Genomic DNA, 57,671 nt, shown 5'->3' on the forward strand with positions numbered 1-57,671 from the left:
CCAGAGGCTACCCGCTGGCCGTTCGCACCGACAACGGCCCGGAGTTCACCAGCCGAGCCTTCATGGGTTGGGCGCAGACCCATGGCATCTGCCATATCCTGATCGAGCCGGGCCGGCCCATGTAGAACGGCTACATCGAGAGCTTCAACGGCAAGTTCCGCGACGAGTGCCTGAACGAGCAGTGGTTCGAGACGCTGCAGCAAGCCAGATCGGCGATCAAGCTCTGGCGCCAGGACTACAACGAGGTCAGACCGCACAGCAGTTGCCAGCGAATGCCGCCGGCAAAGTTTGCCGAGCTGCATCGCCAGCGCGCTGGCGATGCAGCTCGAACCATCTCAACGACCACCGAGATCAATTAATTTTGCAAACCCGGACTTCCTCGTTATGAATGGCATGGCATGAGGGGGCAGGTCAAAGGCGCAAGCCCGTGGCGTCAACGCGAACTTGGCTCGCCGCTGGGTTCTTCAGGCCGAGCGACGTGGTGGCGGCGCGTTGACGCCATGGGCCATCGACACCGCAGCGATTGACTGTCTGCCAAGTCGTTGATTTCATTGACTTTTGCGAAAAGCCAACAGACATACTTTTACTACTCCTCACGCTGGGCGCCGTGCTGCCGTGCAAAGCGCACCTGTTTGCGTCAGGTCCGCACCCAGGTTTTGAATGAAGAGCTACGCGTCCTTCCGTCCTCTCTTGCACGTCATCGTGCGGAAATCTCGATCTTAGAAAAAAGGAGCAATCGCTCCGGATCGGCGGCGTGGGGGATTTGCGCAGCGAGAGTCAGGCAGTATTTCCCTGCTTTTGGCGTGTACGTGATGGATACATCCGAGAACTGGCCTGGGCTTAACGTTACGCTTGCGAGCTTTTCCCCATCGTGGTCCGATACATCTAGGCTAGCTGCCGTGTAAGCGAGAACTCGCATGTCAATGCGATGTGCAACGCGTGGACTGTCCAGCATACAAAGCATGGCTGGGTTCTTGTTCATCCAACGAACTCGCGGAAGCGCCCATTTTGGATAAGGCCCTTCTTCTTCAAGAAAGCCCTGCAAGGTGAAGATCCCATCAACCATTACCGTGCTTCGATTCGCGTCAAGCAACGGTACGTTCGCGAAGACAAAGTACTGCGAATTTTGGGTCGGTGCAGTTATTGGCTTGAAGCGCGGGTTGGCAACCACCCAAGCCAGCATGTCGCTTTGGATGGAGTCGTTCGGCAGCCAATGATAGTATTCGGCACTCGCCGTATTAGGAAGCACCACATAGCTGGAATTCTCAGCAGAAGATTTTGCTAGGACGAAATCAGCAGAGAGTTGGCTAGATGCATTAATCGGGAACCCTTGCTTTATTGCGAGCCACTTCAAAGTATTGGCGTTAACTGGGCCTTCAAAGGGCAGAAAGACCGTTGGAGACTCGGTTGCCGAGCGGGGGCCAACGTGCTGGCTCTCGTACTCGCGAATAAGGCCGATAAGTTTCTGGTTCCAGCTCGTGCCGCGAGTGGATTTCGGGGGGGTGAAGATAGATTCCAGCGTGCCATTAAACCAGATCGTTAGGACCAAGGCTGCAGTGGCACTTGCCAGCAACCATAGCTTTCCTGTGCACTTCAGCCGCTGGCTCAGAGCCGCCATGGCAAAAACCGCCGCTAGCAATAGGATCCAAGCAAATGAAGCGGTGAAGAGTTCGTTCTTGTGTCGTCCGATGACGATGACGACCAGTGACACGAAGGCCATGGTGATCATGGAACCCACTCTGACCGCGTCTTCCTTGGCGTCATTCCGTAGCAGCAAGACCCCGCAAATTACCAGCGCAACCACTGCGAATATAAAGTGATAGCCAAGCAGGCGCCGAAATGTGAAATCACGGAGAAATATCGTCAGCAGATCGTGGATTGACAAGTCCCGGGAAAAAGACCAAATCCCAGATTGTCCACCGCGCGTGTTGTCCCAAAAGTAGCTAAATATTTGAGACCCGTGGATTGCAAAATAAGACGCTGAGACGAGGAAGCCCAGTCCAAGGAACCATGCTAGACCCGTCGCAACCAGCTTGCCTCGAAGGATTCGTTCGTTCCGGCCGAAAAATTGGATCGCCAAAGCCAAGCCGACCAGAGATAGCGCGATGGCCATCGTGTGGGCAAAGAAAGTAGGCTTTATCAAGAGACATGCGCCGAGCGCGAAGCCGGCTCTCCGGAATAGTACCCGCTCACCTAGAATCAGACCGCCAACAAACCACCAGGTCATTACTGCCGTCGCGAATCCTAACGCAATGTCCGGCCTAAAGTCGTGAATGGTGCGATAGGCAAGTGGCGATAGCAGAACGATGCAGAGAGCAAGCAGTAGAACACTTCGCCCGGCATTCTTAAGTTCATACGTAACAAAGGTCGCAACGCCTAGCAGGACTAACGCGTTCGACGAGTACATCGCGAATTCGCTCAGCCCCCCGATTGCAAAGGCACAAACTGCCAGAAGAGTCGAAAAAGGGCTATGGGGAGGGTCGGCGGCAAAAGTTGCGAGGAAGGCGAACAGCCCGTGCTCACTCCCGATCAAGAGGCGGTTGGCTGCGTCATTTGCATACGACACATCGTCGTATGCGAGGTCGGCTGCTAGGCGTCCATTGAGTTGGCTAACACGCAGATAAATGACCGCCAATAGCACCGCAATCACCGCGGCAAATAATTGACGCAGCCGATGCTCGTGTTCCGCTGCTTGCGCTGGCATGTATCGTTAGACCTTTGCTATGGACAGAGAGAAAGGACTCAGCAACCCGCGCAATGCGAGCGTTCTTGTTTGCCAAGGTCGCAGGCGAAATCTTATCGCGACGTCCCCTCAAGGACTCCGACCCAACCATGATGCCGTCTGCCGTCTGCCGTCTGCCGTCTGCCGTCTGCCGTCTGCCGTCTGCCGTCTGCCGTCTGCCGCCCACGGGCAAAGTGCGTATTCCGGCGAACGTGGCCGACGATTCCGCTTGATTGACCGGTCGTCATGCGTGCTGAGTTGTCCGTTCGGATTGTAGAGGCGGTGGTCACGATGGGTCTGTGCTCTCTTCCTTTTGGATGGTGTTTGTGACCTGCCCCCTTCCGCCATGCCATTCATAACGAGGAAGTCCGGGGTTGCAAAATTAATTGATCTCGTTGGTCGTTCCAACTGCTCGGCCAGGTTGTTGAAGGCGGCCGACAGGCTGTCGGTTCGATGTTCCTCGGGTACGCCGCCCAAGCGCCACAGCGCCGATTGCAGTCCGGTGGACAGCGCGATGAAGCTCTCGCCACCCTCGAATACGACGGCGTGGCGCCAGCCCGAGTGGGCGAGCGCGAACTGGTAGGTCCGATGCGGGAAGGCCACGCCAGCGATGACCACCTCGAGCTCGTCGCAGACGGTGAAGTCCGACAGCCCGAGACGACCCGGCGGATGCTCCTGTGCGAAGAAGACTTCGCGCTCGGGCCCGAGCACGGCGCGCCACTGGCGCACGCGGCGCTGCAGTGTGCGCAGGATCGACGTGCCGTAGTCACCGGGATAGCGGCGCTGCAGTTCCTCCAGCAGCGTCACCGCGTTGAATGCGCCGTCGGTCTCGAGCAACGGGACGATCTCGCTGTCCCATACCGGCGCCAGAGTATCTGCGCGGGCGCGCCATGCTCGCTCCTCACGCTGAGAGGGCAACGCCTCCCGCTGTTCAATGCGCCGCGCGCTGCGTTCACTGATGCCGGCTTTGGCGGCTGAGCGGCCAAGCTAATTGTCGCCAACCAGTGACGAATTGTTTGGGTTCGCCAGTTTGCAACTCATAGCCGGCAATCGTCCAACGAAACGGCTGGGCGATTCGTTACGCTGGGCGAAGAATTCCTGCGTGCGCTGACGCAGATGAGCGACCGAGCGATGGCTGGCGTGGCGCAGCACGCGACGCGCATAGATGCCGAACAGCAGTTCGATTTGGTTGACCCAACTGGCATGCAGAGGGGTGAAATGAAAGACGAAGCGCTTGTCATGGCGCACGTTGAAGTCCTTCCACACGCCTTACGCACGATGGGTGTTGAGGTTGTCCCATATGACATGCACGCGGCTACGTGCGCGCGACCTCTTCCATGAAGTCAACCAGTTCATCCTGGGTGCGCCGAACGGCAGATGGTCCATGAAATTGGCCACCAGCACCTGCGCCAGCAACCCCGCCGTCGGGATCCCCTTGTCGATGACGTGCGCGGGCACCGGCGCCTGCACCAGCTTCAGGCAGCAGCGGCATACCCATTTGCCGCGCACATGCCGCTCAACCGTGAACACGCCCGGCTGGTAGTCCAGCTTCTCGGCCACATCCTCGCCAATGCGCTGCATCGCCTGCCCGCAGCCGCAGTTCGTGTCGGCCGGCTCGTGCGGCACGTCGCGGCGCGGCAGGTGTGGTGGCAATGGGGCACGCTTGGGGCTCTTCTTGTCGGCCTTGCCCTTGTCATCCCCGTCGCCGCGCTGCTGCTCGATCTCTCGACTCAGTTCGCTCAGGTCCGCGTCCAGCGTCTCTTCCAACAGGCTCTTCTGCTCGGGCGACAGGTGCTGGCGAAGCGCTCGCTCGTGGCGGCGAACTTCAACCGCTTGAGCACCGCCATCTCATGCGTGAGCTTATCGATCAGCGCCTGCTTGAAGGCGATCTCGTGATCACGCTGCCGGAGCTGCGCGTCGCGGGCGGCCAGCTCGGCCATCAGCGACAGCATCGCCTGCCGCGTCTGCGGGTCCAAGGCGTCGAGTTGCTGCGCACCGATCATGGAGCGTTATCGTGCCGCAGCGCCGCGCCCGGCGCATCGGCACATACGGCAATTGCCAGCGGCCGTGTTCAGATCACTCTGATGATCCCGGCATCGCCCAGCCGCTGCCACGGCAGGCCGAGCACCAGCGCGTTGAACTGCGTGCGCGTCAGTTGCAGTGTGGTGGCCGTGTCGGCGGGCCAGACGAACTTGCCGGCGTTGAGCCGCCGCGCGGCCAGCCACACGCCGATGCCGTCGTGCACCAACACCTTCATGCGGTTGGCGCGTCGGTTGGTGAAGAGGTAGGCATGGTTGGGATGTGCAGCGCCGAAGACGCCGACCACGCGAGCCAACGCGGCTTCAGTGCCCAGGCGCATGTCCAGAGGTTGCACGGCCAGCCACACCGCATCGACGCGGATCAACCGATCAACCCAGCACCTCGCGCAGCCACGCGGCGCTGCGCTCATCCAGTGGCAGCCAGGCATGCACGGTGGTGCCGCTGCGGTGGATCTCCACTGTGACGTCGGCGGGCTGCTGCGTCGCCGCAGCGTTCATTGCCAACTGCACCGGGCGAGCGTCAGGCGCGGGGGGAAGCTCGGGCTCGCGCATCGGCAACTGTACGAAGCTCGCCAGGGTCGGAGCAACGCTGGGTGCCACGATCTTCGGTGCATCACCGCCGGGCGCCGCCTCATGAACCCAGCGACGCAGCATGTTGGCGTTCAGGCCGTTGGCCAGCGCCACGGCAGCCACCGAGGTGCCCGGCTGCCGCGCCAGCTCGATCACCCGCGCCTTGAATTCCGCGGAATGTCGCCGCCAACTGCGCCTGGCCGCAGCGGCTACGTCTTCGGGTCCGATCTCAGAAGTGTCCATATGTCCACGCATTTGTTCGTGGACACAAGCATTCTCGTCCGGCTATGTCAATTCAATGTGACTTTGCCGGACGCATACCGACAAACCCTGAAGCGTGTAAATCTATTTGCGGGATGATGATCTAGTTGCGCGCGCGCTGCTCCAGCCCGGCTTCGGCCGAACCCAGCCACGAGACGATGCCGGGAGCAAATGGGAATGCTTACTGCTCACCGCGCACTATGCGCCCCGGATCATGCGCCGTACCCGCCGAGTTAGTCTCAGCAGAGGATGCCACACTGGCCGGGTCGCGCGGAGCAGGGCATAGCGACCCGTCAACGCCCGCAGCGACGAGCCCAGTGTCTCCGCCGCCAGAACCGGCGCGGACGGATTCGTCGCAGCTGGCGCGGCAAACACGTGCTGATATTTGCCTACGTAGAAGCGCTCGCTGGGCGTCAGGATAAAGTCCACGATTCCATCTTCCGCCGCCAGCCATTGCGCATGACCCGCCACCACGCTGTCGCGGGCGCAACGCCCCAGGCGCTTGACTCTGGAAAAATCCAGCGGGCGCGGATTGTGATGCTCGTAAAGCAGCCCGTTCACCCCGTGCAGGATGTACTCGTTCATGGTCCCCTGGTTGGGCGCCACCACGCACTTGCCTCGCGCCATCGCCTCCAGGAATGACTGGCCGATGCCTTCCTCCAGGCGCGGCGCGAAATACACATTGGCACGTTCCACCAGCGCTGTGAGTTCCCGTCGGTCCTCGAACCAGGTCGAGGTGGTGATGCGGTGCCGGGCCATGTCGGCCGCCGGCGGCAACCGGGGTTCTGGCGCGCCGGGGTCTCCCGCGAGGTGGAGATGAAAACTGTCGAAACGGCTGCCCCCGATCAACTGACGCAGTAGCGCCCAGTTGATCTGGTCTTCGCAGCGCAGCCAGAAAAAACCGTGTAGGCCGCGGGCCGGCGGGGAAGGCGCCACTGGCTCTGCGGGTTGATAGAAACGCGCCCAATGGCTCGCGACGCCGTAGCTGGTGGTCAGGCCGTGCAGGGTGCTGGAGAAGTTCAGCACTTTCGAGCCCTGGAACGGAGCCCAGAAGCCCGTCAGATTGAACACGGGTCCCCGCGAGATCGCGAAATTATCCAGCATCGGAATGAAGACCACGTTCGGATGCAGCAGCCGGAAAGCCTCGCCACCTGGAAGCGGGCAGTACGACTGGAACATGATGATCACGTCGTGATGTCGCACGCTTGCCCACTCCACGGACGGCCCGCCCTGCCAGGCCTCGTCCCAGAAGTCCTGCACCTCCTGCCCGTGCCGCCGCAGGATGTCGCGCAGAAAGTGGGTGGATCGGGTGGTGCGGTGGTAAGAGTGATCGACGTAAGCGATTCGAGGCATGCGCTACTTTTCGCGAAACTCTGAATTCTATGAGACCGTCCAGCCCATCTCCTGGCCAGTTCATCCTGTTCGCTTACGAGTGCCTGCTGGAGCGTGGCCCGATGGCGCACGAAGTCGCAGGCTGGGACTGGCAACTGAGCCGCGCCGAGAGAATTCATCGGAGCGAACTGGTGCGGCAACTCTTCAACCAGCATGCGGCCAAAACGCTGGCGGATTCAAGGCAGCCGCGCCGGAACGATCCTAGCGGCATTCATTGGATGGGCACCGACCGCCACATCACCGTCACCGAGTGGCAGACCAAGGCTGCTGAGATCGGAGCCCGATTACCTCGTTCACCTGGCCGGCTTTGCCTTTGTGGGTCACGCACACGAAGAAGCGTTTTGCTCCGTCAACGTGCTGGGCACGACCCATCTCCTCGCAACGCCCTGGTGCAGTTGACGAGACCCTCGGCCATGACCTTGCTCGTGATCAGTGCCAACGTGTACGGCAACTGTGCACAATCGCCTGATCCAGTGAGTCAACCGCTCGCGCCGGACAATCACTACGCGACGAGCAAGATGGCCATGAAGTATATGGCCCGGAGCTATATGGACCGTCTTCGGCTGGTGATCGCCCGAACATTCAACTACATGGGGGCGGGTCAGAGGGAGGACTCGTGATCCCCAAACTGGCCCGAAACATCGTCCAGCGCGCCATGGGTGGCCTTGGGCAACCTGCAAGTAGAATGCCAATTCAACGATGTCCGGAGCGTCTGCCCGGCCTATCTGTTTCTGCTCAAACAGGGTGCGGCTGGTGAAATCTATAACGATTGCTCGGGCAGCATGCACAGCTTGCAGGAAATCATCTCGGCCTTCGAGCGCATCACCGGTCGCAGCATCGACGTGCGTGTCGACCCCGATCTTGTTCGCCCGAGCGAGGTCTATCAATTGTGCGGAGATCCACGCAAGGTCAAAGACCTCATGGCCAGCGTCGGACTGCCCAGGATTTTACCGACACTACAAGAGACGCTGGAAAGCGTCCTGGCCGGCGACCGGCACAATAAATACTGAAAATAAATCGTCATGCTAATTTCCGTCATTACGCCATCCTTCAACAGTAGTGATTTCATTGAGCGCGCCATAAAAAGCGTCATGGAACAGGATTACCCTCATTGGGAGCACATCATCATCGATGGTGCCTCAAACGATGGCACGTTGGAGGTTTTGAACAAATACCCCCACCTTTCCTGGATTTCGGAGTCTGACAACGGACAGGCGGATGCCATGAACAAGGGGTTCACCCGCTCCAAAGGCGAAATTGTCGTTTACTTGAATGCAGACGACTATTTTTTTGCCGGCGCTTTTTCCGCCATCATTGCAAAATTCAAGGAGGGAGTAGATTTTGTAGTCGGCAATATTTTAATAAAAAGCGAACGCATGGGGGTAGAATTCCTAAACACTCCGCGCATCACTTTGGAAGGCATGCTTCGACATTGGGAGCCGAACTCATTTTGCCATAATCCCGTCGGCTATTTTTATCGCAGAGAGGTGCAGAAATCCTGCCCTTTCAATTCGAATAATTATGCCACGATGGATCTTGAGTTCTTGCTGGATGCCGCAGCCCTTTATTCGTTCAGCAAAGTGGAGTACACGCTCGGATGCTTCATGGACGGTTTAAAAACAAAAACCCATCAGACGCAGACTCAGCATAATTACTGGCAGCCAGCGACTTTTCCCTACCTCGACAGGCATATCGCACATATGCCGCAAAACGCACGCGAACAGTATTTGGCGGAAAGGCGAGCCGGTTATGCTGCAAAGCAGGCAGAGTCAAACTTCAGAAATCGACAAGAAGGAATCGTCCTGCCGCAGCCTTCTGAAAGAGCAAGCATCAGTGTCATTATTCCTGCTTTCAATTGCCAGGATTACATTGGTCGAGCGATTGATTCGGTATTAAAACAGCATTATTCTCGGCTTGAAATCCTGGTCGTCGATGATGCCTCCCCTGACGACGTGGGCCGCTTGGTCCAGCAACGGTATGGCCACGACTCCCGGGTGAAGGTGCTCCGACACAGCGAGAATAAAAAACTGGGCGCCGCACGCAACACAGGATTGAAAAATGCGCTTGGGGATTATGTATTTTTCCTCGATGCCGATGACTGGCTTGCGCCCGGAGGACTACGGGCGCTGCTGGCGCTTGCAGAGCAATACAGCGCGGATATCGCTGCCTGCGGCGTTCAGAAGGCTTATTCAAATGGCGCGACGGAACTCTATCATGCATTTTCCTTTGCCTGCCGAGGCGGAAGGGAAGCCTTGTGGTATCTTGCCGATTATTACATCGGCACGATCGTCTGGAACAAACTGTATCGAAGACAGTTTTTGACAGAAAACAAGTTGCTTTTCATCGAAGATTACTATCACGAAGATGTCATCTTCTCGATGCGGGCAACTGCGCTATGTAAGAACTACATATCGACCGATGAAATCGGCATTAATTATTTCCACAACGAAAAGTCGATCACGCGCTCCACTCCCGCCGCATTGCATCTAGCATCCTATTTGCGTATATGGCCTGATATTGACAAATTTTCCGACGAATTTGGACTGAAAGGCGACGAGGATGGCAGTTCCCTCACACGGGAACTCTTTCACAAGCACGCTTCTTTCGATATGGCGCCAAAATTGAGGCGCTATCTTGATGCAACCCCGAAAAACAACCGTCTCGATCATATTCAGAATGCGTCCGCCAGAGTTTTTCCCATGCACAAGGAAATGGCGGGAGATATCCTCGAATGCATTTTTTCCCAGATTCTCAAAAAAGAGAATGATTTCATCAGTCTTGAGAAAAAATTCATGGAGGTCGAAGAAAAATTGAACAACGCACTCTCCAAGAATGCCGCCATTTTCAGTGAATTGACAAAAATAAAATCTCTCGCAACGAGTCTCACGAAATCACGAGCCATTAACGCAATCTCTTTCATCTCCCCCCGAGCTCAAAAAAATGCTCTTGAAATACTAAAAGATTTAGAGATCTTGAGTTACAAGTTTCATGACTAGAACTTGAGTCCAAGGCGAGACCATTGAACCGGAGATCCATCGGAATGCTACCTATTGAACAGCGTCTGCAGCACATCAGGGACCTTGCCAGACTAGGCGTGGTGACCTATGACTTCGAATCGATTCTCGAGCGGCACTACCGCCGCTGGGTCTTGCCCGGAGCAACAGTCATCGATATAGGTGCACACGCGGGTCGCCACCTGATTCCCCTTCTGGAATGCATCGGACCCAACGGTACAGCCATCGGCTTTGAGCCAATTCCCAGTGTCTTCGAGAACCTAAGGGAGAAGCTCAAGGGCAGCGGAGCGATCCTGGTCAATGCCGCCCTCAGCGACGCCCCCGCCGGCACAGCTGATTTCGTATTCGCGCAAGGTGCTCCAGAAGAAAGCGGCCTTCGGCAGCGGATTTACCAAGTGCCGGAAACGGTCTTGACGGCGACGACCATCCAAGTCCGCGTCGAGTCTCTTGACAACTTTGCACGCGACCTCAGTCGTCTGGACTACGTGAAGATCGATATCGAGGGAGGCGAAATCGGGTGCTTGACCGGGGCACGCGAAACCATCGCTCGCTTCAGGCCAGTCATATCTGTGGAATATGGTTCCCCTGCATACAGCGTCTATGGGCACACCAAGCAGACCCTGTTCGATCTCGCACGGTCGTATGGTTATGTCCTGTACGACATCTTCCTTAATTGCCTAGAGACACTGGAAGATTGGCTTGCCGCATGCGACACGACGTGCTGGGATTACCTAATGGTCCCCGTCGAGCGAAAGGGAGAGTTCGACACTCGCATGCTTCAACCAGCACCGCGCCTAGAGGCGCTCATTGAGCAGAACCTAGCAATGGAGCAAAAAGCCGCAACAGAACTGCGAGCGAAAGTTGCTGAACTACAGGCTCGGACAGCTTTCTTGGAAGAGCGGGACGCACGAGCCGCCGAGTTGGAGAAGCACAACGCCGCGCTTCTGCGCTCGAGGTCGTGGAGGATTACAGCCCCTCTGCGGGCAATCTCACGTATCGCCAAGCGACGGGGATCCCCCAGAGGCCCTTAGACCACTGGCGATCATTGGTACAGGGGAGAGCATCGTCGAACCGAATGAAAGGGTGGAATATAAGGGTGGAACAAAGAAATATCTCTCCCCGCCCTCCTCTGTAGAATCCGCTCTATGTGGGTCCCGCCTGCCAGCGCCATTGTCACTGGGCTCGATCATATCTCGGAAGAAATAATCAGCGGAGAGTACAATTTACGTGTCATGCGCGCTGATGCCCTGAGGCTCACCAATATATTCGAACCGAATCAATTTGATGTTGTATATGGTCTATCCGTCATAGAACATATACCAACTCCAAAAGTTTTCCTTGATCAAGTCTATTCCGTGCTCAAACCCGGGGGACTAGCGTATTTTGAGGGTGATCCAATTTGGTCCTCTCCCAAAGGTCATCATTTGTGGGTAGCCACTTGGGGCGGGCCTTATAAAAACAGGACTTCAGCCAATTATTTGTTCAGCAAATGGGCAGGTGCGGCATCAACAAATCCGCTTCCTGATTGGTCCCACCTCCTTATGACCCCTGATCAGATGAAGGAATATTTGGCGGAAAAATCAATACCGACCAAGGATATCGACTGCATCATCGACTGGGTCTTTCACTCCAACGAAGTGAACAGAATCGATATGACAAAAATTGCCAAAGCCTATACCAACTCCGGACTGATAGTGCTTGAGGCAAATTCTGTCAGGGTTGACGTCCCCGACACTACATTGGCAGAGCTGAGGAGACGATATCGGGATGGCATTGACTATGGCATTAACGGAGTAACCTACGTCTTGGCCAAACCCGCATAGCTGCCAACGATTCACCTTTTTCATTAAAGGAACAATGACCTCCTACGCCAATACAAACGACTATCAGCGCCTCTACTCGCTAGCCTATTTGGCCAAAGCTGCCGGCGCAAGCAGCCTAACACCGAACTCTTTTTCAAAGGCGATACTCGCCTTTTGTGCCGCCAGAGGCGTGCGCCATGGTGGATGGCAGTGGCAGCGGTGCATTGGCCGTGTTGTTGCGTGGCGCCGGCATCCATGTGATCACATGCGACTTCGAACCGGTGAGTGACGATGGGATCCACTTCGATCTCTCGGGATCGTCGGAAGAGGCTGCCAAGGTTTTTCATGCAGTCCAGCTCCAAACGGAGGGTGAGCCGTGGCTGGTCACCTGCCTCGACGTTCTCGAGCACATGGACATCGAGGACGTCTATGCGGCAACCAGGAATCTTCGAACGGTATGCCGCGACAAGGGACTTCTGATCGCATCGATCTCGACGAGGCCCAGCAGCGCAGACAACAAGTTTCACGCGACCATCCTGCCCAAGCCAACATGGCTGGAGATTCTCAGGACAGTCGGCTTTGCTGTTGACGAGGAAAGCATTTTCGACAGCGCCCGAGCCGTGAGACGGGAGTTCCCGGATGTCGACGGCCTCAAGCTCCTTTCGTACTGGGCCAAGTGCGACCTTTTCCGCGACATCGGCCACGGGGAGCCTCACTATGTTCTGCTTTCTGCCACCGACGTGGAAACGGATGCCGAGTATGCCCGGCGCGAGCATGTGGAATCACTGCTCGACATCAGGTACAGAAGGGCCAAGCGGGAGCAATTCGACGTGGCGTTCGGTGCAGTTATCGATCTCAGCGGCCCGATGCCAAGGATCGGGCTGAATATTCAGGCCACCCAGGAATTCAACCTCTATCATCCTTTGCTGGATGTATTGCCGCGCAAGGCGGTCGTGGTGCTGGTTCGGGTTCCTGTCTTCGACTTCGATCCGGACGCGCTCGCGCTGATGCGAGGATTCTTTGCACGGTGCGGTGTGCAGGCTATCTTCCACGGGCAGTGCCACCAGATCAGCTGGCAAGAACTCGGGTTGAAGTTGCTGTTGACGGGGGTTGAGTCAAACGTCAACAAATGGCACGTGTTGGGGCGTCAAGTCATCGAGGCGGCAAAGCTCCACGGCGTTCACACGATCCAGATGCAACACGGCATCCGGATCGTGCAATTTCCGCATCGGCTGATCGACTTCGGTTCGGAGAGATCTGGGCATGGAGCAACTTCTACGAACGACATAGAGCGGGCAAGCCTGGCGGATGCGCCCAAAAACGATGTCCTGCTGCATCCGGCAAGCCCTCATTGGGACTGCAGACCAATAGCGTCAGGGCCGCCACTCGTTGCCGCTTTGAGTTCGTTGTGCGAGAACCTCCCACAGAGTTAGAGTTTCTTGCACAAGATCCGAAAATTGATGTCAATTGCTATGCCCGCTCCAATATCCACATCTATCCCGGCCCAGAAATTCGTTTCATATGCCCAGAACTATGAGGACGTCATGCTGCGGCGCGCCCTTCGGCATGTGGAGCGGGGCTTCTACATCGATGTGGGTGCGCAGTCACCCGAGTCCGATTCGGTCACGAAGACCTTCAGCCTGGATGGTTGGCGGGGGATCAACATCGAACCCCATCCCGTCTACTTCGAGCAACTCGTCCGGTTGCGGCCCGACGACATCAATCTAAATGTCGCACTCGGGGAGCGCCCGGGCTCCCTGACGATGAATCTCATCGAGGACACGGGGTTGTCGACGGCGGACGACGAGATCGCCGCCCGACACGCCGCTGCTGGCTACGCCGTCAAAGCGCACGAGGTACGCATGCAGACCTTGGAGCAGGTGTGGCAGCGGCATGTGCCGGATGGGCAGGCGGTGCACTTCCTCAAGGTCGATGTCGAAGGTTTCGAGCAGTTCGTCCTCGCTGGCAACGATTGGCAGCGCCATCGTCCCTGGATCGTTCTGGTGGAGGCCACGCTCCCGAATTCGCAAATAGAGAACCACGAAGAATGGGAGCCTGTCCTGACCAGCGCTGGCTATCGGTACGTCTACGCCGATGGCCTCAATCGCTTCTACGTCGCCGAGGAGCGCGCCGAACTCGTCTCCGCTTTCAGATATCCGCCGAACGTATTTGATGGCTTCATCATGAGTTCCTTCGAACACGTGCAACAGGACTGTTCTCGACTTGGGCTGGAATTGAACGCTGTCCGCGAGCACGCTTCCAACCTGCTGCAGCAAGTTCACGCGCTCAACGAGAGCCTGCAAGAGTCCCACCAGCGAATCCAACGCGCCGAATCGGACTTGGCTCTGGTACGCGAAAGGGAAATGGCGCTCCATGAGCGTTTGCGCGCCGAGCGGAGCGTGCTGCAATACGAAATCGCCCAGCGCGACGCCGCCATCCACTCGCTCCAGGATCGTTTGGACGCCGAGCGGAGCGTGCTGCAACACGAAATCGCCCAGCGCGACGCCGCCATCCACTCGCTCCAGGATCGTTTGGACGCCGAGCGGACAACGCTGCAGCACGAGATCGACAGGCGCGACCAATCACTGTTCCGGGCCGAGCAGCGCGCCCATCTTGTCGAGCAGCAGCGCGACGCTGTTCTTCAGTCCCCCTGGTGGCGAATGACCGGTCCGGGCAGAGCAGTGATGGGCGTTGCGCCGAAGTCTCTGCGCCGCCAGATTCGCCGATGGGCCAAGGCGGTCTGGTGGGCCGCAACGCCTTGGCGCATTCCGAGTCGGCTGCGCCTCGTTCGTGAGCGCCAAAGGGCGGCGGCGCAGGTGGAGGGGGGCGCGGTCGAGGCGCTCGAGTTGAATTTGTACCCGGACCGAACGCCCGGTCGGCCCCCCGTGCCGCCGATAGAGGCGCTGGAGCGCGACCTCACTGATCGAACACTCGCCGCGCGCTGGTGCATGTGCCTCTTGCGTTCGCAACCTGAAGTCCGCGCGAGGTTCCCGCGCGCGCTGTCCCAGCCGGAGGCGGATGGATTCATCGCCTGGGTGCAGGGAGAAGGAGGTGAGCGCTTCGGACTTTCGGTGTCTGCGCGTTCTCTGGTCGTGGGCGTGCTGGAAGATGACTTCGGCAGACGCGCGCGTCAGTACTATCTCGCTCGTCCGGACATGCGCGCACTTCATCCGAACGGACTCAACCCCGCTGGCCATGGGGTGCTGTATCGTTGGTTCTCGCAGTTTGGGTGCTCCGAAGGCAAATTGTCGGCGGAGGAGGTACTCTGGCTCTTCATGCAGGCGTCGGAGACTCCGGGACAGGAGAGCCATGGCCAAGCCATGAGCGGGCGGTCGCTCGCATAGCTCGGTTCGCCTGTTCGTTTGGAAGCCGACCTTCACGGCGCGTGTACAGCAATCTCTTCGCGTTTGGAGGCCCCGCACCGGGAGCCTTTGCCGCCGAAGGCGTGGCCGATCGAGGTGACGTCACCTCAGGCGCTACCGATTCCTCCAGATGTGCCCTACGTGCTGAGCGTGGCGACACTGGAGATCCGCAAGAATCTGGATCAAGTCGTCCGCGCTCTGGTTTTGCACTTGGAGCAGAACTCTGACAGCGAAGTGCATCTCGTGCTATCGGGCATGTTCGGCTGGAAGCTTGAACAATTGCGAAAGGCACTTGCGGGCGCCGAGCGCTGGCGCCACCGCATCGTTCGTGTTGACTGGCTTTGTTGAAGATGTCGATCTCTCCGCCCTTTACAGCGACGCGCTTTGCTTCGTGTGTCTGTCGCGTTTCGAAGGGTTCGGCCTTCCTCCGTTGGAGGCAATGGCTTGCGGCACCCCAGTCATTTGTACTGACAACTCTTCGTTGCCTGAAGTGGTGGGGCAGGCGGGGCTCCTGTTCGATGCCGATGACGTGCAGGGCGTCGCCAGCGCCGTGCAGCAAATCGCAGCATCTCCTGCGTTGCGGAAGGAGTTGGCCGAAGCTGGTCTGGAGCGGGCCGAGCTCTTCAGTTGGGAGCGATGCGCGGAAATCATTACGGAAACGCTGATTGCGGAGCATGCCAATCGTTGCATTGCCCTCCGCCAATTCTGAAGAATCCAAGAGGTATGGACTCAACGTAGGTGGTCGCGTTGTCTTGAAACGGAGGTGCTGGCGAGCCTATGCGCCTGCGCGCTCGCCAATCGAGGCCAACATAGCTTGGAGCGTATCGTCCAGGCTCGGCGCTACCAGGGGTTGATCATGCTGCTGTAGCAATCCAAGGAGTTTCCCCGGGTTGCCGCAGAGACGATGAACTTCATTTGGGCGAACAAAACTCGGGTCGATTTGCACGTCGATTCGATGCCCCGAAAGTCGCTCAAGTCGAGCGATGATGTCGAGCAGGCGGTAGGTCTGGCCCGAGCAGACATTGTAGGCCTCTCCCGGCACACCCATCTCGAGCAACATCAAGTAGGTGTCGCATACGGTTCGGACGTCATTGAACTCGCGCTCGACATGCAGATTGCCAAGTGCAATGGAAGGCAAGCGCAAAGCGAAATGCTTGGCAAGCTTGGGTACAACGAACGCCTCATCCTGTCCCGGCCCCGTGTAGTTGAAGGGCCGCGAGATGACGATGTCGAGCTGCCCCATGTAGTTCCGTGCCATATGTTCCATGGCCAGCTTACTCATGGCGTAGTGATTCACTGGCGCTGGTGGCTGGGTCTCAACAATGGGCGACTGGGCGCAATTCCCGTAGATGTTTGCGCTACTGGCCAGCAGTACCTTGCCCGGCGGCGCAGGCGAGTTGACTAGCGCGTCCAGCAGGTTGGTGGTGCCAATGACGTTGACGGAATAGAAGGCCTCCTCGTGTGCGTGTCCGACAAAGGCGATCCCTGCAAGATGAACCACAAGGTTCGGCCCCACTTCCAGCACCTCACAGGACACGGCGTCCGCGTCCGTCAAGTCGGCGCGAAGCGGCACAACTTCATGACCTGCCGCTTCGGCACGTGTCCGAAACGCCCGGCCAGTGAAGCCATCTGCGCCTGTGAGCAATATTTTCAAAACGAGAATCCGATTCGGTTGCGACGCAGGTCGGCCTCGACCATCATCTGGCACAACTGTTCGAGGGTCGTGCTAGGTTCCCAGCTCAGCTTGTCTTTTGCTTTTGCCGGGCTGCCAATGAGCAGTTCGACCTCGGCGGGACGATAGAACTTCGGATTGATGCGCATCACCGTCTTGCCGGTTCCCATATCGATGGCCGTTTCCCCTTCGCCATCGCCCTGGAAAGCTACGTCGATGTCCGCACCCTTGAAGGCCATGGCGACGAAGTCGCGCACGGTCTCGGTTCGGTTGGTGGCCAGCACGAAAGTGTCGGGCTCGTCGGCCTGCAGCATGCGCCACATGCCCTCGACATACTCCTTGGCAAAGCCCCAGTCACGCTTCGCATCGAGGTTGCCCAGTTCCAGCACGTCGAGCTTGCCAAGCTTGATCTTGGCTACGCTGTCGGTGATCTTGCGCGTGACGAATTCACGACCCCGTAGCGGACTCTCATGATTGAACAAGATGCCGCTGCAGCCAAAGATGTCATAGCTCTCACGGTAGTTCACAGTGATCCAATGCGCGTACAACTTGGCGACGCCATAGGGGCTACGGGGGTAGAAGGGCGTGTCCTCGGTCTGCGGAATGGCCTGCACCTTGCCGAACATCTCGGACGTACTTGCCTGGTAGAAGCGGATCTTGGGGTTGATCAGTCGAATGGCTTCCAGCAGATTAAGCGCGCCGATCGCAGTGATCTGGGCCGTCGTAGTGGGCTGATCGAAGCTCACGCCAACAAAACTCTGCGCGGCCAGGTTGTAGACCTCGTCAGGTTCAGCGACCTTGATCAGGTTCACGGAACTGCCCAAGTCTGTCAGGTCGTATTCCACCAAGTGCAGGTCGGCGTGGTTCTGGATGCCCAACTCCTCCATGCGCCAGAAATTGACTGAACTGGTCCGGCGATAGGTGCCATACACCACATAGCCCTTGCTCAGCAGCAGCTCCGCCAAGTAAGCGCCGTCCTGCCCAGTGATGCCCGTAACCACCGCTCTTTTCTTGCTCATTTGAACCTCTCGTTGATTTGTCACCTAGCGCGGAGTGGCCGCGCTTTCAGGGCAGTCCGGCATTTTGCCAGTCCCGAGGAGAGGAGGCCTTGACCTACGCTGATTGCGGGCTCGTTGCTCCGGGGGGTCACTAGAATTAACCTTCGTCAAAGACGTCCAACGGATTCGGGGCTCGCGACCTTCGCGTCAATGGGGGGCGATGCGGTGCACCCCGCAATGCCGATTCGCTGGAAGCATCTTGAAAGTAGAGAATGACTCGAAAGAAGATATTCATTGCGGGCCATCTCGGCCTGGTAGGGACCGCGGTCCTTGGCGGACTCGAAGGTGACTCGCGCTACCAATGTCTGGTACGGACCCGCCAAGAACTGGATCTAGAGAATCACGAGGCGACGCGGGAGTTCTTCCTCACACACCGTCCAAGCTACGTCGTCATGTCTGCGGCAAAAGTGGGTGGGATCCTGGCCAACAACAACTTTCCGGTCGGCTTCCTGCATCAGAACTTGCGCATTCAACTCAGCGTCTTCGACGCAGCTTTCGAGGCCGGCGTCGAGCGAATGATCTTCCTGGGATCGTCGTGCATCTACCCGCGTGATTGTCCGCAGCCGATCAAGGAAGAATATTTGCTTACCGGTCCGCTGGAGGCCACGAATCGCCCATACGCGCTCGCCAAGATCTCGGGGGTGGAGTCGTGCTGGTCGTACAACCGCCAGTACGGCACGCGCTACCTGGCCGTAATGCCCACGAACATGTACGGTCCCGGGGACAATTACCACCCTGAGCATTCGCACGTGCTGCCTGCGTTGATCCGGCGGTTTCATGAGGCCAAGGTGAGGGGCGATGAGGCTGTCGTCGTCTGGGGCTCGGGTCAGCCCCGTCGGGAGTTCATGTATTCGGTGGACCTTGGCAACGCGATCAAATTCGTGCTGGAGTTACCCGAAGCGCAGTTCGCGCAATTGACAGATCCCGCTACAGCTCCTCTGATGAACATCGGCGTAGGTGAGGACGTGACCATTCGCGAAGCCGCGGAAATGGTCAAGGAAGCCGTCGGCTTCACGGGTGAGTTGAAGTTTGATTCCACCAAGCCTGATGGAACACCGCGCAAGCTATTGGATGTCAGCCGCCTTGGCTCGCTGGGTTGGCGGGCGCAGACTCAGTTCAAGGACGGACTCGCGCTTGCATATCAAGACTTCGTTGCCCGCAATGATTGAGGATTGCTTTGTGGGTGACCAGACTTCCACTGCCCAATCCATCGTGCATTCCGGCGACTCGGTGCCGGCAGCCGTCGTGCAACGCGGGTCCTCCGTACGGTCGACTGAAAGCTGGGAGCGGAGCGAGGCGGAACTGATCACGCAGCTTGAAACCATGAAGCTGGCGTTGAAAGAGGTCTACGATGAATTGGGTGAGCGTGATCGGCTGCGGCCACAACTCGAAGATGCGCGGCAAGAGCTTCAGGCAGTGTACGCATCGTTGAGTTGGCGGGTTGCTGCTCCTCTGCGGGCAGTGTCGGCCCGCTTCCCAGGCCTCTCGGGGCGCCCGCGTGCCTTGGCCCGGCGGTACCCCAAGCTGCTGTCCGTTCTTTCCCGCGCTGATCGTCTGGCGCGCCGTGTCTTGCGCACTCTGGTCGGTTCGAGCACTGCAGTACCCGCAATGATCAAGACGGGTTCGATCAGCTTGCGACCGATTGAAGTTCGTGCAAATGCGGGCGTTTCGCAGCGCCTTCCGCGGGGCTCGGGCAAGCGAGTGTTGTGCGTTGGGCATGTGATGCCCTTCCCGCCTCGCGCAGGTAACGAGTACCGTATCCATCGCATGTTGAGTTGGCTGTCCGACGAGGGGTTCGACGTACTTGTCATCGTCTGTCCTTTGCGCAACGAGATGCCCTCCGAATTGCAGATTGCACGGGCGGCCGCGATCTACCCTCAATTCATCGTCTGCGGACACGACGGCATCGTCCGCCACAACCTGCCAAAGGATTCCGCGATCCTCAGCGGCATGTCCGGAACTCGGGTTCGGGAATTCGCCACATTGCTCGAAGAGGAGAACGGCAAGGATCAGCGCGCGGATGAACTGTTGGGGGTGCTACGTACCTTTTGCCCGGATGTCCTGATCGAGACGCTGCTCCATATCGAGCAGAACTTCAAGCCGCGCACCTTGCTCGCGGAGTACGTCTTCATGACTCGGGCCATGACTTTGCTGCGAGCCGATCTGCACAAGATCGTCGACACCATCGACGTCTTCTCGAGCAAGGCGCACAAAGTTGAACGCTATGGGGTAACGGATGGGCTTGCCATGTCGGAAACTGAGGAAGCCATGTTGATGGCCCGCGCCGATGTGCTGATTGGCATACAGCCAGCCGAGTCTCAAGAGATTGAGCGCCTGGCTCCCACGCGCAAGGTAGTGACGGTGGGCGTTGACTTTGACGTAAAAGAATCCGTGCTCGCCCTGCCCCCCAAGCCAGTGGTCTTGCTGGTGGCGTCTGGCAATCCGATGAACGTGAAGGGATTGCAGGACTTCCTGCGCTATTCGTGGCCTTTTGTCCGTCGCGAAGTTCCTCAAGCTGAACTTAGGGTGGTCGGCGATGTTGGCGCAAGTGTCGACTTCGCGCCCGAGGGAGTGCACATCTTGGGTCGTGTCGAAAGTCTGGACGATGCGTACGCCGACGCTCGGGTGGTCATCAATCCCACGATCGCCGGTACAGGACTCAAGATCAAGACAGTGGAGGCGCTCAGCCACTTGCGCCCAGTTGTCACCTTTCCCGCTGGAGTGGACGGGGTAGCAGAGGCGGCCTTGTCCTACTGCCGCGTGGCCACCGACTGGTACGCGTTTGCATGCGAGGTCGCTCACGTTCTCTCGGCACCACAAGATGCTACCCAACTTGAGCGCCGCAGTCGCGTGTTGGTTGATTGTTTCTCCGCGAAGGCGGTATATGCGCCGCTGAAGCGAGTTCTCGATGAAATATGACCACCTTGGCGAGTGCGCACAAGCGTCGCAATCGCTGCTGGACGAGTTCGACTACGACGTATTTGTGGACCTCTCGGCCTGCGGTCTGGACGCTGCTCAGGTCTCGCAACATCTGCTGCGCCTGCAACGCGACGGCGGCTATGACCATGTGTCGACGCAGTTGTCGGTTGCGCTGCCCGCCAAGGCGAACGCGGGCGCACAGAATGTCCAATTGGCACATGCTGGTACGAACGGGTCGCTGGCCTTTGCGCGATCCGCCGAGCTTGCCACGAGTCGCCGCAAGCACCTTCTGATCATCCTTGGCACGATCGTTCCCGCCAATGAGGTAGTCGCTTCACTCGTGTCGGTCTTCGGCGTCGATCCCCTGATTGGCAGCGTACAACCGCGCTTGGCAGATGCCGCAACCGACGACGTGTGGCCACTCTTCCACTCCCCGACGTCCAAGCACAAACCGGTCTTAGTCTCGCGTGGGGCGTTGTTCCACCTGCCACCGGTGTTGCTTGCGGCTGAGGCCTTGGGCCCCTGCATGCTTGTTCGTCGCGAAGTGGTGGCGAGCCTGGAAGTCATGCCCGAATACGCTAGCGCGCGGGGCGCCATTCTGCATGCGCTTTGTCAGGCGCGACGCAGAGGTTTTAGAACAGCCATCTTCCAACGTGCGGTGGTCTCTGTGTCCGCCGATGACAATGAGGGGGATCCGGAAACCGCGCTCTTCGGCCCCATCTCGAAGGAGGACGCTTCGCGCCTGCTGGAGCACTATCCGGATCATGCCAGGGCCAAGATGGAGAACGAGGGCCAGCCGATGCGCCGGCTGGAGGCGTTGCTCGGAGCCGCCTTTCCGCGCGCGGGAGCGCCCCGCCGCTTGCTTCTGGACTGCCGGGGCATGGGCGCAATGCACAACGGGACATCCCAGTGCGTGCTCGGCATCCTTGGTGGGCTTTCTGAGCTCAACGACCCTCGCTGGGCCATCGACGTGTGGAGCAGGGCTCCCGCTGCCGCTTTTCACGAACTTCCACGACTCTTTCCGAATCTCCGTCATGTGCATGGGCATCCTTCAGACGTCTATGCCGCCGTTCTGGTGCCCAACCAACCGTGGGGGCTGGCTACTGTCTCGGAACTACACGGGCTAGCGCGGGCCATGGTGTTCAATATGCTCGACACCATCGCCTGGGACGTGATCTACCCATCAGACGAACGCGTGGAGCCCTGCTGGCGCTATATCTCGCGCCATGCTGATGGCCTGGCCTACATATCGAGCTACACGCAGGATCGATTCAGGCGGCGCTTCCCGGTGGCGTCGCGCGTCGAGGAACGCGTGGTTCATCTCAGCCTCTCACGCGAAGAAAACTCGATGCCGTGTTTCGCCGGGGCGCCGCGAGCGGAGCACATTCTTGTGTTCGGCAACTCGTATGACCACAAAGACTTGGCGCCTACCCTAAAAGTGCTTTGCGACGCGTTTCCGCTTCAGGATTTGGTCGTATTGGGCGGGGCTGCCAAGGCGCCGCACGTCCGTGTCATCCCGAGCGGGCGTGCCAGCAACGAGGAAATCCACCAGCTGGTCGCCACCGCGCGTGCCATCGTCTACCCTTCCTACTACGAGGGCTTCGGCCTGCCGGTGGTTGAAAGTCTCGCCTACGGGCGTCCGGTGCTGGTGAGAAAGTCCGCCTTGTGGAACGAGATCGCCGCCAACGTTCGGCTCCCAGGGCTACTGATCGAGTTCGACGATCCTTTGTCCTTGGTCGAGCGGCTGGGGCGCCTGCTGGCCGGCTTGCCCGTGCCCACCTTGTCCCAGGCGACCGAGCTTCCGGTGAGCGAGGCGGCGCACGGGTGGAAGCAATGTGCGGCTGGCTTGGTTGAACTCGTAGAGAAATCCTTGGCCAACCCGGACACTGAAAACTGGCTCGAGCGTGATCTCACTCTGGGGATGGCGAGGCTATGACGCGTCCATTGAAGATTCTGACCCTTCTTGCACGCCACGGCATCGCCAAGTATGCAGATGCGTTGCCCCAGATCGACGCGCTGTTTGCACGCCAAATGCCTGACGTGGCACACGAATGCGTTGTGGCCGACAACAGCCTACCACTGGGCCACGAGGAGGTACTTGTCGGCGGGACTCGGCTCATCGGTGCCTCAAACGAGGCTTGGGAGTTTTCCGCTTGGGATAGTGCCGTGAAGTACGTTGGGGACAGGTTGCATGAGTACGACTATGTCCATTTGGCGACGTCGGCGTTCCGGCAACTGTACGTGAAGTATCTCGACCGCTTCGATTCGCGCATGCTCTGTTTGGCAAGGGGGCGCGCGGCCGCTATTGGCCATGTCGACTACTACAACGAGCCAGTTGTTCTGCTTGGCCAGCGCTGCCAATCGTGGCTTCGAACCTCATTCGTGATGCTGGCGCCTGCCGAACTGGCCCTATTGGGTTCTTTTGTCAGCGTCAGAGGTGGCGAGGGGTTCTTTAGCGGGCGTCCGCAGTCGCCCTTTCTCGACACCGCGCCCGTCTCGCCCGGATACCGACGGAACATCCTGGGATGGCTGACAGGAGACGGTACGGGACAGGATACAGAGTGGCACTCACGATTTCGACTCGACGACAGCAGCTTGCCCTACTTCGAGAGCAAGGCGTTGGCAATCTTCAACGAGCAGATGCTCAGCAATCGATTGCGTGCCCAGGGCTGCGCGGTGGTCGATGCGACTTGGCTTGCTGCTCGCGCCAGCCAGCTCGCAGGGGTGCCGCTTGCAGTGCCGAACTGGCGGGTCCAGGTGAGTTCCAGAGATACCGATGCCGCCCCGTCGAGCATCCTGCTTTGAAGTGGTCAGCGGGTCAATTGACCTGGCAACCTTGAACTGAATCCGCAATCGCATGTCAAGAAACGGAGTCAAGAGTTGAACTATCAGACGCCAAGGAAGGACGCTATCGATCGCATCATTCGAGAGGTCCCACGCGACTTTCACATGAGCGGCTCGCTGAGCCCGCAGGTGCTTTGGCGCATCTTCGAACTTCACTGCCAAATTGGTGCCAAGACCTCCGCCGAGACTGGTTGCGGACTTACGACCTTGGTTCTTTCGCAGTTGAGCGAGCGGCATCTGAGCTTCACGGTCGACTTCGGCGACAGCTTGCCAAACACCCGCTCGCATCCACTGTTTCGCAGTGAGACGACGACCTTCATTGTCAACCCCACACAAGTCTCTCTGCCCGGTTGGAAATTTGCTGAGCCACTCGATTTCGTCATTCTCGACGGACCTCACGCCTACCCGTTTCCGGACCTCGAATATTTCCATTTCTATCCGCAGATTCGTGAAGGCGGAGTGCTTGTCATCGATGACATCCACATCCCCACCATCGGTCACTTGCACGACTTTTTGCGCGATGACGAGATGTGGGAGCATTTGGGGGACGTGGACACGACCGGCTTTTTCCAGCGGACGCATGTGGAGATGCTGAGTCCGCACGGCGATGGCTGGCCGCAGCAGCGCTACAACCGTCGGCGCTTCGCCTACCCAGATGCGCTAAATGGCATGTTCGGTGAAGGTTGGTACGAGGCAGACTTCGGGCCTAGGACTCCGAATAGTTCCGCCCCAAAGCATGTATCGGGTGCCGAGTTGGAACAAGTGGAAGCCAAACTTGCGCTATGCGAAGCCGAATTGAGTGCGGCCCGATCCGCGCTCGAGCGAGAACAAGCACGAGCGAAGCGTTCAGAACAGGTCGTTGACGCCCTTCGCAACTCCAGCAGCTGGCGTGTGACAGCGCCGCTTAGGGCGATCAAACGAGTCTTCAGCGCTAGCTAGAACTGAAGTCGTGAAGCGGTGCCTGGACCCGGCGCCGAGAACTCTGCGCTACGCTGCCCGTCATTGCTCTGTTCGTCCCGAGCCGGCATGTTGTTCTCGGAATTGCGAAGGCTTCGGAACCCTTTCGAGCAGACCGTTTACCGCTGCGCGAAACCGGTCGTGCGAGCAGTCGATCGACACGCGTTCAAGTGCATGCGTTCTGATGTGCTCCCAGGCAATTGGATCCGAATGCAGTCGGATGCACGCCTGTGCAAAGGCCCGGGGATCCGTGGTGGCAAGCAATTGCTCGCCTGAAGTCCACCCCAACTGCTGGGCGATGAGCTCCGTCGCGACCATCGGAACACCATAGGCGGCTGCAGTCTGCGCCTTCAAGGGGATGCCCGCTGCAATGCGTGTCGGAACGATGGCGACCCGGGCGCCCTCGTACCAAGGCGCCAGATCGTCGACCGCGCCTATCAGGTGGATGCTTGCTGACTCTAGCGCCATGATCGAAGTTGCTCGGATGAACCCGACGACGTCGAGTCGCGCCTCGACACCGAGTGCCGTCTGAATATGAGGCCAGACCTCGTTGGCGAACCAACGAATCGATTCTGCATTGGGCGAATCATCGTCATGCAGCGCTCCCACGAACAAGAAGCCACGGCGCTGTTGAAATGTCGCAGGGGTTGGTTGCGGCTTTACGGTATGGCCGATGACCAAGACTGCGCCCGCACCCTGCGACTCGAACTGATCCTTCTCCTCTTGAGAGACAGAGACGATCAAATCAGCCGGACGTGTGAGTTCAACCTCCTCCGCGATCATCAGGCTGACCTGTGCGGGCGAAAGGCCGTGACCCGCGAGTTTCATCTGAACGATTTCGCGGTTCGCGAACAAGGCTTCGGCGTCGTAAATCAAATAGGGCTTTGTCTGGCTTGATGAAGCTGCTGCGGCCGAGGCGCGCAGGAATGCCCGCATGTTGTGTGGGCGGCATACAAAGATCGCATCGTAATGGCCATCGCGCTGCGCCAGGAAGCCTGACAGATCATCGGCTGAACAGCCTTTCATGACTTCGATCGAGCTCGGCAATGATTGTCGGATGCCCGCCCAGTTTTCGTCCCATCTGAACATGGGAAACAGAGTGACCTGTGTACCGGCATCCACCATCGCACGCAGCAATTCGTTGGAACGGGGGTAACCCGTCCCCAAATGCGGATGCGGTACGCGATCCTCAATGAAGAGGAGGCTCATTCCCCGGCTGCCGCTCGCGCTACGGGCAAGAAGCAGGTTCTCGTGGTCATTGTCCGCCTGCGATCGCAGCCAGTGAGCATGGCGCTCCTGGAAGATTGTCAGATTGCGCCGCTGCAACTCCAGCGCCCGGCTCGATGCCACAGCACTTCCGAACTCATAGTGAATGATGACCACCCGCGGTTCGAACACCACTCGCTTTCCGGACTGCCAGAGGCGAACGCAGTAGTCGACTTCCTCGTAGTAGGCGGGCGCATAGCGCTCGTCGAAGCCGTTGAAGCTTTCGAACAATTGGCGCGGCGTCAGGAGGAAGGCGCCTGAGCAGAAGTCGACGTCGCGGCTGAACATGCACTCTGAAGTGTCCGGAAGTTCTCCTCGACCATAGCCTATGCAAGCGCCGTCATTCCAGACGATTGAGCCGGCCTCCTGAAGTCGTCCGTCGGGCAAGATGATTCGTCCACCAACCGCGCCGACTGATTCGTCGGTCTCGCACGCTGAGACCGCAGCCTCCAAGCTGCCAGGTTGGAGCAGCGCATCGTTGTTCATGAACAGCAGGTACTTTCCCTTCGCTTCCTTTGCAGCGCGGTTGGCGCCGCGCAGGAAGTGCAGGTTTTGGTCGCTGCGAACGATCTTGGCGCCGTCGAGGCGATCGAGAAGCTCCGCGGTGGCATCGGTCGAGCCGTTGTCCAGAAGGATGATCTCCGAGCGAAGATCTGTGCCGGCACTGGCTTCCGCAATGGAAGCCAAGCAGGCGTAAGTGAGTTCGGCACTGTTGTAGAGCACCAGCACGATGCTCACTTCCGGATGAGGATCACTAGGAAGCCGAAGCCGTCCGCTGGAGGTCAGAAAGGCCGCAAGCCTGGTCTGCAGCCAAATTCGGGTAGCGGCTTTCTGGTCAATGGTGGTCTGCGCGGCACCGCTGGCGTCATGCGACAAGGCACCGGCCATACTGGTCAAGCCTTGCGTGGCTGCAGATGGCGCGACGCTTGGGTGCCCACCTCTTCGTCGCAGCTTGCCGACCACCGCCCGCAGCGGAGCCGTGACTCGCCACGAGCCCGATGCGTGGAATGACTGAATGAGCTTGTCGCGGAGTGCCTTTTCATTCAGCTGCACCATCTGGATTTCACGTGCCTGATTTCTTCGTTGTGAAGAGAGCTCGGCCGCAAGTCGTTGATTCTCCACTTCGAGTTGCTCGCACTTGGTCAGTGCGGCGACGGCTTGCGCCTTGACTTCGGCCAAGGACTGCTCCCGGCGTTCCGTTTCGCCAGACGCTTCGCCTGTTTCTCGTTGTCCTGCGATGCCCGGCTCTTCTGCCTCAGATGTCATGTTGATTGCTACCGAATCCGGGTCTCGTGCGCTGCGCCCTGTCTAGCCAATGATTCGCCCATGTTCCAAGTGGATCACCCGGTTGCATTCCTTGGCAATGAGCTCGGGCGAGTGCGACGCCAGCACCAGTATGCCGGCGCCGGAGACAACGTCCTTCATGCGCTGCTCGGCCTTTTCCGTGAACGCCGCATCACCCACGGACAGCCATTCGTCCATCAACAGTATGTCTGCTTGGACGCTTGTCGAGATCGAAAAAGCCAGGCGCATCAACATCCCGGTTGAATAGGTGCGCACCGGCATGTTGACGTAGTCACCAAGCCCGCTGAACTCGCAGATACCGGGCGTCAGGTCGTCGACTTGCCGCTTGCTCATGCCCATCACCAGGCCGCGCAGCATGATGTTCTCGACGCCCGTCGCGTCGGGCTCGATGCCCAGAGCCGGATCGATCAGGCTGGCGACCGTCCCAGTTCGGGCAAATTCGCCCGACGAAGGCTCGTAGACGCCCGCCAGGGTGCGCAGCAGCGTCGATTTGCCAGCGCCGTTGTGGCCGATCAACCCGAGGCGGTCGCCGCTTTTCAATTCGAGGTTGATATTGCTCAACGCTTGCACGACACGGACACCCGTGTCCTGTCCGAAGCGCCCGCCGGTGACCGACGAGGCCAGGGTCTTCTTCAACGATGCCGAACCTGCGCCGTAGATCGGAAAGTTGACCGAGGCGTTTTTGAGTGAAATGGAGGCCATGGTTGCTTACAGCCAGTAAACCACGCGACGGCGGTATTTCGAGAAAAGCAGGCTGGAGGCGATCAGACTCGCGACAGTCCAGCCGAAGATGCCCCACCAGTTGTGTGCGTCCGCCACGCCGCCCATCAGCGGGGCGCGCAGAAGTTCCAGCATTTGCGCAAAAGGGTTGTAGAGCACGTACTTGGCGCGTCCCGGCAGGCTCTCGGGCAGCCAGAACACGGGCGTGAGGAACATCAGCATCTGCATCAGGCTGGTCACGATCTGCGTGACGTCGCGGTAGCGGGTGCAAATGAGTCCGAGCACCAGTCCAAGCGCATGCGCATTGATCAGCAGGATCAGGAATGCAGGCACGAACAGCAGGGCCGACCATGACAACGAAATGCCCGCCCAGATCGCCACGGGCAAATAGAGAACGATCTGATGCCCGAACTGGATGATGTTGCGCGCCATGCCGCGCCAGACAAAAAGGCTGATGGGGAAGTAGCCCTGCTTGAGGTAGTTGGACGAGCCGACGAAGGTGTTGCAGGCGTCCGTCACCATGCTGGAAAAGAAGCTCCAGAAGATGATCCCCAGCGCCAAGTGCGGAAAGAACTTGCTCAGCTCGGTGCCAAACAGCGAGCTGTACAGCGGTCCCATGCCACCGATCATCGCGCCCATACTCAGCGTCAGCCACAGGGGCCCGAGCATGGAGCGCCGGTAGCGCAGCACGATGTCGAACCATGCCAGCGTCCACCAGATGTCGGTGCGGCGCGTGCCCTCCCACCAGTCAGCCCACGCGCTGCGATGCAAATTCGAATGTGCCTGACTCATACCCGTCCGTAAGTGTCGGCGAGACGAACGATGTCGTCCTCGCCGAGATAGCTCCCGCATTGAACTTCGACGAGGACCAGCTCGTCGTCGCCTACGTTGGTGAGGCGATGTGTTTCGCCAAGGGGGATGTAGCGATATTCCCCCGGCATTGTCTTGTGTTCCACGTCGCCGACCTGCACTATGGCCGTGCCCTTGACAACGACCCAGTGTTCGGCGCGCTGGTGATGATATTGCAGCGACAGCGAAGCACCGGGCCGGACCGTGATCCGTTTCACCTTGTAGCCATCCTCTTCCTTGAGCGAGGCATAGGTGCCCCACGGCCGATGGACGACCGCAGGCAGATTCACGGTTTCATGACGACGCGCCTTGAGCATGTCGACCACCTTCTTCACTTGCTGGGCGCTGTCCTTGTGCGCGACAAGCAGTGCGTCGGGCGTGTCCACGATCACTAGATCCGACACGCCGATGGTGGCGACCACCTTGGGGCCATGGCTCTGGACGTGTACATGGGTGCCCGTGGTGTCGATGGCGACGACGTCGGCCGGCATGGTGTTGCCGCTCGCGTCGGGCGTCTGCGCCTTGGCAACCGATGGCCAGGAGCCCACGTCGCTCCAGCCGAACTTGGCCGGCACTACGTGAACGTTGTCGGCGCGTTCCATCACGGCGTAGTCGATGCTGATGTCGGGTTGCAGGCCGAAGGCATGCATGTCGAACTGCATCGTGTCTTCGATGGTCTTGGCGGACGCCAGCGCGTGGCGAGCGGCGCTGAGGACCTCCGGCGCATACCGCTCGAAGGCGCCGATGATCGCGTCCGCCGTGAAGCAGAACATGCCGCTGTTCCAGTAGTAGCGCCCGGTGGCCAGGTACTCCTGCGCCGTCTCGAGGTCGGGCTTCTCGACGAAGCGCTTGACGCGCTGGCTCTGGCGCGACACGTTCTCGACTTCCACGTAGCCGAAGCCGGTGTCGGGGCTGGTCGGGCTGATGCCAAAGAGCACCAGGTTGCCGGCTTCCGCAAGACGGAAGGCCTGGCTGGCGCTGGCGACGAAGGCTTCGACGTCGGGGACGAGGTGGTCGGCCGACAGCACGAGCATCACCGTATCGCCGCTGAACTGCGTCTTGCATTGCAGCGCCGCAAGCGCGATGGCCGGCGCGGTGTTGCGGCCCTTGGGTTCCAGCAGCAGGGTGGTGTCGGGCGGGTCGGACATCTGCCGCAACACGTCCTTGGTGAGGAACAGGTGATCCTTGTTGGTCACGACCATCAACTTGCCCGTGCCGCAGGCCTGGCCGCGCTCTATCGCCTGCTGCAGCAGCGTGGCGCCCCCCAGTTTCATGAAAGGCTTCGGATAAGCCTGACGGGAAAGCGGCCAGAGTCTTGAGCCCGCGCCCCCCGAGAGCACCACTGAAAGCAAACGCATCATTGTCCTTGGATGTTCATGGTTAACAATCTTACCGCCCCCCTTTTGCGGTCCGGCGCTTGTGAGCTCCGATTTGACCCGCGTTTCACGGGCCTCGTAGCCGGTGCAATGCGCAGATAATCACGATCCGCTCCGCAACACTGCGGCTGGAGCGGGACAAAACTCCCCGACCCGCTCCAGCATGCCGCCACACAACGAAGCGCCCCACCTCCTGCACCCCAAGTACCGCCCTGACATTGACGGCCTGCGGGCTATCGCCGTGGTGTCCGTACTGGGGTTCCACGCGTTCCCGTCCGTGGTGCGCGGCGGGTTCATCGGGGTGGATATCTTCTTCGTGATTTCGGGCTTCCTGATTTCCACGATCATCTTCGGCAGCCTGGGCGGCGAGGGCTTCAGCTACCGCGAGTTCTACGAGCGCCGCGTCCGGCGCATCTTCCCGGCGCTGCTACCCGTCCTGGCCGCAACTTTCGCGTTCGGCTGGTACGTGTTGCTGTCCGACGAGTTCCAGCAACTCGGCAAGCACATGATGGCAAGTGCCGGGTTCGTGCAAAACCTGGTGCTGTGGGGGGAGGCGGGGTACTTCGATACGGCGGCGGAAGCCAAGCCCTTGCTGCATTTGTGGTCCCTGGCCGTGGAGGAGCAGTTCTACATCTTCTGGCCCTTGCTGCTCGGGCTGGTTTGGCGCTGGAAGGGGGCGCGCGGGATGATGTTCTGGATGAGCGTCGCCGCGGGCCTGTCGTTCCTGCTGAACGTGGCCGGGGTGCACCGCCACGCCGATGCGACGTTCTACTCGCCGCTGTCACGTGTCTGGGAACTGGCTGCGGGCGCATTGCTCGCGCATGCAGGCCTCAGCCGGCTGCCGGGGACGCGCGTGCGGGGCGCGGGCTTGCGTAGCCTTGCCGGGCTGGTGCTGATCGTGCTGGGGCTGGCCATGGTCCAGAAGGGCAAGGCCTTCCCGGGCTGGTGGGCGCTGCTGCCGATCCTTGGGGCCTGTCTCTGCATATCGGCGGGCATGGGCGCGTGGCCCAACCGCATGCTGCTGGGTTCCCGGCCGCTGGTCTGGATCGGGCTCATCAGCTACCCGTTGTACCTATGGCACTGGCCGGTGCTGGCGTTCGCGCGCATCGTGGAAGGCGGCACGCCGATGCTCGCGGTACGCATCGCGGCCGTAGCGGCTTCGGTGGCGCTGGCCTGGCTGACCTATCGCTTCATCGAGCAACCCATTCGCAAGAGCAAGGGCACGGCCGCCGTGCGTTCGCTGGTGGTCGGCATGCTGGTCTTAGCCACGGTAGGCGCAATCGCCTGGTCGCGACTTCTGCCGCCACGCAACAGCGACCCGGCCTTGCAGGCGATCATCTCGGTCGGCACCGATTGGGGCTACCCGGGCAGCATGAAGGAGATCGTGGTCAACGGCCAGCCGGTCTTCCGCATCGGTGAGGGCAAGGGCAAGGTCCTGTTGCTCGGCGACAGTCATGTCGAGCAATACGGTCCGCGCGCCATCGAGATTGCACGTACCGATCCGGGTCGGTTGCAGAGCCTGTACTTCGCCACGCGCGGCGCATGCCCGCCGATTCCGAACCTCGTGGAAGACCGTGATCCGGACTGCCCCGAGCGCGTGCAAACCCTGATGCGCTTCGCGTTGAGTCCGCAGATCGACACGGTGGTTCTCGGTGGCTGCTGGCCTTGCTATTTCGACGTTGGTCCACAACCTCCGCCGGCCGACGCGCCAGCACCCGACCGCTACTACCTGCGTGAAGGCGGCGTGCGCCACATGCTGCGGGGCGGCGATGGCGTGGACCGTTCATTCGAGGCGTTGGCGGCCAGCATCAGGACGCTGAAGGCCGCCGGCAAGAAGGTGTTCCTAGTGCTCAACATGCCGGTCGACGGCGACTTCCAGCCCAAGGCGTTGATCAGCGGCAGCCGCCTTGGGGCCATGGTGGCAGCGCGCAACTTGCCGACTGCGCCAGTCACCCCGTCGCAGCAGGCCATTCACGACCGACTGCAGGGCGTGGCCGAACAGAACGGCGCCATCGTCATAGACCCCATGGCCACGCTCTGCACGCCGCAGGGCCAATGCACGCGCGCCGACGCCGCCGGCGTCCCGATTTACAAGGACTTGTCGCACCTGCGGGCGACCTGGGTCAAGCAATTCGCCACGTTCTTCGATGCCGCCATCACGCAGCCGAAATAGACGCGCACACCAAGAAACATGGCGATGAAACGTCTAGCTCAACTGTTCCGCATTGCCGGCAAGGCCGTGCAGCATGGGCCGCGCCTCATGGGCCGCGTGCCACAGGCATGGCGGGTCTATCGCAAGGCGGGCCGCCAGGGCGTGATGTGGGAGTTGCGCCGGCGCACGCGGCCGGGCAACGACTATGCAGCCTGGGTGCAGGCGCATGACGTGCTGGACGCCGGGCAGCGTGCCGCCATCGTCGCGCGCGTGGCCGCGATGACCTCGACGCCGCTGATCTCGGTGCTGATGCCCACCTACAACCCCGACCCGGTGTGGCTGCGCGCGGCCATCGAATCGGTGCGCTCGCAGCTCTATCCGCATTGGGAACTGTGCATCGCCGACGATGCCTCGCCCAGCGAGACGGTGCGTGACGTGCTGCGCCAGTACAGCAAGGACGATGCGCGCATCAAGGTCGTGTTCCGCGCGAAGAACGGGCACATCTCGGCCGCGTCCAACAGTGCGCTGGAGGTGGTCGGCGGCCCCTGGATCGCGCTCATGGACCATGACGACCTGCTGGCCGAGCATGCGCTGTTCTGGGTGGCCGACTGCATCGAAAAGCATCCGGATGCACGCCTGATCTATTCCGACGAAGACAAGATCGACGAGAAGGACCAGCGCTCCGACCCGTACTTCAAGCCCGACTGGAATCCCGACCTGTTCCGCTCCCAGAACGTGTTCAGCCACCTCGGTGTGCTGTCCACCGAACTCGTGCGCGAGGTGGGTGGCTTCCGCCAAGGCATGGAGGGCTCGCAGGATTGGGACCTGGTGCTGCGTTGCATGGAGCGCATCGGCCCGCATCAGGTTCGGCACGTGCCGCGCGTGCTCTACCACTGGCGCATTCATTCGGAGAGCACGGCCCGTTCGATGAATGCCAAGCCCTATGCGGCCGTGGCTGGCGAGCGCGCGTTGAACGAGCACTTCGAGCGCACCGGCGTGCGCGCGACGGCCGAGTACGTGGGCTTCGGCTATCGCGCCCACTACGCCTTGCCCGAGCCGCCGCCGCTGGTGTCGCTGGTCATCCCCACGCGCAACGGGCTGGCGCTGACGCGGCAATGCATCGATTCGATCGCGCGGAAGACCACCTATCCGAACTACGAGATCCTCATCGTCGACAACGGCTCCGACGATCCGGCGGTGCTGGCGTATTTCAGGGAACTGGCGGCGCGGCCCAACATCCGCGTGTTGCGCGACGACAGCCCGTTCAACTACTCGGCGTTGAACAACATGGCCGTGGCGCAGGCGCGCGGCGAGGTCGTCGCGCTGGTCAACAACGACATCGAGGTCCGTTCACCCGAGTGGCTCTCCGAGATGGTGAGCCTGGCCCTGCAGCCGGGCGTCGGCGCGGTCGGCGCGCGGCTCTGGTATCCGGACATGACGCTGCAGCATGGCGGCGTGGTGCTGGGCCTCGGCGGCGGCGTGGCGGGCCATGCGAACAAGGGGCTTCCCAAGGGCTTGAACGGCTACGCCGGGCGCGCTGCGCTGATCCAGTCGTTCTCCGCGGTGACGGCTGCCTGCCTGGTGGTGCGCAAGGCGGTCTATGAAGAGGTGGGTGGGCTGGATGAAGAGCGGCTGAAGGTGGCCTTCAACGACATCGACTTCTGTCTTCGCCTGCGCGAGGCCGGCTATCGCAACGTGTGGACGCCCTATGCCGACCTGCTGCACCACGAGTCCGCCACGCGCGGCGAAGACATCGCGCCCGAGAAGCGCGAGCGCTTCCTGCGCGAAGAGAACTACATGAAGGCGCGCTGGGCCGAACTGCTTCGGCACGACCCGGCCTACAACCCGAACCTCACCGCTGACGCCGAGGATTTCAGCTACGCGTGGCCGCCACGGGTCGGGGCGCCGTGAACCCGGCGTCGAGGCACTCATGAGCACCCCGTCGGTGTCGGTGGCCCTGTGCACCCGCAACGGCGCACGCTACCTCGCGGCGCAAGTCGAGAGCATCTGCGCACAGGTGCCTGCGCCCGACGAGATCGTGGTGTCCGACGACGAATCGCGCGACGACAGCATTGCCATCGTGCGCGCCACGCTCGCGCAACATGGCGCAGCGGCCCCCGCACTGACCGTGCTGGAGAACCGGCCCGCCCTCGGCGTCACGCGCAACTTCGAGCAGGCCGTGCGCGCCTGCCGCTCGGGGCTGATCGCCCTGTGCGACCAGGACGATGCCTGGCATGCGGGTCGGCTGGCGCGCATGGTCGATGCATTCCGCACGCGCCCGGAGTTGCTGCTGCTGCATTCCGATGCCCGGCTGGTCGACGGCGAACTGGCGCCGCTGGGCTCGACCCTTTTCGAGGCGCTGGAGGTCAAGCCCTCGGAACTGGAAGGTATCGCGTCTGGGCAGGCCTTCGCCATCCTGCAGCGGCGCAATCTCGTCACTGGCGCCACCACCGTGTTTCGCCGGGACTTGCTGGAAGCCGCGCTGCCGTTCCCGCCGGAGTGGGTGCATGACGAATGGCTCGCCGCCATCGCCGCTGCCACGGGACGCATGGACGTGCTGCCCGAGCCGCTGATCGACTACCGCCAGCACGCCAGCAACCAGATCGGCGCACGCCGGCCCACGCTTCGCGAGAAGCTGGCCAAGGCTGTCGCGCCGCGCGGCACCAAGCATGCAGAGCGCCTGCGTCGCGCCGAGGTGCTGCTCGATCGCCTCACCTCGCTGGGCCACCGGGTCACGCCGGCTTGGCTGCAGGCGCAGCGCGAAAAGGTGGCGCACCAACGATTTAGAACGGAACTGCCGGCCTCGCGACTGATTCGTTGGGCGCCGGTGCTGCTGGCCGCCGCGCGCGGGCGCTACGAGCGCTTCGACCGTGGCTGGCAGTCGGTTGCGCAGGACCTGCTGGAGTCCGGCTGAGCTATGCCGGCGGCAACGCGCGATAGCGCCAGAACGCCGACGAGCTCCAGACCCTCAGCAAGCTGCCGACATGCCACTTCAGGTGCTGGCGACTGGCATGGCTTGCGCGCTGGGCTTCGTGGCGCGCCAGCAGGTTCTCGCCGACCTGCAGCTTCCAGCCTGCGAGCCGCACGCGCGCGCAGATGTCGAAGTCCTCGCCATACATGAAGAAGCGCTCGTCGAAGCCCTTGATCTGCGCGTAGGCCTGGCTGCGCAACAGCATGAAGAGGCCCGGAACCCAGGCCGGGACCGCGGGGATCGCGTAACCCGGCCGCCGGCGCGTGAGAATCTCCAGCGGCGTGATGATGGCCCGGTGCTGCTCGGGCGCGGTCTTGCCGGGTTCAAGGATACGAGGCGTCAGCAAGCCGGCGTCGGGCGTGGCTTGCGCGAGGAGCGGCGACAGCACGTCGTTGTCGAAGCGCATGTCGGGGTTCAGCACCAGGAACCAGTCGCTGCCGCAATGCGTGAACGCCTGGTTGTGGTTGGCGCCGAAGCCCTTGGGCGCGGCGTTGTCGATGCGCTCGACCGGAAAGCGCCACCCCATGCCCGCGGCCAGGTCCGGCTCGGGGATGTTGATCGTGAGCACGACCTTCTCGACCACGGCCGCGCTGTGGCGGTCCAATTGATCGAGCAGCGGCAGGATCAATGCCATCTGTCCGTGGCTCACGATCGACACCGTGATGGGCTTGGCTGGGCTGGAAGATGGCGTGGGCATGGTCTAATTTCGGTTGGGAATTCTAGGTTCCCGATCCACCCCCAATGATTGCCCTGATCGTCATCAGCTTCTTCGTCTCGGCGATTGCCGTGCTCGCCTTCATGCGCCGCGGGCGTCGCCATGCGCGGCGCTATGGGCACGACATGCCGCAGCGCTTTCACAAGGGGCATGTGCCGCGTCTGGGCGGGGCCGGCATTTTCATCGGCACCGGCTTCGCATGGCTCGCGGCCGGATGGCCAGGAGATCCGTTCAACGTGTACTGGCCGGTGACGGGCTCCGGCCTGATGTTGCTGTGCATCGCGCCAGCGGTGATCGGCGGCATCGCGGAGGATGTGACGCAGAAGGTGCCGGTCCGCGTCCGGCTGGCCCTCACGATCGGGTCGGCGCTGCTGCTGTGCTGGCTGCTCGACCTGGGGGTCTACCGCACCGGCTTCTCCACGCTCGACGGCTGGATGCGGGCCGTGCCCTACGCCGGCATGCTGCTGGCGGCGCTGGCCATCGGCGGCTTGCCGCATGCGTTCAACATCATCGACGGCTACAACGGCCTGGCGGGCACGGTGGCGGTGCTGGTGTGCCTGGCCATCTCGCATGTGTCGCTGCAGGTCGGGGACCGGCAGCTCGCCGCCATGGTCATCTGCATGGTCGGCGCCACCCTGGGCTTCCTGATGTGGAACTACCCGCGCGGCAAGATCTTCGCGGGCGATGGCGGCGCCTACGTCTGGGGCATCGTGATCGCGGTGGCCTGCGTCTCGCTGGTGAAGCGCAACCCCACCGTCTCGCCCTGGTTCCCGATGCTGCTGCTGATCTATCCGGTGTGGGAGACGCTTTTCTCGATCTACCGCAAGCTGGCGCGCGGCCAGTCGCCCGGCACGGCGGACGCGCTGCACTTCCACCAATTGATCTTCCGCCGGATCGTGCGCGTGGCCTTTGCCGACGACGAGGCCCGCCAGCTGCTGGCGCGCAACAACCGCACGTCGCCGTACCTGTGGATGTTCGCCGCGCTGTCGGTGGTGCCGGCGGTGCTGTTCCGTAACAACACGGTCGCGTTGATGCTGTTCTGCCTGCTGTTCGTCGCGACCTACGTTTCAGCCTACCTGATGATCGTGCGCTTCAAGGTGCCGCGCTGGCTGCGGCCGTAAAGGCTGTCGCTCCTCCCCAGGTTGGCCTCACTTCGTGTAGGCCGCCCTCCCCACCGGGGGCAACGCCAGCGGCTCGGCAAAGCCGGTTCCGCGGCGTTTCACGAAATGGCTGCAAAATCCGCGCACTCCGTTTTTCAGCGAACCTCCATGACCGATCACGTCCAGAACATCCCCCCGCGCGACAAGGCCGAGATCCTGGCCCAGGCGCTGCCCTATATCCGCAAGTTCCACGGCAAGACCATCGTCATCAAGTACGGTGGCAATGCCATGACCGATCCGGAACTCCAGGCCGACTTCGCCGAGGACGTGGTGCTGCTCAAGCTGGTCGGGATGAACCCGGTGGTGGTGCACGGCGGAGGTCCGCAGATCGAGGCGGCGCTCAACAAGCTCGGCAAGAAGGGGCACTTCATCCAGGGCATGCGCGTCACCGATTCCGAAACCATGGAGGTGGTCGAATGGGTGCTGGCCGGCGAAGTGCAGCAGGACATCGTGGGCCTCATCAACCAGGCCGGCGGCAAGGCGGTCGGCCTGACCGGGCGTGACGGCGGGCTGATCCGGGCGCAGAAACTCCGGATGCCCGACCGCAACGACCCCGACCTGCATCACGACGTGGGCCAGGTGGGTGAGATCGTCGCCATCGACCCGAGCGTGGTGAAGGCGCTGCAGGACGACGCCTTCATCCCGGTGGTCAGCCCGCTGGGCTTCGGCGCGGACAACGAGAGCTACAACATCAACGCCGACGTGGTCGCCGGCAAGCTGGCCACGGTGCTCAAGGCAGAAAAGCTGATGATGCTGACCAACACGCCGGGCGTGCTCGACAAGGAAGGCAAGCTGCTGACCAACCTGAGCGCCCGCGAGATCGACGAGTTGTTTGCCGACGGCACGATCTCGGGCGGGATGCTGCCCAAGATCGAGGGCGCGCTCGATGCGGCCAAGAGCGGGGTCAACGCGGTCCACATCATCGATGGCCGGGTGCCGCACGCCATGCTGCTGGAAATCCTCACGGACCAGGCCTACGGCACGATGATTCGGGCGCGCTGAAGCACCTTTCGGGTCCAGCGCGCGAGCCGCCGTCGCGCAACGGCTCCGGATAAACCCGAAATCGGTTCTCGGTTGTGTGCAAATGTTGCAGATTGCGCACGCGGCGGTACGTTTCCAGTAGGCGCGTACTAACTACCGTGTGCGAGAATCATTTCATTACATCTTTGCTCGGCACACATGCAGCACGAAGAGTCAGGCGATCCCGGCGACACCGTTCCGGCTGAAGTCCATTCGGCCGGTCCGCGCAAGCGTCCCAAACCGGGCGAACGTCGCGTGCAGATCCTGCAGGCGCTGGCCACCATGCTGGAACAGCCCGGCGCGGACCGGGTCACAACGGCTTCGCTGGCCGCCAAGCTCGATGTGAGCGAGGCTGCCCTGTATCGGCACTTTGCCAGCAAGGCCCAGATGTTCGAAGGACTCATCGAGTTCATCGAGCAAAGCGTGTTCACCCTGGTCAACCAGGTCACCGAGCGAGACGGGACAGGGCACGAGCAGGCGGCCCGCATCATTACGCTGCTGGTCCAGTTCGCTGAAAAGAATCCCGGCATGACCCGCGTGATGGTCGGCGACGCGCTCGTCTACGAGAACGAGCGCCTGCAAAGCCGCATGAACCAGTTCTTCGACAAGATCGAATCCACCTTGCGCCAGGCCTTGCGGGGCGCGGCCGCGGCCGAAGGCTCGGCCACGCCCACCGTCGATGCGCAAGTGCGTGCGGCGGCGCTGACGGCCTTCGTGGTGGGGCGCCTGCAGCGCTACACGCGCTCGGGCTTCCGGCGCATGCCCTCCGAACACCTGGAAGCCAGCGTCGGCCTGATGCTCTGAGACTGGGAAAGTCCGCCTGCGCCACGCGGCGGCAGCCTTGAGCCCGCACGCCCTGCAGTTCGTCTCTTCACTGCCCCGGGGGGTGTTGGCGCGTTTTGGGCGGCGATGCGTTTTTCACACGCGTCGCGCGAAATTCCCGCCAGCGCGTTGAACGATCCGGACACCGGTGCTATCGTGGCTGCAAGCGCGAGTTGATCGCGCCCTTTTTGGGGGATTCCCAAGTGAGCACACGCAAGTACCCGTACGCGGTCGTCATCGGCCGTTTCCAGCCCGTCCATTTCGGTCACCAACGCCTCATCGAGGAAGCTGCGCGCGCGGCCGATCGCGTCATCGTGGTGGTGGGTTCCGACCGCACGCCGCGCAGTGCGAAAAACCCCTTCACCTTCGATGAGCGTGAGCGCATGGTGCGCGCCTGCCTGCGCAGCGCGGACCAGATGCGCGTGAGCGTCGTCGGCGTGGGCGATTCGCCCTACAACGACCAGATCTGGATCGCATCGATCCAGTCCGCCGTCGACCGGCTTATCGTGCAGGACGGCCACAAGCCCGCGAAAGCCAGGGTTGCATTGGTCGGCCATCTCAAGGATGCGTCGAGCTACTACCTGAAGCTGTTCCCGTCCTGGGAGTTCGTCGGCCTGCATGCGGTCGAGAGCATCCACGCGACCGACGTGCGCAAGCTCTACTTCGACCCGGAGATGCGCGGGCAGCTCTCGCCGGCCGACCTGCCCGACGGCACCGCGGCGTTCCTGGAGCGGTTCACGCGGACCGAGGACTACGCGGCACTGTGCGAGGAGCGCGCTTTCCTCATCGACTACCGCGACAAGTATCGCTATGCGGGCAGCGAATTCCCTCCGATCTACACGACGGTCGATGCGGTGGTGGTCGAGGCCGGGCACATCCTGCTGGTGCAGCGCAAGTTCCACCCCGGCAAGGGGACGTGGGCCTTGCCGGGCGGCTTCGTCGGCCAACACGAGCGCTTGCAGGATGCTGCGGTGCGCGAGTTGCGAGAAGAGACGCGGCTCAAGGTGCCGGTTCCAGTGCTCAACGGCAGCATGAAGGCCAGTCACGTGTTCGATGCGCCGGACCGCTCGCAGCGCGGACGCACCATCACGCACGGCTTTTTCTTCGAGCTGTCGCACAACCAGTGGGCGGGGCTTTCGGATGTGCGTGCCGACGACGACGCGGCCGCCGTGCGCTGGGTGCCGATCGCGGATTTCCTCGACATGCAGGAGCGCATGTACGAAGACCATTTTTTCATCGCAAACCATTTCCTGGGCGGCCTGGGCAAGAACTGAAGCCCCGGCCATTTCGAAGAAACGGCGCCTGGTTGACGGGCGCCACAGTGAAAGGAGCTTTCACATGTCTCGCAGCAACTTCTCCCCTTCGTCGCTCGGCAGCAATCTCTTGCTGCGCACCGACTCCTACAAGGCTTCGCACTGGATGCAGTACCCGCCCGGTACGCAGACGGTGTTCAGCTACATCGAGTCGCGCGGCGGCGCCTTCAGCCATTCCCTGTTCTTCGGCTTGCAGGCCTACCTGCGCGAATACCTGTCGACGCCCGTGACGGTCGACGATGTCGACGAGGCCACTGCGATCATGGCCGCGCACGGCGAGCCCTTCAATCGCGCGGGCTGGCTGCGCCTCGTCGAGAAGCATGGCGGCCGCATGCCGGTGCGCATCCGCGCCGTCCCCGAGGGCAGCGTGGTGCCCGTCCACAACGTGCTCGCCACCATCGAGAACACCGACCCGGAGTTCTTCTGGCTCACGAGCTATCTCGAAACCGAATTGCTGCGCGCCATCTGGTATCCGACCACCGTGGCGACGCTGTCGGCCGCGGCCAAGGCCACGCTGCTGCGCTATCTCGAGGCGACCTGCGACGATCCGCACGGGCAGATTCCGTTCAAGCTGCATGACTTCGGCGCACGCGGCGTGTCGAGCCTGGAATCGGCGGCCCTGGGCGGCCTGGCGCATCTGGTGAACTTCATGGGCACCGACACCGTCATCGCCCTGGTCGCGGGGCGCCGCTACTACGACTGCGACATGGCCGGCTTTTCCATTCCCGCGGCGGAGCACAGCACCATCACGGGCTGGGGCCGCGACCGCGAATCGGACGCGTACCGCAACATGGTCACGCAGTTCGGCAAGCCCGGCGCGCTGTTCGCCGTGGTCAGCGACAGCTACGACATCTTCAACGCGTGCGATCGTATCTGGGGCACGGAGTTGAAGGAACTGGTGGTGCAGTCCGGCGCGACGCTGGTGGTACGGCCGGACAGCGGCGACCCGGCGGAGACGGTGCTGAAGGTGGCCGACATCCTGGCGGCGCGTTTCGGCACCGCGACCAACAGCAAGGGATTCCGCGTGCTGAACAACGTGCGGATCATCCAGGGCGACGGCATCAACCTGGACTCGCTGCGCCTGTGCCTGTCGAACCTGTACCACAACGGCTTCTCGGCCGAGAACATCGCCTTCGGCATGGGTGGGGGACTGTTGCAGCAAGTCAATCGCGACACGATGCAGTGGGCGATGAAGTGCTCGGCGATGCAGGTGGATGGTGAATGGCGGGATGTGTGGAAGTCGCCCGTCGGGGACCTGGGGAAGGCTTCGAAGAAGGGACGGCTCACGCTGGTGCAGGACACGCGGGGGAACGAGCAGACGCGACGGATCGACGAAGTGGCCGAAGGCCAGCCTGAGCTTCTTGAAACCGTGTTCGAGAACGGCGAGATCCTGCGCCAGACCACCTTCGACGCCGTCCGGGCGCGTGCGGCTGCGGGTGTCGGGCAGGTGATCACCTCGCGCGCTCCGCTGTAACTGTGTCTCTTCCCCTCTCCCTCCGGGAGAGGGCAGGGTGAGGGCTCCGGGCCTTTGCCTATGCATGTGCCGTTCCAATCGCCGCTGGCCCTCACCCCAACCCTCTCCCGGAGGGAGAGGGAGTGAAATTCAGGCGACTGCTACGCCGACCTTCGCGCCAGACGCCACGATCTCGCTCCAGGTCGCGTCGTCGAGCCAGATGCCTTCGACCTCGCGCGCCACGCGGGCCGCCCGCTCGGGTTCGCCGGCGATCTGCACATGTTCGTAGCCGGCGCCGGGTGGGCTTTGGCGCAGCCAGTCGACGAAGGCCGTCGCCTCCTGCTCGAAGGTCGCCTGCGTGCCCAGTTTCGAAGGGTCGATCAACACCGTCAGCATCCCGTTGAGCACGGTGCGCGCCGTGTCGGCCGGACGGTGCCAGGTGCCGCCGCCCGTGAGCGCGCCGCCGAGCAGTTCGCAGGCCATCGCCATGCCGTAGCCCTTGTGCTCGCCGAAGGTCATCAGCGCCCCGAACAGGCCATTGCCCTGCGGCACGACCACCACGCCGGGCTCGTTGGTCGGCGCGCCGTTCTCGTCGATGAGATAGCCATCGGGCACGCGCACGCCCTTGTTGTGGGCCACGCGCATCTTGCCTTGCGCGACGCGACTGGTGGCGAAGTCGAGCAGGAAGGGCTCGGCGCCCGCGAGCGGAATGCCGATGCAGCACGGGTTGGTGCCGAAGCGCCCATCGCCACCACCCCAGGGCGCCACGACCGGCCGCGACAGCACGTTGACGAAATGCATCGACACCAGCCCCTGCGCCGTCGCCATCTCCGCGAAGTGACCGATGCGACCGAGATGGTGCGCGCTGGCCAGCGTGAAGATGCAGCTGCCATGCTGCTTCGCTCGCGCAATGCCCAGTTCCATCGCCTGCACGCCGACGACCTGGCCGAAGCCGTGTTGGCCGTCGAGCGACATCATGGTGCCGATGTCGATGTTGACCTTGACGTCCGCATTCGGCGTGAGGCCACCTTCGGCGATCGCGTCGACATAGCGCGGCAGCATGCCCACGCCATGCGAGTCATGGCCGCTGAGGTTGGCGAGCACGAGGTTGTCCGCGACCTGTTGCGCTTCCGCGGGCGTGCTGCCGGCCGCCTTCAGGATGTTGGCGCAGTGGGTGCGCAGGACGGCGGCTGCAAGGGTTTGGGGCATGGGAATTCAGAGTCCTCTGGCGTTCAGATAGATGGAATACAGCGACGTGGTCGCGGTGATGAAAAGGCGGTTGCGACTGACGCCGCCGAAGCAGACGTTCGACACGACCTCGGGCACGAGGATCTTGCCGATCAGCGTGCCGTCGGGGTCGTAGGCATGCACGCCGTCGGCCGCGCTGGTCCACAGGCGGCCCCTGGTGTCGATGCGGAAGCCGTCGAACAGGCCGTTGGTGCAGTCGGCGAACAGGGTGCTGGCGCCGAGGCTCTTGCCGTCCGCGTTGACCTGGAAGCGGCGGATGTGCCTGGGCGCCGCGTCGTCATGGCTGGCGCCGGTGTCGGCGATGTAGAGCTGGGATTCGTCGGGTGAGAAGGCGAGGCCGTTGGGCTTGACGAAGTCGTCGGCCACCTTCTCGACTGCGCCTGTGGCCGGGTCGACGCGGTAGACGTAGCAGCCCGCGACTTCCTGCTCGGCGGCAAGGCCTTCGTAATCCGACAGGATGCCGTAGCTCGGGTCGGTGAACCAGACGCCGCCATCGGAATGCACGACCACGTCGTTCGGTGAATTCAGCCGCTTGCCCTGGTAGTGCGAGGCCAGCACGGTCTGCGTGCCGTCAGGCTCGTTGCGCACGACGCGTCGGCCCAGGTGCTCGCAACTGATGAGTCGGCCCTGCTTGTCGACCGTGTTGCCGTTGGTGTTGTTGGAAGGCTGGCGCCACAGGCCGACGGTGTTGTTCAACTCGTCATACCGCATCATGCGGTTGTTGGGAATGTCCGACCACACCAGCGTGCGGTGCGCGGCGAACCAGGCCGGGCCCTCGCACCAGCGCGCGCCGGTCCACAGGCGCACGAGGCGCTCGGGGCCGGGGATGCAGGTGTTGAAGCGCGGATCCAGGCGCTCGAAGCCGGTGCCGTCGAGGATGCCGAAAGCTGTGGTGGCCATTCAATGTCTCCTTCTTCGTGTGAGGTTGCGCTACATCACCGCGCCGACTTGCCAGGGCACGAACTCGTTCTGCCCGTAGCCGTGTTTCTCGCTCTTGCTGTGTTCGCCCGATGCGGTAGCCAGCACCAGCCGGAAAATGCGCTCGCCCATCTCCTGGATCGACGACGTGCCGTCGACGATCTCGCCGCAGTTGATGTCCATGTCTTCCTCCTGCCGCTTCCACAGCGTGGAGTTGGTCGCGAGCTTGAGCGAAGGCGAGGGCGCGCAGCCGTAGGCCGAGCCTCGGCCAGTGGTGAAGCAGATCATGTTCGCGCCGCCTGCGACCTGGCCCGTGGCGCTGACCGGGTCGTAGCCGGGCGTGTCCATGTAGACGAAACCATGTGCGGTCACCGGCTCGGCGTATTCATACACGGCCTCGAGGTTGCTGGTGCCGCCCTTGGCGACCGCGCCGAGCGATTTCTCGAGAATGGTGGTGAGCCCGCCCGCCTTGTTGCCCGGCGAGGGGTTGTTGTTCATCTCGCCTTCATTGATTTCGGTGTAGTGCTCCCACCAGGCGATGCGGTCGACCAGCTTCTGGCCCACTTCGCGCTTCACGGCGCGTCGCGTCAGCAAATGCTCGGCGCCGTACACCTCGGGTGTCTCGCTGAGGATGGCGGTGCCGCCATGCGCCACGAGCAAGTCGACCGCATGCCCAAGCGCTGGGTTGGCGCTGATGCCGGAGTAGCCATCCGAGCCGCCGCATTGCAGCCCGATCGTGATGTGCGCCGCGCTGCAGGGCTCGCGCTTCAACGCGTTGGCGCGCGGCAGCATCTCGTTGATGAGGGCGATGCCTTTCTCGACCGTCTTGCGCGTGCCGCCGGTGTCCTGGATATTGAAGGTGCGGAAGTTCTCGCCCTCCGAGAGCGACCCGGTCGCCAGCCAGGCATTGATCTGGTTGGCCTCGCAACCGAGCCCCACCACAAGCACGCCCGCGAAGTTCGGATGCGTGGCATAGCCGGTGAGCGTGCGCTCCAGGATCTGCATCCCGAAGCCCTGCGTGTCCATGCCGCAGCCCGTGCCGTGCGTGAGCGCGACGATGCCGTCGACATTGGGATAGGCGGCTAGCGCCGCCGGGTTGGTCTTGCGCGAGAAGTGGTCGGAGATGGCGCGCGCCGCCGTGGCCGAGCAGTTCACGCTGGTCAGCACGCCGATGTAGTTGCGCGTCGCCACGCGGCCGTCGGCGCGCTTGATGCCCAGGAAGGTGGCCTCACGCAAGGGCTGCACCGGCTTCACGTCGGCGCCGAAAGCGTAGTCACGCGCGAAGTGGCCCTTGTCCGGCCCCATGTCGAGGTTCTGCGTGTGCACATGCTCGCCGGCCGTGATCGGCCGGCTGGCGAAGCCGATGATCTGGTTGTAGCGGCGCACCGGCTCGCCGGGTGCGATGTCGCGCATCGCCACCTTGTGGCCGGCGGGGATCAGGCCGCGCACGGCCACGCCTTCGACGGTGGTGCCGCCCACCAGTTGCGCGCGTGCGATCACCACGTCGTCGGCGGGATGGAGTCGGATAAATGGATTCATCGTGTACCTCTCTTCTTGCCCGGGGCGGGCATCAGAAAAACATTTTCGGCAGCCACAGTACCAATGACGGTACGTAGGTGATCACCACCAGGGCGATCAGCAAGGGCACCAGCCACGGCAGGATCGCCATGGTCGTGCGCTCGAAGCTCAGGCCGGCGACGCGCGCCAGCACGAACAGCACCATGCCCATGGGCGGGTGCAACAGGCCGATCATCAGGTTCAGCACCATCACCAGGCCGAAGTGGATCGGGTCGATGCCCAGGTGCGTGGCGATCGGCAGCAGGATCGGCACCAGGATCGTGATGGCCGCGGTCGGCTCCAGGAAGCAGCCGACGAAGAGCATCAGCAGGTTGGCCAGCAGCAGGAACACCCAGGCCTGCTTGGTGAAGCCGAGCACCCAGGCCGCGATGTCGGCGGTGACGCCGGTGGCGGTCAGCATCCATCCGAAGATCGAAGCGGCCGCGACGATGAACAGCACGGTCGAGGTGGTTTCCACGGTGTCGAGGCAGACCTTGACGAACATCTTCCACGACAGCGTGCGGTACCAGGCGAAGCCCAGGATCATGGCCCACACGCAGGCGGCGATGGCGCCCTCCGTCGGCGTGAAGAGGCCCGTGGTCATGCCGCCGATCAGCAGCACCGGCGTCATGATCGGCAGCAGCGCCTCGAAGTCGAAGATCTTGTCCAGCACGAACAGCGAGGCCAGCGCGCCAAAGACGGTGAGCTGCGCCGGCGCGCCGAACCTGTCGACCAGCACCCAGATGATCAGCGGCCAGCCGATCACCACCGCCAGTTCGCTGAGCGCCTTGAACAGCCGCGTGCCCGAGAACTTGACGTCGGCGCCCCACTTGTTCTTGTGCGCGAAGTAAGCCACCGTCATCATCATCAGGATGGCCATCATCGCGCCGGGCAGGATGCCCGCGAGGAACAGCGCCCCGACCGACACATTGGCCATCATCCCGTAGATCACGAAGGGCAGGCTCGGCGGGATGATCGGGCCGAGCGTGGCCGAGGCGGCCGTGACGCCGACGGCGAACTCGGTCTCGTAGCCATGCTCCTGCATCGCCTTGATCTCGATCGTGCCGAGGCCGGCCGCATCGGCGATGGCGGTGCCGCTCATGCCCGCGAAGATCACCGAACCCAGCACGTTGACGTGCCCGAGCCCGCCCTTCATCCACCCGACCAGCGCCAGCGCGAAGTTGTAGATGCGCGTGGTGATGCCGGCGTTGTTCATCAGGTTGCCGGCCAGGATGAAGAAGGGCACGGCCAGCAGCGGAAAGCTGTCGATGCCGCTCACCATGCGATGGATGACCACGAAGGGCGGCAGCGTACTGTCGGACAGCAGGATGTACGCGAGCGACGCACTGGCCATCGCGATCGCGACCGGGATGCCGCCCGACATGAACAGCAGGAAGTAGATCTTGAGCATGTTGTTCTTGTTGTCTTGAGTCGGTGGTTCAGTGGTCGGCCAGCGTGGACTCGGGCCGCTCCAGCACGCTGTAGCCGCGTCGCCAGTGGATGCGCGCCGTCTGCACCGAGCGGAAGGCCATTGCCGCGAAGCCGAACAGGCAGACGCCGTAGACGATGTTCATCGGCGCATCGACGATGGTCATGCGCGTGCGGTCCCCGATCTTCAGCATCATCTGGATGGTCATCACCACCGCCGCGACGAAGAAGGCTATGCGCACCACGTCCACCGCGCGCGACATCCAGCGGCCCATCGCCGCCGGCATGTGCCGGTAGAAGAAGTCGACCTGGATCTGGTTGTTCTTCGCGACGCCGATGGTCGCGCCGATGAACACCACGCCGATGAGCATGTAGCGCGCCACCTCCTCTGTCCACGCCGCCGAGTCGTTCATCACGTAGCGCGTGATGAACTGGTAGAACACCGTGAGCCCCAGCGCCCAGAAGATCGCCAGCGCAAGCCAGCCTTCGAAGATGGTGTCGGACAGGTCGACGACCTCGTCCTCGGCGTGGAAGTGGCCCTCGTCATCGATGATTTTCTGGTTGGTCATGAACGTCCGTCCGGGCCGAGCTACTTGATCGCGAGGATCTTGTCGTAGTCCTGCTGCCGATAGCCCTGGTCCGTCGGCTTGGTCGCCTTCAGCACGGCCTCGCGGAACGCGTTCTTGTCGACCGTGATCACGTTGTTGCCCTTCTTCTTGAACTCCTCGGTCAGCCGCGCTTCGGACGCGATGATCTCGCGGCCCGTCTTCTCGGCGGCCTCCTGCATCACGTCCGAGAAGATCTTCTTCTCATCCGCGCTGAGCTTGCCCCACACCTGGCCCGAAGTCACCGTCAGCAGCGAGTCGACGATGTGCCCGGTCAGCGAGATGTTCTTCTGCACCTCGAAGAATTTCTTCGCCTCGATGGTCGGCAGCGGGTTCTCCTGGGCGTCGACCGTGCCGTTCTGCAGGGCGAGATACACCTCGGCAAACGCGATCGGTGTCGGGTTGGCGCCCAGCGACTTCGGAAAGGCGAGATAGGCCGGTGCATCGGGCACGCGGATCTTCAGGCCCTTCATGTCCTCCGGTTTGGTGACCGGATGCGCCGCGTTCGATGTGACATGGCGGGCGCCGTAGTAGTTGAGTGCCGTGATGTGGTTGCCGCTCTTCTCGTCGTAGCCCTTGGCCAGTTCCTTGAACACATCGCTCTGCGCGTACTTCAGCAAATGTTCCGAGTCGCGGAAGATGAACGGGAAGTACGTGACGGCCAGCGGCTTGTAGGTGTTGGCTGCAAAGCTCGCGCCGGTCAGGATGATGTCGACCGTGCCAAGCGTCAGCCCCTGGTTGATATCGCTTTCCTTGCCCAGGCTGGAGGCCGGGAACACCTGGATCTCGTACTTGCCGTTGGTGCGCTTCTTGATCTCCTCCGCGGCCCAGAGCGAGTACTTGTGGAAGGGCTCGGACGTCTCGTACACATGCGCCCACTTCAGCTTGACGGTCTGCGCACTGGCCAGGCCCATGGCGCCCAGCGCGCTCCATGCGATGGCGCAGACGGCCAGGGTCTTGAAGGCGAATCGTTTGTTCATGCGTCTCTCTCCAGGGTGGTTGAAAGGTCTGTCACGGGAAAACGATGGATCGGCGGCTCATGCCGCCTTGGCGCGGCGCCAGCTGGCGCTGTAGCGCTGGTGGGACTTGTCCATGTGCGCATGCATGGCGGCACGCGCGGCATCGGGATTGCGCGCGACGATGGCGGCCACGATAGCCTCGTGCTCGGCGATCGCATGGCGCCACGACACGGCGTTCTCGAAGTAGCCGCCGAGCCGCGTGAACAGCGGGCCGTAGCGCGAGTCCCAGAATCCCTGCACCGTCTCGACCAGCACCGCGTTGCCGCTGGCCTCGACGATGGCGACGTGGAAAGCGCGGTCGCCCTCCAGCGGCATCACGCTCTGGTCGGCCTGGGACCGCATGGCGTCGACGGCGCGGCGAATGGCATCGAAGTCGCGCTTCTTGCCGTGCAGGGCTGCCAGCGCGGCCGTCTCGCCTTCGACTACGCGGCGCGCACGGATCAATTCGAGCGGCCCCCACTCGGTGACCTCGACGGCGGGAGACGAGCGCTTCGAACGGTCGAGCACGTACACGCCCGAACCCGTGCGCACCTCGACCCAGCCTTCGACTTCCAGCGCGATCAGGGCCTCGCGCACCGAGGGCCGGCTCACGCCCAGCTGGCGCGCCAGGTCGCGCTCGGCCGGCAGCCGCGCACCCGTCGCGAACTCGCCCTTCGCGATCAGCGCGCGCAGCTGGTCGGCGATCTGGCGGTACAGCCGCTTCGGCTCGATGGATTGCAGTGGCACGGGGATGCGCGTAAGGTCGCGGGGCTTTTCAGGCGGGATGTTAAGGGTTGTCCTGAATTGGACAAGTGGTAAGGCCAATTCAGAATACGATTCCCGGCGCGCCGCAGCCATCGGGCGAAACCCTCGGCGGCACCCTCTCGGCACATCGCCACCTCATTCCACTCCAGGAGACAGCATGCGACTCAAAGGCAAGACGGCCCTCATCACGGCGGCCGGGCAGGGCATTGGCCGGGCCACCGCGTTGGCCATGGCGGCCGAAGGCGCGCAGGTGTGGGCGACCGACGTCAACCCGAAGCTGCTGGACGCCTATGCGGGCACGGCCAACGTGCAGACCGCGGTACTGGACGTGCTCGACAAGGGCGCCATCCAGGCGCTGGTCGCGCGCATGCCTGCCATCGACGTGCTGTTCAACTGCGCCGGCGTGGTGCACAACGGCCCGATCCTCGAGGCCACCGACGCCGACCTGGAGTTCGCCTTCAACCTCAATGTGCGGGCCCAGTTCTGGACCATCCAGGCCGTGCTGCCGCGCATGCTCGCCGCCGGCGCGGGCAGCATCATCAACATGGCCAGCGTCTGCTCCAGCATCAAGGGCCTGCCGAACCGCAACGTCTACGGCACCACCAAGGCGGCCGTGCTGGGCCTGACCAAGAGCGTCGCCGCCGACTACGTCGCGCAGGGCATCCGCTGCAACGCGGTGTGCCCGGGCACGGTCGACACGCCCTCGCTGGGCGAGCGCATCAATGCCAACGAAGACCCGATGGCTGCACGCAAGGCCTTCATTGCACGGCAACCGATGGGCCGCCTGGCGCAGGCGGAGGAGATCGCACCGGTGGTGGTGTTCCTCGCGAGCGACGAGGCCGTCTTCGCGACCGGCCAGGCCTTCTCGGTCGACGGCGGCATCACGATATGAACCGCCTCGATTTCGACGGCCGCCACGCGGTCATCACCGGCGGCGCGACCGGTCTCGGCTTTGCGATTGCGCAGCGCCTTCTCGATTCGGGCGGCAGCGTCACGCTGTGGGACCGCGACCCGGCTGCAGCGGATGCGGCGGCGCAGCGGCTCGGCGCAAATGCCAAGGCCGTCGCGGTCGACGTCTCCGATGCGGCCGGCGTGGCCAAGGCCGTGCAGGCCACGCTCGCGCTGCGCGATGCGGGCGGCGTGGTCGATGCGCTGGTCAATTCCGCCGGCATCACCGGGCCCAACACCAGCGTGGACAGCTACCCCGTCGATGCCTGGCGCCAGGTCATCGACGTCAACCTGACCGGCACCTTCCTCTGCTGCCGCGAATGGGTGCCGCACCTGCGCGAACGGGCCTGGTCGCGCATCGTCAACATCGCGTCGGTGGCCGGCAAGGAGGGCAATCCCAACGCCAGCGCCTACAGCGCCAGCAAGGCCGGCGTGATCGCGTTGACCAAGTCGCTCGGCAAGGAGCTGTCGGGTACCGGCGTGCGCGTGAACTGCGTGACGCCGGCGGCGGTGAAGACCGCGATCTTCGACCAGATGTCGAAGGAGCACATCGCCTTCATGCTCTCGAAGATCCCGATGGGCCGCTTCGGCACGCCGGAGGAAATCGCATCGATGGTCGCCTGGCTCTGCACCGAGGACTGCGCGTTCTCCACCGGCGCGACCTTCGACCTGTCAGGCGGCCGGGCCACCTATTGATTCGCGGCGCGAGCGCGCTGACTACACTTCCCATCCCTCTCTGAAAGGACTATCGACATGAAACTCGTGCGCTACGGCAATCCGGGCAAGGAAAAGCCAGGCCTGATCGACGACAACGGCCAACTGCGCGACCTCAGCGCCGTGGTGCCGGACCTGGGCGGCGCCCAGCTCGGCGACGCTACGCTGGCCAAGATCCGCAAGATCAAGACCGACAAGCTGCCGCTGGTCCGTGGCAAGCCGCGCCTGGGTTGCCCGGTGGCGAACACCAGCAAGTTCATCGCCATCGGCCTGAACTACGCCGACCATGCGGCCGAATCCGGCATGCCGATTCCCAAGGAGCCCGTGGTGTTCACCAAGGCCGTGAGCTGCATCCAGGGTCCGAACGATCCGGTGATGTTGCCCAAGGGCTCGGTCAAGGGCGACTGGGAAGTCGAACTGGGCGTGGTCATCGGCAAGCGCGCGCGCTGGGTGTCGCAAAAGGAGGCACTCGATTTCGTCGCCGGCTATGTCCTCATCAACGACGTGAGCGAGCGCGAATGGCAGCTCGAGCGCGGGCTGACCTGGGACAAGGGCAAGGGCTTCGACACCTTCGGCCCGATCGGCCCGTGGCTCGTCACGCGCGATGACGTGCCCAACCCGCAGAAGCTCGGCATGTGGCTCGACGTGAACGGCCAGCGCATGCAGACCGGCAACACCAAGACCATGATCTTCAATGTCGCCAAGCTGGTGAGCTACGTGAGCCAGCTCAACACGCTGGAGCCCGGCGACATCATCACCACCGGCACGCCACCGGGCGTCGGCATGGGCATGAAGCCCTCGGCCGTGTTCCTGAAGAAGGGCGACGTGATGACGCTCGGGATCGATGGTCTGGGCGAGCAGCGGCAGGACGTGGTGCCTTTCAAGCTCTGAGTCGCTGACCTGCGGAAGCGGGGTCTGAATACGGGAACCGGACGCAGAGGACGCGAAGGTTCCGCGAAGGACGCAAAAGGAATACGGAAATTTTCTGAATCCTTTGCGTCCTTTTGCGTTTCTTCGCGACCTTCGCGTGCGTTCAAGTCCGCATTCGGCGGCTCATTTCTGGAATGCGAAGTCGACTTCCGGCGCCAGCCCACTGACGATGTGCGCGATCGACTTGCCGGACCCGCAGGCATGCGTCCAACCTAGCGTGCCATGCCCGGTGTTGAGGAAGAAGTTGGGCAGCTTCGTCTTGCCGATCATCGGCACGTTGCTCGGCGTCGCCGGGCGCAGGCCGGTCCAGAACTGCGCCTTGGACGTGTCGCCCGCACCTGGAAACAGTTGCTCGACCCGCCGCACGATCGCCTCGCAGCGAACGCGGTTCAAGTCGCGGTCGTAGCCGTTGAGTTCGGCCGTGCCGGCAATGCGCATGCGGTCGCCGCGCCCATCCTCCGACGTGTAGCGCGAGAACACCAGCTTGAACTCGTCGTCCGTCAGGGAGACCTGGTAGGCCTTGGACGCATCCTTCACCGGCAGCGTCACCGAATAGCCCTTGGCCGGGTAGATCGGCAACTCGATGCCCAACGGCTTGGCATAGATCGGGCTCAACGAGCCCATGGCCATCACATAGGCATCGGCCTGCAGGCGCTGGAAGCGGCCCTCGATGTCGGTGGCCTCGACGTGCTCGACCTTGCCGCCGGCCTCGCGGATCGCCGTCACGGTGTGGCTCATGAGGAACTTGACGCCAGCCGCTTCGCAGAGCTTGACCAGTTCGCGTGCGAATCGGTTTGCATCGCCCGACTCGTCTTCGGCGGTGTAGGTCGCGCCGGCCAGTTGCGGACGGATGTGGGCCAGCGCGGGTTCGAGCTTCACCGCCTCGTCGGCGGAAATGACGAGGCGCTCGCAGCCCAGCGCGCGCATCTGTTCGGCCGGCTTCAATGCGCCGTCGAACTCCTTCTGCGTCGTGTAGAAGTGCAGGATGCCTTGCGTGCGCTGGTCGTAGCCGAGGCCGGTTTCGCTGCGCAGCGCCTGCAGCATGCTGCGGCTGTAGGTGCCCAGTCGCACGATCTGCTCGATGTTGTGCTTCGTCCGCGCCGGCGTGCATTCGCGCAGGAACTGCAGGCCCCACATCCACTGGCGCATGTCGGCGCGGATGCGGAACAGGAGCGGCGCGTCTTCCTTGCCCAGCCATTGCAGCACCTTGATCGGCGCGCTCGGATTGGCCCAGGGTTCGGCATGGCTGACGGAGATCTGCCCGCCGTTGGCAAAGCTGGTTTCGGCGGCCGGCGTGGCCTGCCGGTCGACCACGGTGACTTCATGGCCGAGTTTCTGAAGGTAATAGGCCGAGGTGACGCCGAGCAAGCCGGCGCCCAACACGATCACGCGCATGGGAGGTCCTTTGAATGGATTTCAAAAGCCGCTCCCCCTGTCCTTGTTACCTGAGAGTTTCGACCTCCGCGCACGCGGGGGTGTTGCTCCTTCGGTGCATCGGGCATGTGCCCGATGGCTCTCCAGACGGCGATATCGATGGGTGCAGTACACGACCCTGTGAAAGGTCGACCTGAGCGTTCATGGGAGTTTGCGCCTTCGGTGGAGCGGTCGCATGACCGCTCGCTCTCCTGCGGGCTGGATTCTAGGTTTGGCGCTTCGAATCGCCAACAGGGTGGCAATGAATGACCCGACATATCGACCTGGATGTGGCCCTGCGACATCACGCGCGCGCACTTGGCATCCCCGCCCCGGAGGAGTGCAGCGTGTAGCCATCGGGCGTGGCATGCACCGCCTTTTCCGTGCCGATCACGCCGCCCTGAAAAGACGTCAATCACGTAATAGTCCACCAGAAGTCGGGGGCTTTGCACTTCTGCGTGACGCGGTTTCACTGCAAAATAGCACGACCGTTCGTTTTATTGAATAAGCACTCATGCCCGTCACCGCCGCGTCCGCAAAAGCCTCGCGTACCGCCCAGAAGGGCCAGCAGACCAAGGCCGCCATCGTCGATGCGGCGCTCAATCTTGCCGCACAGATCGGGCTCGAGGGCCTGTCGATAGGGGCCGTGGCCGAACTCACGCAGATGAGCAAGTCGGGTGTGTTCGCGCACTTCGGCTCGCGCGAGGAACTGCAGATCTCCGTGGTCCGCGAATACCACGCCCGCTTCGAGCAGGAAGTGTTCTACGCCGCCATGTCGGCGCCGCGCGGACTGCCGCGCCTGTGCGCCTTGTTCGACAACTGGATGAAGCGCACCTCGGTCGAGATCGACTCTGGCTGCATCTACATCAGCGGCGCCACCGAATTCGACGACCGCCCGGGGCCGGTGCGCGACGCGCTGGTCGAGTCGGTCAACATCTGGCAGGGCGCCATGTTCCGCGCGGTGCAGCAGGCCACGGCCGAAGGCCACTTCCGCGACGACGCCGACGAGCGCCAGATCGCCTTCGAGATCCACGGACTCATCCTTGCGTCTCACTACGAAGCGCGCTTCCTGCACGTGCCCGGTTCGATCGAGCGCGCCAGGCGAGGCTTCGGAAACATCATCCAGCGCTCGGCTACGCCGTCAGCCCCGCGCCCCGCGTCCATGCAGTCCTCGCCATCGCGCGATGGCTGATTCACTTTTTACCCAAGAAACTGCTCAGGAGCTTTCGTCCATGCCTTCCTACACCCCGCCGCTGCGTGACATGCAATTCGTGCTGCATGAAGTCTTCCATGTCGCCGATGAATTCAAGGCCATGCCCAAGCATGCGGAAACCGACGTCGACACCATCAACGCCGTCATCGAAGAAGCAGGCAAGTTCGCTGCCGAAGTGACCTTCCCGCTGAACATCTCCGGCGACGCGGAAGGCTGCACGCTCGACAAGGCCACGCACGAAGTCACCGCGCCTAAGGGCTTCAAGGAAGCCTACGCACAGTTCGTCGAAGGCGGCTGGCCGGCGCTCTCGTGCAGCACCGAGTTCGGCGGCCAGGGCCTGCCGTACGTGCTGAACCAGTGCCTCTACGAAATGCTCAACAGCGCGAACCAGGCCTGGACCATGTACCCCGGCCTCTCCCACGGCGCCTACGAAGCCCTGCAGGCGCACGGCACCGACGCGCAGAAGAAGACCTACCTGCCCAAGCTCACCACCGGCGAATGGACCGGCACCATGTGCCTGACCGAGCCGCATTGCGGCACCGACCTCGGCATGCTGCGCACCAAGGCCGAGCCGCAGGCCGACGGCAGCTACAAGATCACCGGCAACAAGATCTTCATCTCGGCCGGCGAACACGACATGGCCGAGAACATCATCCACCTGGTGCTCGCTCGCCTGCCGGACGCGCCCAAGGGCAGCAAGGGCATCAGCCTGTTCGCGGTGCCGAAGTTCCACGTCAAGGCGGACGGTTCGCTGGGTGACCGCAACCCGATCTTCTGCGCCGGCCTCGAGCACAAGATGGGCATCCACGGCAACGCCACCGCGCAGATCGCCATCGACGGCGCTACCGGCACCATGGTCGGCGAGCCCAACAAGGGCCTGGCCGCGATGTTCGTGATGATGAACGCCGCACGCCTGGGCGTGGGCAACCAGTCGCTGGGCCTGACCGAAGTGGCCTACCAGAACGCGCTGGCCTATGCCAAGGACCGCATCCAGATGCGTTCGCTGACGGGCGTGAAGGCCAAGGACAAGGATGCCGATCCGATCATCGTGCACCCCGACGTGCGCAAGATGCTGCTGACCGCCAAGGCCTACGCCGAAGGCGGCCGCGCGCTGCAGGTCTTCTGCACGCTGCTGCTCGACAAGGAACACCACCACCCCGACGAAAAGGTGCGCAAGGACTCCGGCGAACTGGTCGCGCTGCTGACCCCGATCGTCAAGGCCTTCATCACCGACAACGGCCACATCGCGACCAACGCCTGCATGCAGGTCTACGGCGGCCATGGCTTCATCACGGAATGGGGCATGGAGCAGTTCGTGCGCGACAACCGCATCAACATGATCTACGAAGGCACGAACACCGTGCAGTCGCTGGACCTGCTGGGCCGCAAGGTGCTGGGCAACAACGGCGCCACGCTGAAGAAGTTCGGCAAACTGGTCGGCGCGCTGGTGGCCGAGGAAGGAGTCAACGAGAAGATGAGCGAGTTCATCACGCCCATCGCCGTGCTGGGCGACCAGCTGACCAAGTTCACGACCGAAGTCGGCTTCAAGGGCTTCCAGAACCCCGATGAAGTGGGCGCTGCCGCGGTGGACTACCTGCGCGTCGCGGGCCACTTCGTGTTTGGCTACCTGTTCGCCCGCATGGCGCAAGTGGCGCTGCGCGAAATCGCGGCGGGCAACACCGACCCGTTCTACGTCGGCAAGCTGCAGACCGCGCGCTTCTACTTCGCCAAGCTGTTCACCGAGACCGCGACGCTGATGCGCAACGCGCGCACGGGCAGCAAGGTGCTGATGGACACCGACGCGGCGCTGGCCTGATCTTCATTTCGACAAACAAAGGGGACACGACCATGAAGCTTGCACTGACGGCCATTCTTTTCGCGATGACCTCGGCCTGCGCCTTTGCGCAGATGACGCCGGTGGGCGCCTGGCACACCATCGACGACAAGACCAACGAGGTCAAGTCGCAGATCCGCATCAGCGAGTCCGGTGGCGTGGTGAGCGGCCGCATCGAGAAGCTGCTGCGCAAGGAGGCCAAGCAGGACGCGGTGTGCGACGAGTGCAGCGACGACCGCAAGGGCAAGCCGATGGTCGGCCTCGAGATCATCCGCGGTGCGAAGAAAGTTGAGGGCAAGGACGTCTGGGAAGACGGCAAGATCCTCGACCCCGAGAACGGCAAGACCTACACGCTGCGCCTGACGCCCATCGAGGGTGGCAAGAAGCTGGAAGTGCGCGGCTCGGTGCTCGGCATCGGGCGCACGCAAACCTGGACGCGAGTCCAGTAAGAAACATCAGACGGAAATTCAATGTCCCGATTCCAAGTGAAGAAAGTCGCCGTGCTCGGCGCCGGCGTGATGGGCGCGCAGATTGCTGCGCACCTGGTCAACGTCCGAGTACCGGTGGTGCTGTTCGACCTGGCCGCGAAAGACGCGACCGGCGCTGTCGCACAAGGCGCGGCGAAGAACGGCATCGTGACGCGTGCCATCGACAACCTCAAGAAGCTCAAGCCCGCGCCGCTCGGCGACGTTGCCGACGCGGGGCTGATCGAGGTCGCCAACTACGACGACCACCTCGACAAGCTCGGCGAATGCGACCTCGTGATCGAAGCGATCGCCGAGCGCATGGACTGGAAGCTCGATCTGTACAAGAAGATCGCGCCGCACGTGTCGAAGAACGCGATCCTGGCCTCGAACACTTCGGGCCTGTCGATCACCAAGCTCAGCGAAGCGCTGCCTGAAGCCATGAAGTCGCAGTTCTGCGGCATCCACTTCTTCAACCCGCCGCGCTACATGTTCCTGGTCGAGCTGATCAACACGCCGACCACCCGGCCCGAAGTGCTCGACCAGCTCGAAGCCTTCGTCACCAGCACGCTCGGCAAGGGCGTGGTGCGCGCGCACGACACGCCCAACTTCATCGCCAACCGCGTGGGCATCGCCGGCCTGCTGGCGACGCTGAAGGAAGTCGAGAAGTTCGGCCTGACGCCGGACGTGGTCGACGACCTCACCGGCAAGAAGCTGGGTCGCGCCAGTTCGGGCACTTTCCGCACGGCGGACGTGGTCGGCCTGGACACGCTGGCCCACGTGGTCAAGACCTTGCAGGACAACCTCGACGAGAAGAGCGATCCGTTTTATCCGAACTTCGCGACGCCGCCGGTGCTGGCCAAGCTGCTGGAACTGGGCAAGCTGGGCAACAAGACCAAGGG

At 62.2% G+C, this 57,671-nt stretch carries 49 protein-coding genes, 4 pseudogenes and 2 riboswitches (1 of these 55 running past the window's edge); of the genes and pseudogenes, 30 read left to right on the forward strand and 23 right to left on the reverse strand.

Annotated elements, in window-relative coordinates:
* A pseudogene (locus tag HCU76_RS17210) lies at window positions 1–359 on the forward strand (transposase); the annotation flags it as partial.
* A gap of 338 nt (window positions 360–697) precedes the next feature.
* On the opposite strand, the gene HCU76_RS17215 reads toward HCU76_RS17210, so the two are convergent.
* The 8 genes and pseudogenes from HCU76_RS17215 to HCU76_RS17245 all read right to left on the reverse strand — a co-directional run bounded on the left by HCU76_RS17215 (window position 698) and on the right by HCU76_RS17245 (window position 6,945).
* Window positions 698–2,704: a hypothetical protein gene (locus HCU76_RS17215; protein ID WP_218510120.1), complete on the reverse strand. Its 2,007-nt coding sequence runs from the start codon at window positions 2,702–2,704 to the stop codon at window positions 698–700.
* Window positions 2,705–3,133: 429 nt separating this feature from the next.
* Window positions 3,134–3,700: pseudogene (locus tag HCU76_RS17220) on the reverse strand (IS21 family transposase); the annotation flags it as partial.
* A pseudogene (locus HCU76_RS17225) lies at window positions 3,675–4,118 on the reverse strand (transposase); the annotation flags it as partial. The pseudogenes HCU76_RS17220 and HCU76_RS17225, both read right to left, overlap by 26 nt.
* Before the next feature lie 143 nt (window positions 4,119–4,261).
* Window positions 4,262–4,489, reverse strand: a pseudogene (locus HCU76_RS37220) (IS66 family transposase); the annotation flags it as partial.
* Window positions 4,462–4,725: a hypothetical protein gene (locus tag HCU76_RS37225; protein ID WP_371319854.1), complete on the reverse strand. Its 264-nt coding sequence runs from the start codon at window positions 4,723–4,725 to the stop codon at window positions 4,462–4,464. The gene HCU76_RS37225 and the pseudogene HCU76_RS37220, both read right to left, overlap by 28 nt.
* Before the next feature lie 68 nt (window positions 4,726–4,793).
* Entirely contained in the window at window positions 4,794–5,126 is a 333-nt protein-coding gene (tnpB, locus tag HCU76_RS17235) for an IS66 family insertion sequence element accessory protein TnpB (protein WP_218510121.1), read from the reverse strand.
* Between the two features lie 4 nt (window positions 5,127–5,130).
* Entirely contained in the window at window positions 5,131–5,574 is a 444-nt protein-coding gene (locus HCU76_RS17240) for a transposase (protein WP_256354250.1), read from the reverse strand.
* A gap of 216 nt (window positions 5,575–5,790) precedes the next feature.
* Window positions 5,791–6,945 carry a glycosyltransferase family 4 protein gene (locus HCU76_RS17245; RefSeq protein ID WP_218510123.1) on the reverse strand — a complete coding sequence of 385 codons (1,155 nt, stop codon included), beginning with the start codon at window positions 6,943–6,945 and terminating at the stop codon, window positions 5,791–5,793.
* Between the two features lie 101 nt (window positions 6,946–7,046).
* Between HCU76_RS17245 and HCU76_RS17250 the strand changes: the two genes are divergently transcribed.
* From HCU76_RS17250 to HCU76_RS17285, 9 genes are all read left to right on the forward strand, one after another.
* On the forward strand, window positions 7,047–7,604 hold the full coding sequence (locus tag HCU76_RS17250; RefSeq protein WP_218510124.1) for an NAD-dependent epimerase/dehydratase family protein: 558 nt from the start codon (window positions 7,047–7,049) through the stop codon (window positions 7,602–7,604).
* 45 nt (window positions 7,605–7,649) lie between these two features.
* Window positions 7,650–7,994 (forward strand): hypothetical protein, encoded by a 345-nt coding sequence (locus HCU76_RS17255; protein ID WP_218510125.1) that lies wholly within the window; start codon window positions 7,650–7,652, stop codon window positions 7,992–7,994.
* A 12-nt stretch (window positions 7,995–8,006) separates the two neighbouring features.
* Entirely contained in the window at window positions 8,007–9,980 is a 1,974-nt protein-coding gene (locus tag HCU76_RS17260; RefSeq protein ID WP_218510126.1) for a glycosyltransferase, read from the forward strand.
* A gap of 44 nt (window positions 9,981–10,024) precedes the next feature.
* A complete protein-coding gene (locus HCU76_RS17265) occupies window positions 10,025–11,029 on the forward strand; it encodes an FkbM family methyltransferase (RefSeq protein ID WP_218510127.1) in 1,005 nt (334 codons plus the stop codon).
* Window positions 11,030–11,143: 114 nt separating this feature from the next.
* Entirely contained in the window at window positions 11,144–11,821 is a 678-nt protein-coding gene (locus HCU76_RS17270) for a methyltransferase domain-containing protein (RefSeq protein ID WP_218510128.1), read from the forward strand.
* A 176-nt stretch (window positions 11,822–11,997) separates the two neighbouring features.
* Window positions 11,998–13,233 (forward strand): class I SAM-dependent methyltransferase, encoded by a 1,236-nt coding sequence (locus HCU76_RS17275; protein ID WP_218510129.1) that lies wholly within the window; start codon window positions 11,998–12,000, stop codon window positions 13,231–13,233.
* Between the two features lie 111 nt (window positions 13,234–13,344).
* Window positions 13,345–15,144: an FkbM family methyltransferase gene (locus HCU76_RS17280; protein ID WP_218510130.1), complete on the forward strand. Its 1,800-nt coding sequence runs from the start codon at window positions 13,345–13,347 to the stop codon at window positions 15,142–15,144.
* Window positions 15,145–15,294: 150 nt separating this feature from the next.
* Window positions 15,295–15,510 (forward strand): hypothetical protein, encoded by a 216-nt coding sequence (locus HCU76_RS36660; RefSeq protein ID WP_256354251.1) that lies wholly within the window; start codon window positions 15,295–15,297, stop codon window positions 15,508–15,510.
* Window positions 15,455–15,871 carry a glycosyltransferase gene (locus tag HCU76_RS17285; RefSeq protein ID WP_256354252.1) on the forward strand — a complete coding sequence of 139 codons (417 nt, stop codon included), beginning with the start codon at window positions 15,455–15,457 and terminating at the stop codon, window positions 15,869–15,871. Before HCU76_RS36660 ends, HCU76_RS17285 begins: the two co-directional genes overlap by 56 nt.
* Window positions 15,872–15,937: 66 nt before the next feature.
* On the opposite strand, the gene HCU76_RS17290 is transcribed toward HCU76_RS17285, so the two are convergent.
* Complete coding sequence (locus HCU76_RS17290) at window positions 15,938–16,816, reverse strand: NAD-dependent epimerase/dehydratase family protein (RefSeq protein ID WP_218510131.1); 879 nt, start codon at window positions 16,814–16,816, stop codon at window positions 15,938–15,940.
* Complete coding sequence (gene gmd, locus HCU76_RS17295) at window positions 16,813–17,853, reverse strand: GDP-mannose 4,6-dehydratase (protein WP_218510132.1); 1,041 nt, start codon at window positions 17,851–17,853, stop codon at window positions 16,813–16,815. Before gmd ends, HCU76_RS17290 begins: the two co-directional genes overlap by 4 nt.
* Before the next feature lie 251 nt (window positions 17,854–18,104).
* Between gmd and HCU76_RS17300 the strand changes: the two genes are divergently transcribed.
* The 5 genes from HCU76_RS17300 to HCU76_RS17320 all read left to right on the forward strand — a co-directional run bounded on the left by HCU76_RS17300 (window position 18,105) and on the right by HCU76_RS17320 (window position 24,594).
* Window positions 18,105–19,061 (forward strand): GDP-L-fucose synthase, encoded by a 957-nt coding sequence (locus HCU76_RS17300; protein WP_218510133.1) that lies wholly within the window; start codon window positions 18,105–18,107, stop codon window positions 19,059–19,061.
* The gene (locus tag HCU76_RS17305; RefSeq protein ID WP_218510134.1) at window positions 19,027–20,811 is read left to right on the forward strand and encodes a glycosyltransferase family 4 protein; all 1,785 of its coding nucleotides are present in this window, start codon (window positions 19,027–19,029) and stop codon (window positions 20,809–20,811) included. Before HCU76_RS17300 ends, HCU76_RS17305 begins: the two co-directional genes overlap by 35 nt.
* Window positions 20,801–22,747: a glycosyltransferase gene (locus tag HCU76_RS17310; RefSeq protein WP_218510135.1), complete on the forward strand. Its 1,947-nt coding sequence runs from the start codon at window positions 20,801–20,803 to the stop codon at window positions 22,745–22,747. The genes HCU76_RS17305 and HCU76_RS17310 overlap by 11 nt, the downstream gene beginning before the upstream one ends.
* Window positions 22,748–22,755: 8 nt before the next feature.
* On the forward strand, window positions 22,756–23,616 hold the full coding sequence (locus HCU76_RS17315) for a hypothetical protein (protein ID WP_218510136.1): 861 nt from the start codon (window positions 22,756–22,758) through the stop codon (window positions 23,614–23,616).
* Window positions 23,617–23,691: 75 nt separating this feature from the next.
* Window positions 23,692–24,594: a class I SAM-dependent methyltransferase gene (locus tag HCU76_RS17320; RefSeq protein ID WP_218510137.1), complete on the forward strand. Its 903-nt coding sequence runs from the start codon at window positions 23,692–23,694 to the stop codon at window positions 24,592–24,594.
* A gap of 60 nt (window positions 24,595–24,654) precedes the next feature.
* On the opposite strand, the gene HCU76_RS17325 is transcribed toward HCU76_RS17320, so the two are convergent.
* The 4 genes from HCU76_RS17325 to HCU76_RS17340 all read right to left on the reverse strand — a co-directional run bounded on the left by HCU76_RS17325 (window position 24,655) and on the right by HCU76_RS17340 (window position 30,110).
* Complete coding sequence (locus HCU76_RS17325) at window positions 24,655–27,057, reverse strand: glycosyltransferase (RefSeq protein WP_218510138.1); 2,403 nt, start codon at window positions 27,055–27,057, stop codon at window positions 24,655–24,657.
* Between the two features lie 129 nt (window positions 27,058–27,186).
* Window positions 27,187–27,885, reverse strand: a complete 699-nt coding sequence (locus tag HCU76_RS17330; RefSeq protein ID WP_218510139.1) for an ABC transporter ATP-binding protein — start codon at window positions 27,883–27,885, stop codon at window positions 27,187–27,189.
* Between the two features lie 6 nt (window positions 27,886–27,891).
* Window positions 27,892–28,695: an ABC transporter permease gene (locus tag HCU76_RS17335; protein ID WP_218510140.1), complete on the reverse strand. Its 804-nt coding sequence runs from the start codon at window positions 28,693–28,695 to the stop codon at window positions 27,892–27,894.
* Complete coding sequence (locus tag HCU76_RS17340; RefSeq protein ID WP_218510141.1) at window positions 28,692–30,110, reverse strand: mannose-1-phosphate guanylyltransferase/mannose-6-phosphate isomerase; 1,419 nt, start codon at window positions 30,108–30,110, stop codon at window positions 28,692–28,694. The genes HCU76_RS17335 and HCU76_RS17340 overlap by 4 nt, the downstream gene beginning before the upstream one ends.
* Before the next feature lie 181 nt (window positions 30,111–30,291).
* Here HCU76_RS17340 and HCU76_RS17345 point away from each other — a divergent pair, with 181 nt between their 5' ends.
* Genes HCU76_RS17345 through HCU76_RS17355 form a run of 3 tightly spaced genes read left to right on the forward strand, consistent with a single transcriptional unit; the run spans window position 30,292 to window position 35,194 of the window.
* Entirely contained in the window at window positions 30,292–32,301 is a 2,010-nt protein-coding gene (locus HCU76_RS17345; RefSeq protein ID WP_218510142.1) for an acyltransferase family protein, read from the forward strand.
* 24 nt (window positions 32,302–32,325) lie between these two features.
* The gene (locus HCU76_RS17350; RefSeq protein WP_218510143.1) at window positions 32,326–34,191 is read left to right on the forward strand and encodes a glycosyltransferase; all 1,866 of its coding nucleotides are present in this window, start codon (window positions 32,326–32,328) and stop codon (window positions 34,189–34,191) included.
* Window positions 34,192–34,210: 19 nt separating this feature from the next.
* The gene (locus HCU76_RS17355) at window positions 34,211–35,194 is read left to right on the forward strand and encodes a glycosyltransferase family 2 protein (RefSeq protein ID WP_218510144.1); all 984 of its coding nucleotides are present in this window, start codon (window positions 34,211–34,213) and stop codon (window positions 35,192–35,194) included.
* A gap of 1 nt (window position 35,195) precedes the next feature.
* Here HCU76_RS17355 and HCU76_RS17360 read toward each other — a convergent pair whose 3' ends face one another.
* Entirely contained in the window at window positions 35,196–35,948 is a 753-nt protein-coding gene (locus HCU76_RS17360; protein WP_218510145.1) for a glycosyltransferase family 2 protein, read from the reverse strand.
* Window positions 35,949–35,992: 44 nt separating this feature from the next.
* Here HCU76_RS17360 and HCU76_RS17365 point away from each other — a divergent pair, with 44 nt between their 5' ends.
* From HCU76_RS17365 to HCU76_RS17385, 5 genes are all read left to right on the forward strand, one after another.
* Entirely contained in the window at window positions 35,993–37,087 is a 1,095-nt protein-coding gene (locus HCU76_RS17365) for a glycosyltransferase family 4 protein (protein WP_213952858.1), read from the forward strand.
* A 147-nt stretch (window positions 37,088–37,234) separates the two neighbouring features.
* Window positions 37,235–38,128, forward strand: coding sequence for an acetylglutamate kinase (gene argB, locus HCU76_RS17370; protein ID WP_213952859.1), 894 nt, complete (start codon window positions 37,235–37,237; stop codon window positions 38,126–38,128).
* 177 nt (window positions 38,129–38,305) lie between these two features.
* The gene (slmA, locus tag HCU76_RS17375) at window positions 38,306–38,950 is read left to right on the forward strand and encodes a nucleoid occlusion factor SlmA (RefSeq protein ID WP_213952860.1); all 645 of its coding nucleotides are present in this window, start codon (window positions 38,306–38,308) and stop codon (window positions 38,948–38,950) included.
* 221 nt (window positions 38,951–39,171) lie between these two features.
* Window positions 39,172–40,242 (forward strand): bifunctional nicotinamide-nucleotide adenylyltransferase/Nudix hydroxylase, encoded by a 1,071-nt coding sequence (locus tag HCU76_RS17380; RefSeq protein WP_218510146.1) that lies wholly within the window; start codon window positions 39,172–39,174, stop codon window positions 40,240–40,242.
* A gap of 64 nt (window positions 40,243–40,306) precedes the next feature.
* The gene (locus HCU76_RS17385; protein ID WP_218510147.1) at window positions 40,307–41,755 is read left to right on the forward strand and encodes a nicotinate phosphoribosyltransferase; all 1,449 of its coding nucleotides are present in this window, start codon (window positions 40,307–40,309) and stop codon (window positions 41,753–41,755) included.
* A gap of 129 nt (window positions 41,756–41,884) precedes the next feature.
* Here HCU76_RS17385 and HCU76_RS17390 read toward each other — a convergent pair whose 3' ends face one another.
* The 7 genes from HCU76_RS17390 to HCU76_RS17420 are packed head-to-tail and all read right to left on the reverse strand — an operon-like array spanning window position 41,885 to window position 49,235.
* On the reverse strand, window positions 41,885–42,943 hold the full coding sequence (locus HCU76_RS17390) for a malate/lactate/ureidoglycolate dehydrogenase (protein WP_218510148.1): 1,059 nt from the start codon (window positions 42,941–42,943) through the stop codon (window positions 41,885–41,887).
* 6 nt (window positions 42,944–42,949) lie between these two features.
* Window positions 42,950–43,882 carry an SMP-30/gluconolactonase/LRE family protein gene (locus tag HCU76_RS17395; protein ID WP_218510149.1) on the reverse strand — a complete coding sequence of 311 codons (933 nt, stop codon included), beginning with the start codon at window positions 43,880–43,882 and terminating at the stop codon, window positions 42,950–42,952.
* A 30-nt stretch (window positions 43,883–43,912) separates the two neighbouring features.
* Window positions 43,913–45,439, reverse strand: a complete 1,527-nt coding sequence (locus HCU76_RS17400; protein WP_218510150.1) for a UxaA family hydrolase — start codon at window positions 45,437–45,439, stop codon at window positions 43,913–43,915.
* Between the two features lie 31 nt (window positions 45,440–45,470).
* Window positions 45,471–46,868: a TRAP transporter large permease gene (locus HCU76_RS17405; RefSeq protein WP_218510151.1), complete on the reverse strand. Its 1,398-nt coding sequence runs from the start codon at window positions 46,866–46,868 to the stop codon at window positions 45,471–45,473.
* A 28-nt stretch (window positions 46,869–46,896) separates the two neighbouring features.
* On the reverse strand, window positions 46,897–47,454 hold the full coding sequence (locus HCU76_RS17410; protein WP_213952867.1) for a TRAP transporter small permease: 558 nt from the start codon (window positions 47,452–47,454) through the stop codon (window positions 46,897–46,899).
* A gap of 20 nt (window positions 47,455–47,474) precedes the next feature.
* The gene (locus HCU76_RS17415; RefSeq protein WP_218510152.1) at window positions 47,475–48,470 is read right to left on the reverse strand and encodes a sialic acid TRAP transporter substrate-binding protein SiaP; all 996 of its coding nucleotides are present in this window, start codon (window positions 48,468–48,470) and stop codon (window positions 47,475–47,477) included.
* A 57-nt stretch (window positions 48,471–48,527) separates the two neighbouring features.
* Window positions 48,528–49,235, reverse strand: coding sequence for a FadR/GntR family transcriptional regulator (locus HCU76_RS17420; RefSeq protein ID WP_371319846.1), 708 nt, complete (start codon window positions 49,233–49,235; stop codon window positions 48,528–48,530).
* 175 nt (window positions 49,236–49,410) lie between these two features.
* On the opposite strand from HCU76_RS17420, the gene HCU76_RS17425 reads away from it, so the two are divergent.
* The 3 genes from HCU76_RS17425 to HCU76_RS17435 are packed head-to-tail and all read left to right on the forward strand — an operon-like array spanning window position 49,411 to window position 51,806.
* A complete protein-coding gene (locus tag HCU76_RS17425; RefSeq protein WP_218510154.1) occupies window positions 49,411–50,145 on the forward strand; it encodes an SDR family oxidoreductase in 735 nt (244 codons plus the stop codon).
* Window positions 50,142–50,897, forward strand: a complete 756-nt coding sequence (locus HCU76_RS17430; RefSeq protein ID WP_218510155.1) for an SDR family NAD(P)-dependent oxidoreductase — start codon at window positions 50,142–50,144, stop codon at window positions 50,895–50,897. The genes HCU76_RS17425 and HCU76_RS17430 overlap by 4 nt, the downstream gene beginning before the upstream one ends.
* A gap of 57 nt (window positions 50,898–50,954) precedes the next feature.
* Window positions 50,955–51,806, forward strand: coding sequence for a fumarylacetoacetate hydrolase family protein (locus HCU76_RS17435; protein WP_218510156.1), 852 nt, complete (start codon window positions 50,955–50,957; stop codon window positions 51,804–51,806).
* A gap of 162 nt (window positions 51,807–51,968) precedes the next feature.
* Here HCU76_RS17435 and HCU76_RS17440 read toward each other — a convergent pair whose 3' ends face one another.
* Window positions 51,969–53,240: a D-amino acid dehydrogenase gene (locus HCU76_RS17440; RefSeq protein WP_213952873.1), complete on the reverse strand. Its 1,272-nt coding sequence runs from the start codon at window positions 53,238–53,240 to the stop codon at window positions 51,969–51,971.
* Window positions 53,241–53,267: 27 nt separating this feature from the next.
* Window positions 53,268–53,376: riboswitch (glycine riboswitch) on the reverse strand.
* A 6-nt stretch (window positions 53,377–53,382) separates the two neighbouring features.
* Window positions 53,383–53,483, reverse strand: a riboswitch (glycine riboswitch).
* Window positions 53,484–53,772: 289 nt separating this feature from the next.
* Between HCU76_RS17440 and HCU76_RS17445 the strand changes: the two genes are divergently transcribed.
* The 4 genes in view from HCU76_RS17445 to HCU76_RS17460 are tightly spaced (at most 40 nt apart) and all read left to right on the forward strand, a layout consistent with a single transcriptional unit that may run on beyond the window.
* A complete protein-coding gene (locus tag HCU76_RS17445) occupies window positions 53,773–54,450 on the forward strand; it encodes a TetR/AcrR family transcriptional regulator (protein ID WP_218510157.1) in 678 nt (225 codons plus the stop codon).
* Window positions 54,451–54,490: 40 nt separating this feature from the next.
* Window positions 54,491–56,287: an acyl-CoA dehydrogenase C-terminal domain-containing protein gene (locus tag HCU76_RS17450; protein WP_213952875.1), complete on the forward strand. Its 1,797-nt coding sequence runs from the start codon at window positions 54,491–54,493 to the stop codon at window positions 56,285–56,287.
* Window positions 56,288–56,319: 32 nt separating this feature from the next.
* A complete protein-coding gene (locus HCU76_RS17455; RefSeq protein WP_213952876.1) occupies window positions 56,320–56,754 on the forward strand; it encodes a DUF2147 domain-containing protein in 435 nt (144 codons plus the stop codon).
* Between the two features lie 21 nt (window positions 56,755–56,775).
* On the forward strand, window positions 56,776–57,671 hold the 5' end (the start) of the coding sequence (locus HCU76_RS17460) for a 3-hydroxyacyl-CoA dehydrogenase/enoyl-CoA hydratase family protein (protein WP_218510158.1). It continues 1,528 nt past the right edge of the window; only the first 896 of its 2,424 coding nucleotides appear in the window; its start codon is at window positions 56,776–56,778; its stop codon lies off the right edge, out of view.

The sequence above is a fragment of the Variovorax sp. dw_308 genome, assembly GCF_019207085.1.
In the GTDB taxonomy this organism is placed as follows: Bacteria; Pseudomonadota; Gammaproteobacteria; order Burkholderiales; family Burkholderiaceae_C; genus Variovorax.

Coding starts and splice junctions, on each gene's coding strand:
- HCU76_RS17400 (WP_218510150.1), bottom strand. CDS start 45,439: ATGAATCCATTTATCCGACTCCATCCCGCCGACGACGTGGTGATCGCA.
- HCU76_RS17415 (WP_218510152.1), bottom strand. CDS start 48,470: ATGAACAAACGATTCGCCTTCAAGACCCTGGCCGTCTGCGCCATCGCA.
- HCU76_RS17335 (WP_218510140.1), bottom strand. CDS start 28,695: ATGAGTCAGGCACATTCGAATTTGCATCGCAGCGCGTGGGCTGACTGG.
- HCU76_RS17365 (WP_213952858.1), top strand. CDS start 35,993: ATGATTGCCCTGATCGTCATCAGCTTCTTCGTCTCGGCGATTGCCGTG.
- HCU76_RS17275 (WP_218510129.1), top strand. CDS start 11,998: ATGGTGGATGGCAGTGGCAGCGGTGCATTGGCCGTGTTGTTGCGTGGC.
- HCU76_RS37225 (WP_371319854.1), bottom strand. CDS start 4,725: ATGATCGGTGCGCAGCAACTCGACGCCTTGGACCCGCAGACGCGGCAG.
- HCU76_RS17430 (WP_218510155.1), top strand. CDS start 50,142: ATGAACCGCCTCGATTTCGACGGCCGCCACGCGGTCATCACCGGCGGC.
- HCU76_RS17435 (WP_218510156.1), top strand. CDS start 50,955: ATGAAACTCGTGCGCTACGGCAATCCGGGCAAGGAAAAGCCAGGCCTG.
- HCU76_RS17245 (WP_218510123.1), bottom strand. CDS start 6,945: ATGCCTCGAATCGCTTACGTCGATCACTCTTACCACCGCACCACCCGA.
- HCU76_RS17265 (WP_218510127.1), top strand. CDS start 10,025: ATGCTACCTATTGAACAGCGTCTGCAGCACATCAGGGACCTTGCCAGA.
- HCU76_RS17260 (WP_218510126.1), top strand. CDS start 8,007: ATGCTAATTTCCGTCATTACGCCATCCTTCAACAGTAGTGATTTCATT.
- HCU76_RS17385 (WP_218510147.1), top strand. CDS start 40,307: ATGTCTCGCAGCAACTTCTCCCCTTCGTCGCTCGGCAGCAATCTCTTG.
- HCU76_RS17340 (WP_218510141.1), bottom strand. CDS start 30,110: ATGCGTTTGCTTTCAGTGGTGCTCTCGGGGGGCGCGGGCTCAAGACTC.
- HCU76_RS17440 (WP_213952873.1), bottom strand. CDS start 53,240: ATGCGCGTGATCGTGTTGGGCGCCGGCTTGCTCGGCGTCACCTCGGCC.
- HCU76_RS17240 (WP_256354250.1), bottom strand. CDS start 5,574: ATGGACACTTCTGAGATCGGACCCGAAGACGTAGCCGCTGCGGCCAGG.
- HCU76_RS17455 (WP_213952876.1), top strand. CDS start 56,320: ATGAAGCTTGCACTGACGGCCATTCTTTTCGCGATGACCTCGGCCTGC.
- HCU76_RS17395 (WP_218510149.1), bottom strand. CDS start 43,882: ATGGCCACCACAGCTTTCGGCATCCTCGACGGCACCGGCTTCGAGCGC.
- HCU76_RS17345 (WP_218510142.1), top strand. CDS start 30,292: ATGCCGCCACACAACGAAGCGCCCCACCTCCTGCACCCCAAGTACCGC.
- HCU76_RS17310 (WP_218510135.1), top strand. CDS start 20,801: ATGAAATATGACCACCTTGGCGAGTGCGCACAAGCGTCGCAATCGCTG.
- HCU76_RS17410 (WP_213952867.1), bottom strand. CDS start 47,454: ATGACCAACCAGAAAATCATCGATGACGAGGGCCACTTCCACGCCGAG.
- gmd (WP_218510132.1), bottom strand. CDS start 17,853: ATGAGCAAGAAAAGAGCGGTGGTTACGGGCATCACTGGGCAGGACGGC.
- HCU76_RS17425 (WP_218510154.1), top strand. CDS start 49,411: ATGCGACTCAAAGGCAAGACGGCCCTCATCACGGCGGCCGGGCAGGGC.
- HCU76_RS17270 (WP_218510128.1), top strand. CDS start 11,144: ATGTGGGTCCCGCCTGCCAGCGCCATTGTCACTGGGCTCGATCATATC.
- HCU76_RS17360 (WP_218510145.1), bottom strand. CDS start 35,948: ATGCCCACGCCATCTTCCAGCCCAGCCAAGCCCATCACGGTGTCGATC.
- HCU76_RS17350 (WP_218510143.1), top strand. CDS start 32,326: ATGAAACGTCTAGCTCAACTGTTCCGCATTGCCGGCAAGGCCGTGCAG.
- HCU76_RS17300 (WP_218510133.1), top strand. CDS start 18,105: ATGACTCGAAAGAAGATATTCATTGCGGGCCATCTCGGCCTGGTAGGG.
- HCU76_RS17250 (WP_218510124.1), top strand. CDS start 7,047: ATGGCGCACGAAGTCGCAGGCTGGGACTGGCAACTGAGCCGCGCCGAG.
- HCU76_RS17405 (WP_218510151.1), bottom strand. CDS start 46,868: ATGCTCAAGATCTACTTCCTGCTGTTCATGTCGGGCGGCATCCCGGTC.
- HCU76_RS17330 (WP_218510139.1), bottom strand. CDS start 27,885: ATGGCCTCCATTTCACTCAAAAACGCCTCGGTCAACTTTCCGATCTAC.
- HCU76_RS17280 (WP_218510130.1), top strand. CDS start 13,345: ATGCTGCGGCGCGCCCTTCGGCATGTGGAGCGGGGCTTCTACATCGAT.
- slmA (WP_213952860.1), top strand. CDS start 38,306: ATGCAGCACGAAGAGTCAGGCGATCCCGGCGACACCGTTCCGGCTGAA.
- HCU76_RS17390 (WP_218510148.1), bottom strand. CDS start 42,943: ATGCCCCAAACCCTTGCAGCCGCCGTCCTGCGCACCCACTGCGCCAAC.
- HCU76_RS17450 (WP_213952875.1), top strand. CDS start 54,491: ATGCCTTCCTACACCCCGCCGCTGCGTGACATGCAATTCGTGCTGCAT.
- HCU76_RS17215 (WP_218510120.1), bottom strand. CDS start 2,704: ATGCCAGCGCAAGCAGCGGAACACGAGCATCGGCTGCGTCAATTATTT.
- argB (WP_213952859.1), top strand. CDS start 37,235: ATGACCGATCACGTCCAGAACATCCCCCCGCGCGACAAGGCCGAGATC.
- HCU76_RS17355 (WP_218510144.1), top strand. CDS start 34,211: ATGAGCACCCCGTCGGTGTCGGTGGCCCTGTGCACCCGCAACGGCGCA.
- HCU76_RS17445 (WP_218510157.1), top strand. CDS start 53,773: ATGCCCGTCACCGCCGCGTCCGCAAAAGCCTCGCGTACCGCCCAGAAG.